Raw genomic sequence first — 57,211 nt, forward strand, 5'->3', positions numbered from 1 at the left:
CATGAGGGTGTCAGCTCGGCCAGGCGATTTGTAATTAACTGGTGCGCTGCCAGGTCGGCCTGAGTCAGGGGGCTACTGTCAGACTTGGCAGTCACGTCTATCGAGCCCTGGTAGATGCTCATGATGGTGTCACAGGCATCCCGGGCAATGGCCTTCACGGACTCGAGCAGCTCTGTCATCGATTCATCCCTCTCCCGCATGATCTGATCACTATACAGTGCTTACCGATAACGGCCGAGTCCGCTCGACTGTCCGCATCAGCCGAATAAAGCGAATTTTGAATGCCTGATCGAACCATCAGAGTGTCAAAAACAAACAACCCCGGCACGGCGCATGGTCCGTCCGGGGTGGTCACATGTTGCAGGCAGGCCTGTTGCCTCAGGCCGCCGGCTTTTTCCTCAGCACGCCCTGATAGACCGCAGCAAGCAGCTTTTCGGGCATCAGGCGCAGAGGCGCTCTTTTAAGTATGTTCATGCACATGGTGCCGGGCCCGATGAAGCCCATGTCGAGAAATTTTTTCTGAAGCTTCACATCCTGCTTGAAATACCGCCAGCCCCGGCGCCTTGCCAGCATGCCATTACCAACGCGTGCATTGACCAGAATATCACTGACGTTGTCGATATGGCTGCCCTGACACAGCAGGCGTGCCCATAGGTAATAGTCTTCGATGCCCAGAAAATGCTGATAGCCGCCGGCCTTCAAGATAGCTGAGCGACGGAACATGACCGTCATGTGATTGACAGGGCAGCGTGAGCGCGCAAAACGTGCCACCTGCTCCTTGCCGGTGGGCAGCTCGCGGATGGCGTGAGGATTCGACGGGTCCTCATTGAACTCGGCTATGGCACCGCCCAGCATGTCCACTTCGGGATGGGCGTCCATGTAGTTGACCTGCAGCTCAAAGCGCCCCGGACAGCAATGGTCATCGGTATCCATTCTGGCAACAAGATCGTTGCGGCATTGCTCGAGCCCCGTGTTGAGCGCCTCTCCCAGTCCCTTGTTTTCCGGCAATCTGACGGAAACGATATTTAGTGTGGGACGATACTCATCAAGCGCCGCGTGCAGTTGGTCATTGACTGGCCCATCTTCAACGATAACCACTTCATCAGGCTGTACACTCTGCACCCTGATGCTTTCGAGGCATTCGCGCAAAAAGCGTGGTGACTCCTTGTCATATACGGACATCAGCACTGAAAATTTCATTGCAGCCTTTTCCTTGAATATTTCATAAAAACGGGACTTCAGCTTTTCCGGTAAACAACTATCAGATGCCTCTCGGTCTTTTAATAGCTGTTCAGACATCAGATATCCATAACTCGGCATGCCTTCGAATCACACCAATTACCGGCAATCTTAACGCTGGACATCGACATCGGCTGTGCAAAAAGAATTCGAAAAAACGCTCACATGTACAGCAGGAGTCTCACCGGAGTTTATAATTTATCATCCAAACAGGTAAGGCACTGTCATGTCAGCCTATGCAATACAAACTGCACCAACCTTCACCTTTCCCCCTGTCTTATTCTAGAACGCCCGGGTATAACGTATAGGAACCTTTTCATTAAACGTCATATGTATTATCAGGAGGATCAAAAAACCAACGCCTGCTGTCGATAAAACAATAATCATCAACATCAGGCAAAATTGGCCAATTCTATTGTAATCCTGTTGAACCCCGAATCAGAAAGCGCCTGATCGATCAATGCTTGCAATACATTAGCGACAGTTTAAAAATACCCGAAAACGATCAGAAAACTGATGGCTTGTTATCAGTACAGCGGGCCTTATAATCCGACTTCCTTGCCCTGCTTTTCCATTACTTCCCTGTACAGGGCCTGATAGTTCTGGCTCATGGCTTCACCTGTAAACTGGGCCAGATAACGGTTACGGGCACGCTCGGATAGCTGCTGGCGATGATCAATGGCACTGGAGATGGCGCTCTTGAGCGACGCCTGATCACCAACGGTAAAGAAAGCGGCTTCATTGTCACGCAGAATTTCGCGGAAGACACCGATATCGCTACAAACACAGGGCAGTCCGGCTGCCATCGCCTCGAGCAGCGCCAACCCAAAACCCTCACTGATGCTGGGCATCATGTAAACATCATAATACGGCAGAAAAGCAGAAACGTTGTCCCTGTACCCCACAAACCAGCACCGGTCTTCTACCCCCGCTTTTTCAGCCTGTGAAACAAGTTCCTGCTTGTAAGGGCCATCCCCTACAACCACAAGTGCACACTCAGGCATTCGTGAAAGTACACTGACAACCTGATCAACTCCCTTCCTCTTAATCAGATGAGCGTTGGTCCCCAGAACGTGATAGCGCCGGGATAGCTCCTCCATCCTTGACCTGTCTTCAGAAGAAAGGTCATGAACGCAGGCCAGCTCTCGAATACCGTTATGTACAACGCGTAATTTTTCGACTGGCAGACTGGGGCGATAATAATCGTAGGCATCCTGAGTCAGCACAGCTAGACCATCCATTCGACGCCAGGCTGTCATCCACAAAGGAGTAACAAAAGTAGCTGCCTTTTGACCATAAATGTTTAACAGCTCGTCCCTGACGTAGTTGTGCAGGGTCGAAACAAACACGCTTCTCCTGTTAAACAAGGAGGCATAGACCCCCAAAAAATCCGGCCTGATGCCATGTGAATGTACAACATCAAAGGGTTTAAGAAGACGAGAGTTACGGAAATCTATTTGCCTTGTCTCACAATTGACCTCCAGCGTAGGGGGGCCCCGGAAATAAAAAATCGTCGATTCAACCTCTGCAGGCAAATTGTCCACGATATTCTTGACAACGTTAGCCGGCCCGCTCGGTTTAAGTTCAGTAATAATTTGAGCAATCTTCAATGTTGACTCCAAAACTAACCGGGTAGGCGTGCTGCTGTTACAAGAAAGTTATACGCTGAGCTAAACAGGAAGGTCGGTGCGATACCCGCCATGACAAACAGCATGCGCATCAGAATCTTTTCATTCTGTGATCTAAAGCTTCGATCAAGATTTGTCGCAAAGATGGGCATGGTCACGATCAGAAGCATCATGCCGATACGCTCAGCCTGAGCCCCTCCCAAGGCGGGAATAAAAGCAATAAACGTAAATATCGAATAGGCCAGCGTGACATTGTGCTGTACAAATTTCTTTAGATTGAAATTATCAAGTACAAGACCAACGAAAGACATTGCCAGAAAAACCGCGAGATACGCATAAGTCAACGACAACCCTGTAGAGGAAGACGATTTCGCAAGCTCTGAGTCCCCAAACGACGAATAATAAACACCCGCCAACATCACCAGATAAAGGAGACTAAATATACCTTTATGGAAAAGGCTGATCCTTGGAGTCGCCATGCCGCTGGTAACAGCAAAAATATAAAGCAGTGGCATATAAACGATCGCAGCATTGTGTGTAAACAATGCTAACAGACCAAAGAACCCTGCCACCACAAGGTTTCTGACGCCGAAAAAGGCGAACAATACGAACGCACACGCAATCAATTGGCGATAAACGTTTTGATACCCCATCAACAGTGGAAAAAACACTATTAAAAAGGGTATGACATACATGGGGACTCTGTTACTCAAATGTCGATTACCCATTGCATAAAACAACAGAGTAAGCCAGATCATGTCAATGACCCACAGTGTTACAATGTCATCCTGAATCAGGCTATACAGGTAGCTTGAGCCAAACCAGTATACGAATTCTCTTGTGTAATATGTTGTCGCTGTCGCAAAATCGAAATTATAGGTAAGATATTGAGCATACCCTACCATGTCGTAGTCGAACCCCGAAGTTCTGACGACCCACAGATAGTAAGCGGCAATTGCATAAGTAAGTATAATTAGCGGCGTTCTCTTATTGAGAAAACAATAAAAGAACGCAAGACCACACAACACAAGGTACCATGTAAGCTCAGCAGTCATATGTTAACCCGTCAGGATTTTTTTAATCTGGCAATGGCTTTATAAGTGCCAAGCAAATGAGGCAACAAAAAGAAGAGACCAATCCTATCAAGCATATCACCTGCCAACTTGATCGTTTTGAACTTCGGCTTCAAAAGCTTTGGCATGATGCGATCGGAAAAGAAGCGATAGGCATCATGATCCTTCAAAAGGGCTGCCAGCACAAAGTGACGCTTGGCAAAGCCACTGATATGCTTCGGATCTACAAGGTATTTTTCCATGAACACCTTGCTGGCTGCCATATTCATTGACCCACTCATTCGTCCACCACGTTCGCAGTTCAAGCGTACCCCGGGCACGGGATCATACCCCCAGGACCTGCTGTGCTCGGCGGTATCGATCAAAAACCCCCAGTCCTGGTGCTTGTTCAAGCTTTCATTGAAGCGAAAGACTTGCTTTCGATCAGCCAGAAAGCTGATGGTCGATGTCCTTATGTCCTTGTCTTCAATGAAGAGATAATGCCTAGGGTCATGAATATCAGGTCGTTCAATGAAATCCTTTTCCCCATCGATTGAAACATTGGTATAAGCACCAAAGCAGAAATCATGCTCTCCCTGACACATGAATTCCAGACGCTCGGTTATATATCCCGGCTTGAAATGATCATCAGAATCCAGTAAAAAAATATAAGTTCCTGAAGCATGATCAATACCGATATTTCTCGACACAGCCGCGTTGGATTTTTCTTCCTTCCTGACCAGAACAGTATGCGGCGACTCATTGACGATGGAAGACAATTTCTCGATATCGTTAGAGCAATCGTCTACCAGAATCACTTCATAGTCGTGGTCGTGTGCAGATCGATGAACACTATCAAGTGTTTCCTTGATAAAGCTACTACTCTGATACGTCGGGATGACTACTGATATTTTCATTTTCCGGATCCGGTTACCCTGCAATCAACTTCATTTTTCTTAACGGTTTTTGCAACACTTTTGCGAAAAAGGTCGCAGACTCATTTTTAAAAACAAGCCCGATCGCCAACCCTAAAAACAGTTGAACAAAACCAAAGAGCGCCAAGCTCAAAAAGCTGCTCAGGGTTTTATTTTCTATAAACTCAAACGGCGACGGCATTATCCAGGTCATCAGAAGCATGACAGCCAGCAAGACAACAGCAAGTAAAGTCGTGGAAGGCAGCCCCTTTAAAACGAGGCCTATTCTAAAATTTTCGTTTTTAACATGCAGCAACCAGAAGCACTGTATAAAATTGAGAACACTGGCCATCGACAGCAGAAAGGCCACCAAATATAGATTATTTAAATAGACCCCGGTAGCGATGGCCAACACGCTGGTAATGGATGAAAAAACGCCACAATAGAACAGGGATTTTGTCTGTCCCAGCGTTTGCCATATTCCGCCCGTTGTAGCCAGTACGATCTGGAACACTAAAAAGGGCGTCAGGCACTGCAGTATAACGGCCGATCTTTCCCAGCCGGGGCCGTAAAGAACATATATGATCTTGTCGGCGAACAGGAAAATGTAAATGGCAACAAAAAACCCCAGCAACAGAATTTTATTGACGAGGCCATTATAGCTTTCCGCAATTTCCTTTTGGCCAAAGGTACTATATACCGGTTGGAGGGCCGCTGTTGCGATACCTGCTATGTTCTGAATAGGAAGCATCATCAAGCGATAGGCCATGTCATAAAGGCCGACTGCTGCTTCGCCAATAAATTTAGAAATCAGGATCTTGTCAGAGTTCCTGGAAAAATAATTCAGAAAATTGAACATGAATTGATACGTGGAAAATCCGAGCACTGTCTTGAAACCGCTCAAGGCAATACGACCGATTAAATTACGCCAGCCCGCATAGATACAGACCAGAGCAAACCTCATACCCGTATGAACAATGGATTTCCAAACGAGTGCATAAACACCATACCCCTTATACGCCATCAGACAGGCAATAGCACCGGACACCAGCGCACTGATCAGGGTGATGATGGCAACAGCACTGAATCTCTTTGCTCGCCTTAACAGAGTTTCAGGAACGATAGAAACAACGGAAAATAAAATCATGATGCCAATTAACGGCATCACCCCATAATAAATGTCATTTCCAAAAAAATCGACCGCAACAAATGATCCCGCTGAAAATATAAAATACAGCACCAGCCCCAATATAAAACAAAATATAAAGAGACCGCGTATTTCTTCCGTTGTCAGTTCCTTATGGTAAATGATGGCCGGACCGAGCCCCATCTCCCCCAACAGATTAAAGAAAAAAATAATGACCATAATGGTGGCCACAACACCAAACTCGCTTGGTGTCAAAAACCTGGCCAGCACCATGGTAACAGCAAACTGTACGATCAGGTTTGAGTACTTTTCGATGAAGCCAAAAAAGAAACCGGATTTCAGGTCGCGGTTCATCGCCTCCTTATCACTCATGTAACTTCCTCATGAACCGCGGTATAGCTCAAGTATTTTTTCACGATTAATATTGGTACTGAAATTCGACAACAAATCGTTGACCTGCTCCTCCTTGAGGGGCGGATGATCACTTTCGATAACATCTACTACCGCCTGATAAATGGCCTGACTACTCTTGGCGCTGATAATTTGCGTCATGGGCTGATAGGGAGCGCCACAGATCGTATCAGGGAGTCCACCGCTATCCGTCACGACGACAGGCAGCCCTACCGATATTGCTTCGAGGACAGCGATTCCAAAACTTTCTTCCTGGCCGGTTTCTTCATCCTGAATGGAAGACTGGATATAGATATCGCTGGAAGACAGCTCTTCAAAAATCTTTTCACGAGGAAGATCGATTCTGAATTCGACAGCGTCCTTTACTCCCAGCTCCACCGCCTGTTGACGCAAAGTGCTCTCCAGTGGGCCAAACCCGATCAACTTGAGCTTAACCCGTCCGTATCCATTTTTATGAAGCTTTGACAAGGCATCAATCAGATAGGCTTGCCCCTTGAACCCCACGAAGCGTCCGACATTAACGACAGATACTTCTTTATCGGCATCGATTTTTTTTTCTTCAAAATCTGCCATCGAAATATTAACGCAGTTGGGCACCACGGCAATTTTATTTTCTGCAATACCAAATATGTCCTGCAGCTTTTTTTTCAAATAGTGCGAGGGCGCTGTAAAACAGATGTTATCATGCTGTTGACACTTATAAACCTTCTCCACGTAACCCGGCTGACCGTATAGCTTATTATTTACTACATCGATGCCGTGAGTGGAGATAATAACCCGACCACGAAACCCTTCCTGGATAGCATCATGGATATTTTCAAAAAAATAATTGAAATGACTATGCAGCACGTCGGGGCGCACTTCTGCGATAACCTTTTGTAACTTTTTTTTCTCGAAGACATGATAGTCGTTAAATAGCTTTCTACGCCCTCGCTTCAAGATTTTTTCAAATATATTTCTGCGATCAATGTTAAAGCTGATAACTTTACTAAAGGGGCGCTCGACTCTGTTAATGTGTCGATTGGTTACAACATGGTTGTCCACGCCCATTTCTTCCATATCAACGATCAGATCATAAATGAACGTCTCGGAAGAATTGGAGAAGTCAGAAACGAGATGAAGCACTTTCATCAAGAGATGTCCTTGTTAATGGTTTCCCTGTATTTCTGAAGCTCTTCATCGTCGCCGTGCTGAAAATAGCCGTATTTATCGTTAAAATTGACGGGTTTGGTGCGACCAAAACCGAACGGAAACACATCATACCCTTTTGCGTATTTGAACAACCAGTACTGCAGCTTATTGAGCACCTTGTTTTTGAGCGTACTATGGTCGCGTTGATAAAATAATTTTTCCGGCAACCATTGCGCTATTTTTGTGGATGCCATGGCAAATTTCATTTCAGGCGTAATGACTTCGTCAGTCGCCTTTATTCGGGCGTAAGCATTTAAAAACCCGGGGATCGCGGACTTTCGAATGATCATCATGGACTGCTGAAGTGGCTGCGGCGTATTGCCCCTGTCGCCGAACATGAAGTCGGAAGTCATATTGTCGATGGCATGCTCGACGATGCCTTCGCCGAAAAGCAGCGCGTCCTGTTCAACATACACCCAGTAATCCGCTTCACTGGCGTAAGCATATGCCAACCCAACAAAAAAACATCTTGTGCAACCGGCATACTTCCCTGAATGGCTGGTGGAATGCCCGCCATTGATATCCATGCTGACAAATTCCATACGATCGTCGTCAGGCAGCTCAGGGATTGTGGGTGAAGCCGAATCAACCACGATGATTTTTACAGGCGACGTATGACGATTGATTGATTCATACCATTCGCGAAAAAAAGCGACGCCTCTTATCTCGCTTGAGCCATATTCAACTCTTTTTTCATTTTCAGGTGTCGTTTCACCGCACCACCAACCAGAGTTGAGTATATAACTATATTTAGACATGCTTATCCCACATAGTACGAATCCTTTTGCCATACAATATATTCATATCGCATGGCACGTCATGAAGCTCTGTTCAGTCTGACTAACCGTTTACCATAAAACAAAATTCTGAGTGTTGACCGCAAAGCCAACACTCAGAAAAAAAGAGCCCCAACAATCTTACCTGGCGCCGAACCCTGTTAGCATGGTCTTTATCGTACGAATAACGATCAGTACATCCAGCCAGAATGAAAAATTCTTGATGTAGTAGAAGTCATGCTCAAGTTTTTTCGTCATTCCTTCTACTTCAGCGGCGTAGCCAAGCTCGACCTGGGCCCACCCGGAAATTCCGGGGCGCACGACATGGCGGTAATTAAAGAAGGGAACATCACGTTCATACCATTCCGCCAGACTGCATGATTCAGGCCTCGGTCCAATCAGACTCATGTCACCCTTGAGTACGTTAAGGAGTTGAGGCAGCTCATCAATGCGGTATTTCCTGATGATGCGCCCAACGCGTGTAATACGCGGATCCTCCCCTTCAGAGGTAAACCCGAGCCCTTCATGGTTCATGTACATGCTACGAAACTTGAACAGCTTGAACGGACGGCAATGAAATCCCATACGCTGCTGGTTGAAAAAGGCCGGCCCCGGATCGTCCCTTTTGATGATAATGATGGTAGCAAGCATGATCGGCAATACGACCGGCAGCACCAGCAACACACCAAAAATATCGATCATTCGCTTGGCAAGCTCATAATTCTCGCTGGGCATCAGGCTGCCATACTTGTTTTCATACAAGTGATCGAGATGCACTCGCCCTGTCAACGATTCATGTACCTGTCGGGCGTTGAATACAGGGATACGATGAATCGTGCAATCGGCCAGAAATTTCTGCCAGTTATCGTCCAGATCGGCCCGAAGATCCGCGACAACACCATCGACACGCATCGTTTCAAGGTCGGGTTTTTCCAGCCAGCGCCAGTCAACGCTCTTGTCATGACAAAACTCGTGGACACGACCGAAAGGCACAACAGCGAGCTTTCGCGTCCTGTAACGAGTACTGAGCTGATACCCCACCGAGCAGTAAAGTACTGCAATCAGATAGGACAGAACGATCTGCGTTGTTGCGATGTCAATCTGTAGGCTCAGTAGAACGGCCATCATCACAATGTAGGACATTGTGATAAACGGGATAATATATAAAAAAGCTCTGGTCCTGGGAAAATGAACAAGGCGATGCACGGCAATAATGGCTACCAGATAAGCCAGAGCCGTACCCAGTAGTGTAATACAACGCTCAGCCTGCCATTCCGCCAGCAGACTCCAGTTCCACTGAAACATCGCCGGCAACAGCACGGCGATAATCAACCCCAGCGCCTGATTAAAGCGATAGCTTAGTAGAAGCTTTTCATACCACCGTGAATGGCGACGATTTTGTTCCATGAAATTCGTGAACGTATCCATGTTGCGTTTCTCATTTCCAAAATGACTGCTCTGCCTGAGGCAGAGCAGTCACGGGCGTTCTCGTGGTCTTACGACTTCTTGCCATAGCTATAGTGGTAATTTCCATAGTTACCACCATAACGATGAGATGCCGTCTGCTCCATACCGTTGAGAACGGTCCCCTTGATTTCCACACCACTGTGCTCGAATCGACGCCGGGCCTGTTCGATTTCAGCGGGAGGGTTCACGCCATAGCGGGCGAGCAACATGTTGGTCCCTGACTGCTTGCCGATAATGGCAGCGTCCGTTACGGCCAGAATGGGAGGAGTGTCGATGATGATCAGATCGTAATGCTGATCTGCCCACGCCAGCAGTTCACTAAACCCTGCACTCATCAGCAGTTCGGCCGGATTCGGCGGTGCAGCACCTCGAGAAATAAAGTCAAGTCCTTCAACGCCGCCGGAACGTACGACCTCGGAAGCTGTTGTCCTGCGCGCCAGGATATCGCTCAGACCGTTTTCCGAGCGCCCCTTGAAGACGTGATGCAGATGGCCCATACGCATATCGGCATCGATAACCAGTACGCGCTGACCTGCCTGAGCACAGACCACGCCCAGATTGGATACCACGAAACTCTTGCCGGCACCCGGACTGGCGCTGCTGATCATGAGGCGAGCATTGGGCGCTTCCATCATGGCAAAGTGCAGGCTGGTTCGCAGACTGCGTACGGCCTCAACCGCCTGGTCATCGGAATTGCGCAGTGCCAGAACACCGGTATCCACCGTGTTTCTGCTGCCCTGCTGACGCCCAAGACGCAAGCCACGATTGCCACGAACCCTTTTTACCAGACCGCCCTGATTGCCGCTGAGCGGTACAGAGGCATAAACGGGCATGCCAAGCTGTTCAAGCTGCTCGGGGCTTTCGATGCCACGATTCATGATACGACGGATCAGGACCACAATAATGGCCACAACCAGTCCCAGCACGAAGGCGATAACGGTAATGAACGTCTTGCGCGGTGCTACCGGGCTGTTTTGCAGTGTTGAATCATCAATGATACGGACGTTACCTACAGCGCCTGCCTTGGCGATGTTCATTTCCTGCATGCGATTGAGCATCTGAACGTACATTTCCTGATTGACGTTCACATCGCGCTGGAGTCTCAGAACCTCCTGCTGAGTTTCGGGAAGGCTATCAACACGCTCCTGTAAGCGATCCTTTTCGGCATTGAGCTCTTCACGCTTTTGCAGCAGCGCTTGATACTGAGGATGGCTCTTGTTGAAACGGCGTGATAGATCCGCTTCGTCAAATCTGAGCTGATTGAGCTGATTGTCGATGTTGACGATCTGGTTCAGTACCGAGGACGTTTCCTGATCCAGGTCCACCGAGTCCTGATTAACACGGTAATTGTTCAGCTTGTTTTCGGCTTCAACGAGGCTCTCTCTGACGCGCGGTGCCTGCTGATTAAGGAAGTCGAGACTTTTTTGAGCTTCAGCAGACTGCCTTTCAATATTCTGCGTGATGTAGATATCGGTGATGGCCTTGAGGCTTTCACGGATCTCGTTACGATCAGTGCCGTTGAGCGTCAGCCGCAGGATCCCCGTGCCGGAGCGACCCACTTCCTCAACCTCAAAACGGCTGCGTAAACCATTGATGGTTGATAGACGTGAGCGTTTGACGACGTTGAACTCAGCGCCCTGACCGGCGGTCATGTCCATGACTCGCATTTCAACGTTGCCATCACGCGACTGCGCCAGCTCACCTACCCGGCCTTCCAGAATCAGGTTGCCGTCGTCACGCAGCTCATAGCGATCGTTACCCTGTGACCGGATGGTAAGTGATTTGTTGATCCAGCTGTCCGGCACAACAAACCGGGTCACATTGATACTCTCGCCTGCCCAGACGGAAGACCAGCCCTCGGCAAAGGAAGGACGATCAATGCCTCGACGTGCCAGCGTATCTCCAAGCACGGGAAGTCCTTCCGGGGTAATGCTCAACTGAAGGTTGAGACGATCAACCGCCTGCCCCAGTACCATTCGCGAAGCAAGAATCTGCATTTCGGAAGTTGAGCGAGGCGTATCTCCAAAGACACCCAGGTTCTGAATCGGGTTACTGGCCGGGTTGGCACGTCCTTCTATCTCAAGAAGCGCATCACTTTGGTAGACGGGCGTTTTAAACGTGACATAGAGAATGCCGAAAAACGTAAAGACGCATACGATCAGGGCGATTAGCCACTTGTTATCGATCATCAGACCGAAAAGGCGGCCTAGATCAAGCTCATCGCCGGAATCGGCTGACTGATATCGTTCAGTATTCGAGGCCATATTGATTTATCACTGATTCCATTTACGAAATGGTACATGAGCATATCTGTCAGTTTTATGCAGCGCTCATTTCCGATACTGCCGCTTCAAGAGTTGCGCTATCCGTGCACCGGATAGCGCACAACCCTTAAAGGTCGTTGTAATCATCAACCGAGCCGATCGACTGACGCGTCAGGTTGGTCGAGGGCAGTAGCTGACTGATAACACGGTTCCAGCGAGTGATTGGTGCAGTTGTGACATACACAATATCCTGCGGCTCGAGCTGGAATTCCGTGCCAATAACGAACGAAGCTGCGTTGCTGGCATCGAGCTGGTAGACCGTAGCCATCTTGTCACCCGGCCCACCCTGCCTGATAACGAAGATACCCGAAGCTCTTGCTTCCACTTCATCGATGCCACCGGACTGGCTCAGCGCATCAACCAGACTGAACCGATGGCCTCCCATCGGCAAATCCTGAGGTCTAAGTACTTCACCCAGAACATAAACCTTCTGTGAGCCGACATCAGGAATATGCAGCACATCACCATCTTCCAGCAGGCGGTTCTGGCTCATCTGTCCGTTTTGAAGCATGTCATAGACGTTAATGATCTCTTCCTGACCATTATTGTGCGTCAATACGACATGATGCCAGTCGGCGTTCTCGTTAAGGCCACCTGCGCTGGTAATGGCATCAAGTACCGTGAGCGGTGTATTGGTAATCGGCTGCTGGCCGGGATTGGACACCTGTCCGCTTACATAGGCCTTCTGGGACTGGAAACTGGCGATATTGACTTCGACTTGAGGCTCGGCGATGTAGTCCGCCAGTGCTGACGATATCTGTCTGCGTACCTCCGACACGTTTTTGCCAGCGACCTGTAAACGCCCCACATAGGGATAGAAGATGGTGCCATCACTGTGCACCACATTCCCTGTTTCTACCGGGCTGCGCTCGCCACCTGCAGGGATCGTCAGTTCGGGATGGTCGTAAACAACGATATTGAGAATATCGCCCTTGCCAATTCGATAATCATAATCCCTGGCATCGAACTTCAGCTCTTCAGATGCCTCTTTCAGGCTTCGCTGGGAGCTGACCTCCTTGCGCGCAGCATTTTGCGCCTGCACAAGACCAAAGGTGATGGGCTGGACATCTACCAGATCATCGATGGGTGGCCCCGACTGTTCATAGGGCATATCACTGCCGGGAGAAAAGGCACAACCTCCCAGCACAAGGGAACTCCCCAACAAGGCACAACTCAGCAGCCGCTTCATTAACCGCTTACTCCTGTCAAAATTATTCCGGCGCCTGGACACGCTACCGCCACGGAATGTTCATACTGGCGTGTTTCCGAGGCCATAAGATACCGCCGATGTCGCTTTTCTACCCGACGCCTGTCGGGCGGTATCGCATGATGCAGCAGTCCATGACTGCAAGTCGAATCGACGCCTCAATAACATGACCTGACCTGATTAAAGAAATCGGCAAAAGAGCCTGCAGCCTTTAATTAAAGGTCAGATAAAATTATTCAGACTTCTGGATTGCTGTCGATGCTATCAGACCCCCATGGGCGGGGGTATGCTGCTTTGCGCATCATTATTTCGGAATTCTACAGCACCAGCATCCTGCCGGCCATTAATCGCACTCCGTTTTGTGAATCATCATGTCACGCCATGTTACATGAAATTCTGGGAGCACTCGCTTCATCGACGCTTCGACGGCAGACTGAATATTTTAAACACAGGATATGACAGGATTTGTGCAGGACACATCATGCCCTCAAGAAAACGTCGCCTAGAGTCACAATAGCACGACAGACCTGCAGTGGGATAACCGTATATCCACTTATCGAATCGATGTAAAGCGGCAGGTATAAAAAAGGCCGCTTATAAAGCGGCCTTTTGACAATGCTTCTACTCGGTACGTTCAAGCCATTGCTCGACCGTGTCGTTACCGTATTCTTCTTTCCATGCCTTGAGTGTTTTCTGATTACCGCCGCGGGTTTCCACGACTTCGCCGGTATGTGGATTACGATACACTTTCAGCTTGCGCTTGCGCCGGCCCGCCCCCTGACTTTCGGACGCGGATGGCTGCCCTGCAGCGGGCTGTTCGCTGCCGGGATCAAGAATCCCGATGACATCAGCGGCTGTCTTGTTGTGGGTCTGCATGAGTTGCTCAAGCTGTTCCTTGAACTCAAGCTCACCCTTGAGCCTCTGATCCTGCTCGAGCTGCTGCAACTCATCACGCAGTTGCTTCAGCAGTTGTTCCTTTTTCATGTATTCATTTAACAGCGACATTACCGACCTCTTCAGCTAATACACATCTCTTGATGAGATGTCGACCCTGCGGCCCATTAAAATAGTTTTAACCTCTGATTTTTGGATAATACGTCAAAACAAAAGCACTTTAAAGTAAAATCTGGCGTTAAAGCTCCCTGAATGACTATCAACGTTATATAACTGTGCCATATCTACCATTATTAATATTAGGCAAATATGCCGAAATGACTCGGTAATGAGAAAGGCGCACTGCATCTACGCTGAGTTGCTTAGTGGTATATTATTACTCATTGCATTGAGGCAGGCGAGATATTATAGCGCCAAGGGGGCGGCAACCATCCAGGGTAATGCTCTTTTCATGGTTCAGGCATCCCTGTTTACAGTCCGGCAGGTCTATAGTATGTATATTCATACAGACATTTTCGGGATTCGTGATGCGCAAGATACTTCACGCTGACTGCGACTGTTTCTATGCAGCTGTCGAAATGCGTGATAACCCCTCCCTGATAGACATTCCCTTGGTGATCGGCGGGCGATCAGAGCACCGGGGGGTCGTAGCGACGTGCAATTATCCGGCTCGTGAATACGGTATACGCTCCGCCATGTCCATGGCACAGGCGAAAAGGCTCTGCCCACACCTGCAACGCCTGAGCCCCGATTTCGACAAATACCGTCGGGTTTCGCATCAGGTACAGGAGATATTTCGCGAGCTGACGCCCGTTATCGAGCCACTATCACTCGATGAAGCCTTTCTGGATGTCTCACACGTCAAACGCATGCAGGGTAGCGCTACCTGGATGGCAAAATGGCTCAAACAGGAAGTGCAACGACGCGTGGGCATCACCATTTCCGTAGGGGGCGCCCCCAACAAGTTTCTTGCCAAGATTGCCAGTGACTGGGAAAAGCCCGACGGTCTTTACGTCATCCCCCCTGATCGAATACCGGCATTTCTGGATCATCTCTCCATTACCAGACTTCATGGTGTGGGGCCGGCGACGGCGAAAAGGCTCGAAGCACAGGGGATTCATACCTGCCGGGACCTGAAGGCCGTCGAACTTGCGACACTTCTGGAGGAATTCGGCAAGTTTGGCGGACGCCTTCATGAACTGGCTCGAGGCATCGACGAACGTCCGGTCAAGGTCGAAAGAGAGAGAAAGTCCATCAGCGTGGAAACCACGTTCGATCGTGACCTCCCCGGCATGACGGCATGCCGTGAAAAAATCGCCGACCTCGTCACACGTCTGGAAGAGCGCATCGCACGTTATCAGCATCCGGCGATCAACAAGCTTTTTGTCAAGATACGCTTTGATGACTTTTCGATCACCACCATGGAGAGCGCGGGCCAGGTCCCCGAACTGGAACGTTTCCTGCCACTGTTTGATACGGCCTGGCAACGAGCGGAACGTCCGGTAAGGCTACTGGGCGTTGGCGTCAGACTGATATCAGAAGATGCTCAGCGGCAGCTGGGCCTTTTTTGAATCACCGGCCAGCTGCCGTCGATACCGGCATTCAGGAGAAAACGACTGTCTTGTTGCCGTCGATCAGCACCCTGTCCTGTAGATGCCAGCGCACCCCCCGCGCCAGCACGGATTTTTCTATATCCCGTCCCAGCCGGACCAGATCACTGGTGGTATGACAATGCGTCACGCGCTGGATGTCCTGCTCGATGATGGGGCCGGCGTCCAGCTCCTGAGTCACATAGTGACAGGTAGCACCGATCAGTTTTACGCCACGCGCATGCGCCTGATGATAGGGTTTTGCTCCGGCAAAGGAAGGCAGAAAGCTGTGATGAATATTGATGATCTGCCCGCTGTAACGCTCGCACAGCGAAGGCGGAATAATCTGCATGTAACGTGCCAGCACGATCGTATCGGCCCGACTGTCTTCAATCACACGCTCGATATCTGAAAAGGCAGACGCCTTGTCATCAGCGAATACCGGAATATGGTGATACTCGATGCCGTGCCATTCGACCACGCTGCGCATATCGTCATGATTGGAAATCACGCCGACGATATCGCAGTCAAGCTCGCCGGCCGTCCAGCGATACAGAAGATCCACCAGGCAGTGCGACTCACGTGACACCATGATCATCAGGCGTCGACGCCTTTGCTCGCCGTCGCGCCATTGCCACTGCATGTCGAACTCTTCGGCAATTTGTGCAAAGTCGCGACGAAAGGCATCACTGCCAGCATCCATGTGCCGGGTCTCGACTTCATAGCGCATGAAAAAGCGCCCGGTTTCCAGATCGGAGTGCTGATTGGCTTCGGTAATAGAGCCACCCTTCTCGGCGATAAACGACGAAACACGCGCCACAATACCAACACGATCAGGGCAGGTTACCACTAGACGACAAAGGGACATCAGGCTCACGCTACTTGTTCAAAGGCAGGAATTGTAGCGAATTCAGAGGCTTTTGAGCAGTGTTCGTTGTGACCATCTGACGCGTTGCGTATAGTTGATGACAAACCATTGCCGGACCCGCCATGGATCAGACTCGCGTACAAGTTCGTCCCCGTCGCCGTTCCGAGATTGAACTATTACCGCTTGGCGGCTGCGGTGAAATCGGCATGAATCTGATGCTTTACGGTTTTCAGTCTCGATGGCTGATCGTCGATTGCGGCATGGCCCTGCGTCAGGACCTCCCTGATACGCCCCTGCAGATCCCCGATCTCTCTTCGCTGTCAACGCTTGGCATCCGGCCTGAAGCCATTGTCATCACGCACGGGCATGAGGATCATCTTGGCGCGCTGGGCTGGTTATGGCCCCGCCTTGGCTGCCCGATATATGCAACGCCTCTGGCAGCAGGCATCGCGCGGCAAAAGCTTGTGGAACAGGGTCTGGCAACGGATGCCATCAGGGTTTTCAAACCCGGCGCAAGCTTTGATGCGGGCCCCTTTTCCGTACAAAGCATCAACGTTGCCCACTCCATACCCGAAAGCGTTTCACTGCTGCTGGAAGTTGATCGACACCGCATCCTGCATACCGGTGACTGGAAAATCGATCCTCAGCCGGTACTGGGAGCCCGGACGCTCGAGCAGGACTTCACCAGCATTGCGCCCGTTGACCTCGTGGTGGGTGACTCTACCAACGCCACGGTAGAGACGCATTCGCGCAGCGAAGGCGACGTGGCAGCCACGCTCGAACAGCTCATGGCAGGGTGTGAAGGACGTATCGTGGTCAGCTGTTTTGCCAGCAACCTGGCCCGCATTCTCGCAACAGGACGTGCGGCACGCCGCCATCATCGACGCATCGCCCTGCTGGGCCGGGCAATGGAAAAGATGGTACGGCTGGGACGCGAGCTTGGCTATCTGGATGATTTTCCTGAGACGGTCCCACTGTCCGATATTGGCTACCTTCCTTCAGAAGAAATCCTGATTCTGGCAACCGGAAGCCAGGGCGAGCCTCGTGCGGCCCTCTCGCGCCTGGCCGCCAACCAGCACTTCGCCCTCGAGATCGATCCCGGCGACTGCATCATTTTCTCGTCGCGCGCCATTCCCGGCAATGAAAGGGCGGTCACGCGACTCCAGCAGGCCTTCACGCAAAGGGGCGCGCAGGTATTCAATGATGAGACACACCCGGGCCTGCACGCCTCCGGTCACCCCGGGCGTGATGAACTGATTAGCCTCTACCAGTGGGTTCGCCCTGCTCATCTGCTGCCCGTACATGGCGAAACTGTCCATCAAAAGGCGCACTGCGACATTGCCGAAACGCTGGGTATTGAGAGCGTCATGCAGCCCGTCAACGGTCAGTGGCTGCGCTGGAACGGCAAGCGCATGACCACGCAGGATACGCTGACCCTGTCACCGGTGATCATCTCTCAGCGCAAGCGAGCCAGAAAGCCCTCAAAACGCCAGAACGATACGGTCATTGTACTGCCGGTCAGTTATCAGGCTGATACACAGCAGTGGCAACGGATAGGCAGGATGCTGATCGATAGTCAGATCGACGCCTTCGTGGATGAGGAAACGCTGGGAGACTGGATGGATATCACTCTGGAGGGAATGACGGCACAAACGCCCCGGGAGCTATCGCATCGGCTCGAAGAACTGGCCGCTCAGTGGCTCAGGGAACAGCTACGACAATCATCCAGCGTCACGATCGATGTCGTCGATACCACCCTGCAGCAATAATGCCGGCCCCTTATTGATAAAAGCCGTGCAGCCATCACGGCTTTTCATGAAAAACGGGTAATCCACGCAGGGAATATGATGCCGGATAACCGGGGCTGCTCAGGCATTGGCATCCTTGGGGGGCCGGCCTCGACGCTTTTTGGGCTGCTCGTTGCCGACAAGATCGTTAACGGACAGACCGGCATCCGTCATGGCCGCGCGAATTTCGGCAAGCTTCTGCTCCTTGCTGGCCTCTTCTTCGCGGCGCTTTTGCTCTTCTTCCTGCTTTTGTGTCATCACCTCATCAATGATTTCCGACAGCTTGCTCAACTGTTCCATGCTCAATTGGCGCGCCGCGGCTCTTGCAACATTCTTGTTGCGGGCGATCTTTTCCAGTGTCTCTGTCGACATATCCATCACTCCAAATAAAAGACATGGTTTTCCAGTAGTATATACCCTGAAAAAGGGTTATCAATTATTCAGCGTAAAGAAAAGGGCCAACATGTGTTGGCCCTTTTTCCATAAAAGCGCAGTGCCCTAGCCGCCTGTCATATTCATGAATCTAACGATCTGCACATCACCATCGGTCGTGAAATGATGGCGATGAGGCTTGAGTGACATCGACTCGCGAATGCGCTGTTTCAAGGGTTCTATTTCACCCGGATTCGCCCGAATGACTTCACGTAAATCCGTGGAGTGCTCATTGCCAAGACAAAGCAGCAGCCTGCCCTCACAGGTCACGCGCACCCGGTTACAGCTGTCGCAGAAATTGTGGCTGTGGGGCGAAATAAACCCGATGCGCGAATCGCTGTCGGCCATTCGGCAGTAGCGCGACGGCCCGCCCGAGCTTTCCGGAGAATCCAGCAGCGGATAGCGGCTTTCAATGATGTCGCGCACTTCATCGCTGGAGCAAAAGGTTTCCTGACGCGAATGTTCCGAGACCTCCCCCAGCGGCATCTCCTCGATAAAGCTGATGTCGATCCCTTCATCGCGAGCGAACTCTACCAGATCCAGTATTTCGTCATCGTTGCGCCCCTTCAGGATAACGGTATTAAGTTTGATACGCTCAAAGCCTGCCTCCTTTGCAGCGCGAATACCGTCGATGACCTTATCAAGATTACCGGTACGGGTGAGCTCCTTGAAACGCTCGGGTTTCAGGGAGTCCAGGCTGATATTGAGTCGCTGCATGCCTGACTGGCGCAGTGACGGTGCATAGCGTCTCAACTGGGCACCGTTGGTCGTCATGGTAAAGTCACGAAGCCCCTCCAGCGCCCCGATATTACCGACCAGCTCATCAATGTTACGACGAACCAGTGGCTCCCCACCGGTCAGACGAATCTTTTCCACACCCAGCTCGGTAAAGGCCTGCGCAACGAGCGAGATTTCCTCGATGGAAAGTACCTGATCACGAGGGAGAAAGGTCATCTCCTCACTCATGCAGTAGACGCAGCGAAAATCGCAGCGATCCGTTACGGAAATGCGGACATATTTGATACGACGATCAAAATCATCAATCAGTTCACTCATTGCTGCTCCCAGCGCTTCAACGACGCCAGATCGCTTTCACGCTCGCTGACCCAGTAAGCGCCATTATGGGTATGTTCCTTTTTCCAGAAGGGCGCACTGGTCTTTAAAAAATCCATGATAAAGGCGCAGGCCTCGAAGGCGGCATGACGATGCGCCGTGCTGACAAGTACCGCCACGATATCGTCTCCGGGCGTCATGTAACCGATACGGTGAACCACGATGACATCATTGATCTGCCAGCGCGCGTGCGCCTGCTCAACGACCTCTTCCAGCGCCTTTTCGGTCATGCCCGGATAGTGCTCGAGCGTCAGTGCCGTCACATCCGGCGATTCATTGAAATCCCTGACCCGACCCACGAAGCTGACCACGGCGCCGGTACCGTGACTGCCTTCCGAAAGGCTTTTGTAGAGTGCACCGATGTCGAAAGGCTCATGCTGAATCGTAATCATGTCGTGCTGCTGATGGTCATGATCAGCCTCCGGTAACGGGCGGGAAAAAGGCGACCTCATCGCCGGGGTTTAGCGATACATCCCCCTGCACCATCTCGTGATTGACGGCACAAAGCAGGCGCGGCTGGTCCAGCGCCTGTGGTGCATCAACCTGCGTTTTTACCCACTCCTTGAGTGCCATCAGTGTAGGAGACGATAGATGCCCTGGTAAAACACTCAATTTTTCGATACCCAGACGCTCCCGGAGCTCGGCAAAAAAGCGTATCCGGATGGCTGCTTCACTAGATTTTTCCGGATATTCAGCGGCATCAGCATCAGGCGTTACGGCGTCACCGGAGGCCGTGTCCGACGACGCCTTTCTCTCCCAGACGCCCGAACGCCCGCCGCTTTTATGCTCAAGGCGTACATCCATGATCTCCATGCCACGATCCACGGCCTTGCACATGTCATAAAGCGTCAGACAGGCCACGGACACGGCCGTTAACGCCTCCATTTCGACACCGGTGCGCCCTTCAAGACGACAAAAGGCGCTGACACGAACGCAATGGGCATCGGTATCAAGCTCAAAATCCACGGTCACTTTCGAGAGCATCAGCGCATGACACAGCGGGATCAGCTCATGGGTGCGCTTGGCAGCCTGAATGCCGGCAATCCGCGCTGTGGCCAGCACATCGCCCTTGGGCATGTCGCCATCGGCAAGAAGCCTTAATGTCTCGGGCTGCATGACAATACGACCGGTGGCCACGGCTTCACGGTGACTGTCCTGCTTGTCCGAGACATCGACCATGCTGGCCTCACCCCGTTCATTAAGGTGGGTCAAAGTCATATCAATTCTCCAAGCGGTTGTATGGTCACGGGGGCGCCGGCGTCGCAGGCGGCCCTGTCAGCGGGCAGCTCTATCAGGCAGTTGGCGTCATAGAGTGAACTCAAACGATGCGAGCCCTGCTCTTTCAGGACAGTCACGCTGATAATCCCCTGAGCATCGACATGATAGCGACCCCGCAATAGATCAAGACGACCATACCGACCTTTCAGGGGCTGTTCGCTGATGGCATGCCATTTGACCGCCTCCCAGTGCGCCCATCCGCTAAGCTGTCGAAACAAGGGCTGCACAAACTGCATGAGCGTCACCAGGGCCGCGACGGGATTGCCGGGCAGGCCAAAAAACGGCACCTCTCCGATATGGCCAAAAGCCATCGGCTTGCCGGGGCGCATGGCGACCCGCCAGGACGTCACCCGGCCCAGCTGCTCGATCGCAGCACGCACCAGATCCGCCTGACCTGCCGATACCCCCCCGGAGGTAATGATCAGATCGGCCTGACTACTGGCGCTGGAAAGATAAGTCACGCTGTCGTCGAGACGGTCAGGCAGTATATCGGTCATGACGATATCTGCCCCCCAGCGCTTCAGACAGGCGGCAAGACTGAAGGCATTGGCATCGAAAAGAGAGGCAGCAGCGTCATCATCGCCTCCGGCACGCCGGAGCTCATCGCCACTGGAAAAAATAGCCACTCTGGGGCGACGATGCACTTCGAGATGCGCATGACCCAGTGAGGCGGCCATACCGAGCTGAGCTGGCCCCAGAGGGGTACCCGGCACAAGCACACGATCCCCCACGGCGATCTCCTCACCGGCATGACGAACGTTCTGCCCTGCTCGAACGGACTCGGGCCGGGACAGCTCGACCTCGTCGCCACGGGTGACGATTTCTTCCGCCATGACCACCGTGTCACATCCGACCGGCAGGGACGCGCCCGTGGTGATGGACACCGCCTCGCCCGATGCGATCGCTGATTCAAAGGGGTGGCCGGCCAGCGCCTCCCCGACCAGCCTGAACGTTTTACGGTCCTGGTAGGCGAAGGCGATACCGTCCATGGCAGACGCGGTATAGCGCGGTAGCGGCAGCGTGGCCACGATCGGCTCGGCAAGAATGCGATCCACGGCCTGCGTCAGCGACACACGCTCCGTCGCCACCGGCATCGGCGCTGCAGCCCTGATATGGGCCAGCACCTCGCCGACATCAAGCAGTGTCTGCTGGCTGCCAAAACAATCACTCATGACGCGGCCCCCGGGCCATGTCCTGCCACCGGGACGGCCAGGCAACCAGCCAGTCCAGCAGGGCGACATGATCATCAAGATTCAGACGCTCCACGCCCTGCGGCAACGTCACTTCATCGGTGGTGGCCACTGCCCGTATCCAGGGGTCTTCAAAGGCGCGCAGCGACTTGCCCACGGCGTTACGATAAAGCTCAAGCTTGGGCAGGGGCCACTGCTTGAACCCCTCGATCAGCACCAGATCCGGCGACAGCGCCAGCACCTGATTCAGCAGGGTCGGCAGGCAGGGCTCCTCCTGCCCGGGGGTTTCCATCATCAGGGCAAAACGCTTGCCGGAAGCCACCAGCATGGGCGCCGCCCCCGCCGTTCGAAGACGGTGACTGTCCTTGCCCGGGACATCGACATCAAACTCATGATGGGCATGCTTGATCACGGCCACATTGAGACCGCGCGCGCGCAGAGCAGGCAGCAGGGCTTCCAGCAGCGTTGTCTTGCCCGTACCACTCCAGGCCGCAATGCCCAGCAGTGGTGTGTGAATCTCGGAAAGGGTCAGCTGCGTCATGGTACCTGACAGAACAAGGCAACACGGTTACCTGCCGACGGTCAGACCCGGCCCCGCATGGCCCGTGACATGATCATCGACCAAAGGCGTCCCTGTCGCTGGGTGTGTTGATATTGACAAAGGCCCGGGCATTATCGAAATGACAGGCCGCATGCGGATGACGCGCATACCACTGATCGATCTTGCGCCCCCCGCCATTCAACCACTGCTCCAGATCATCAACCAGCGACCGCTTCACAAGGGCGATGGTGGGATGCGCCCGCACCTGATCGCTGGCGTAAACGATATCCACATCGTGGTTGGCAAGCGTCGTCCAGAGCGCCTCGACCAGGTCGTCGGGCAGCGCCGGCGTATCACAGGGCACCATCAGCACCAACGGCGTGGCTGCCGCTCTGAGTGCGGCATGAAACCCGGCCAGTGGCCCGGCACTGTCCGGTATGAGATCGGCAATCACCGGATAGCCCAGCGCGGCATACGCCTGATGATGGCGATTGGCATTGATCATGACCCGGGATACCCGGGGCGCCACCGCTGCCAGCACATGGCTGACCAGCGGCCGGCCGGCAAGTTCGACCAGCCCCTTGTCAACGCCGCCCATGCGCCGCCCCAGACCGCCGGCAAGCACCACACCGGTAATGCAGGCTCGGTTATCCATGAGTGCTGTCAGCGTGTGCCGAAGAGCTTGTCACCGGCATCGCCGAGCCCGGGGATAATATAGCCATGGCTGTCGAGGCCCTCATCGACCGCCGCCGTATACAGCTCGATCTCCGGGTGCGACCGGGACACGCGGGCGATGCCCTCGGGCGTTGCCACCAGTACAATGACCTTGATCTGACGGCAGCCCTTGGCCTTGAGCATGTCCAGCGTAGCGGCCATCGAGCCCCCCGTGGCCAGCATCGGATCCACAACGATGGCCAGACGCTCATCCAGATCCTGCACGAACTTTTCGAAATAGGGGACCGGCTCCAGCGTCTCCTCGTTGCGATAAAGCCCCACAACGCTGATGCGAGCACTCGGCAGCAGGGTCGTCACGCCATCAAGCATGCCAAGGCCCGCACGCAAAATCGGTACGACCGTGACCTTCTTGCCCCGAATCTGATCCACCTTCAGCGGCTTGCCGCTCCAGCCCTCGATGGTTTCCTCACCCAGCTCGAGCCCCTTGGTGGCCTCATAGGTCAAAAGGGTGGCGAGCTCGTTGGCCAGCTCGCGAAAGTGCTTGGTACTGATCCCCGCCCCTCGCAGCAGCCCAAGCTTGTGTTTGACGAGAGGGTGATCAATGGTATGAACATTCATGGTGATTGTACGACCTGATGGAAGAATATCACTGTCCCCTTTCTTCGATGGACAGCGCAAGTGTCCTCTATTCTACGCCGGCGCACGAAGGTGGTTAAGTCGCCATCCACCGACAATAGAGGACATATTGACACATTGACATGACGCTGATTAAGCGCTGGACAGCTGCTCGAGCGAGGGCAGACGCCAGTCGATGGGCGCCTCGCCCTTCTGCGTCAGAAAGGCGTTGGTTTTCGAAAAGTGCTGACACCCGAAAAAACCGCGATGCGCCGCCAACGGTGAGGGATGCGGCGCATGCAGTACCAGATGCTTCGACCGGTCCACGAAGGCCGCCTTTTTCTGGGCATAGCTGCCCCAGAGCAGAAAGACCACGTTGGTGCAGTGCTCGTTGATGACCTCGATGGCACGGTCGGTAAACGTTTCCCACCCCTGACCGCGATGGGCAGCGGCCTGCCCACGCTCGACGGTCAACACGCTGTTGAGCAGCAGCACGCCCTGACGCGCCCAGCTTTCCAGAAAGCCGTGATTGACCGGCTCAAAGGCCACCTCGTCGCTCTGCAGCTCCTTGTAGATATTGACAAGCGACGGCGGAATCGCCACTTCCGGACGCACCGAAAAGCACAGACCGTGCGCCTGGCCCGGCCCGTGATAGGGGTCCTGCCCCAGGATGACGACCCTGACACTCTCGAGCGGCGTCAGCTCAAAGGCGCGGAACCAGTTGTCGGAGGATGGATAGATGACCTTGCGCTGGTCCTTCTCATGACGCAGGAAGGCTCTCAGGGCCTGCATGTACGGCGCATCCACTTCGTCGCCGAGATAGCGGCGCCAGCTCTCGGGCAGCGGCAGGGCCATGGTTACTCCTTGCGGGTACGAAACTGATCCACCAGCGGCTCGACAAAGGAGACGCCCATGTCCCAGGGGAACTGGATCCAGGTATCCTGAGCCACTTCGGTGAGATACTGATCCACCATCGGGCGCCCTTCCGGCTTGGCATAGATGGTCACGAAATGCGCACGCGGCATCATCTCCCGCACCGCCCCGGCCGTCTTGCCGGTATCGACCAGATCATCCACCAGCAGCCACCCGTCACCGTCATGATCGATGCCCTTGAGCACGTTGAGACTGCTTTGCTCCATGTGCTCATAGCTTTTGATGCAGACCGTATCGATCAGGCGGATATCAAGCTCTCTTGCAATCAGGGCGGCCGGAATCAGACCGCCGCGGGTGATGGCCACGATGCCCTTGTAATCGCGCTCCATGAGCTGATGACACAGCATGCGGACGTCGCGGTGAAGGCGATCCCAGGAGATGGTGAACTGGTTGTGATAGCGCTCGGTACTCATTGAAATATCCTGTGTGTCGAGGGAGACACGTCTGCCCTGCTTATTCGTCTTCGGTAAAGGTGCAGGCTGCAAAGACGCTGTAGCCTTCGGCACGAATCATGTCACCGCCGCCAATCTCGGGCAGATCGATGATGGCGGCCGTTTCAACGATGATGCCGCCGCTGCGCTCGATCAGCCGAGCCGCCGCCAGCATGGTGCCGCCCGTGGCGATCAGATCATCCACCAGCAGGATCCTGTCGCCCTTTTGAAACGCATCCGAATGCAGCTCCACGGTGGACTCACCATACTCGAGACTGTAGGTCTCGCTGATGGTTCTGAAGGGAAGCTTGCCCTTTTTGCGCACCGGCACGAAGCTGCAGCCCAGCTCATAGGCCAGCGGCGCACCGATGATAAAGCCGCGCGCATCGATTGCCGCAATGGCATCGATATCAAGTTCCTGATAGCGATGGACAAAGCTGTCGATCAGCTTGCGAAAGGCAGCGCTGTTCTGCAGTACCGGTGTGATGTCGCGAAAGTTGACGCCGGGTTCCGGCCAATCCTTCACGGTACGAATCACCGACTTGATATAGTCGCCGTAAATACTTGTCGCCACGTTCAATCTCTCGTCGACCCATATGCAAAACGACCGGACAGTGCCGGTCGCTTTATATAAACAGTGTCATTTTACCCAATGGCACCCGCGCAAGCGACCCGCGCCGGCCACATCGGCACGTATTTTCACCCTCTTGCCGCCAGCACCCGCTCGACCGTCTCGACAATCATCTGCGTCTGGGGATCGATTTCGATATTGACGCCATCGCCGATCGCCCGGGCGCCGATCGTGGTGCGTGCCAGCGTATCGGGAATCAGATTGACACAGAACCGGTTGTCCCTCACCTCCCCAATGGTCAGGCTGATGCCATCGATACCGATATAGCCCTTGTCGAACAGAAATCTCGTCCATTGCGGAGGCAGCTCGAACCAGAGTCGGCAGTTGTTGGGCGCATCCTCGCGCGAGACAAGTGTGGCCATGCACATGACGTGCCCCGACATGGCGTGCCCGCCGATCTCGTCCCCCAGACGGGCCGCCCGCTCCACGTTGACATAATTCCCGACCTCGAGCGCGCCCAGATTGGTCAGGGCCAGGGTTTCGCGCATGAGATCAAACCCGATGTGCGCCCCGTCGATGGTCGTGACACTCAGACAGCAGCCGTTGTGCGCGACCGATGCGCCGTGAGCCAGCCCCTCGAGAAGCGGTTCGGGCATCTCGATAATATGGCGATTGAGTCCTTCCAGGCGCTCGATGGCGACCACCCGGGCCATGCCCTGTACGATACCGGTAAACATGATGGCCTCTTCGATAGATGAAACGTCCATGTTCGCCTGGTACAGCCACACTGTCACCCGGTGCTGAAGCCACCCTGTCACCGGTCGATACTGACGTCACGCACTCGGCGCTTTTTCATATCGCCTCGCCATGACGCGTGACGACGATGAATCAAGTATACTGTCGCGCCTTGTGCCCAGCACACGTTTCACGACGATCATATTCACCACGTCAGGTACGCGCCCGGTGGTGCAAGATCCAACTGCCTTTAAGACATTCCCATCCGATGATTCGACTTGAAAATGTGACCCGAGTATACGGTCAGGGCGCCAGGGCCGTGACGGCTCTCAAGGACGTTAACCTGGAAGTGGCCCCCGGCAGTATCACCGGCGTCATTGGTGTATCCGGTGCCGGCAAGAGCACGCTGATTCGGTGCGTCAATCTGCTCGAGCGCCCGACCCGGGGCCGGGTATTCGTGGCCGGCCAGGAGCTGACGGCCCTGAACAAGGACGCGCTGCGAAAGGCACGCCACGGCATCGGCATGATCTTTCAACACTTCAATCTGCTGGAGTCACGCACTGTCCGCGGCAATATCGGCCTGCCACTCGAGCTGATCGGTACGCCGCGCCGTGACATCGATCAGCGTATCGATGAGCTGCTGGCGCTGACCGGGCTTGATGAGCGCGCCAGTGCCTATCCGGCCGCCCTTTCCGGCGGCCAGAAACAGCGGGTGGCGATCGCCCGGGCACTGGCCAGCAATCCGAAGGCGCTGCTGTGCGATGAAGCCACCTCGGCACTCGACCCGCAGACCACCAGCTCTATCCTGGCGCTGTTGAGAGACATCAATCAGCGCCTGGGGCTGACCATTTTGCTGATCACGCACGAGATGGAAGTGGTCAGGACCATCTGCGATCAGGTCGCCCTGATCAGCGGCGGCGCGCTGGTGGAAACCTCGCCGGTGGGGGATTTCTTCACCCGCCCGGCGACCGAGGAAGGCCGCGTCTTTCTCAACGATTTCCTGCAGCTGGCCCCCTCCAATGCCCTGCTCCAGCGCCTGACGGACAGCGCCGGCCAAGACAGCCTGCCCGTGGTCCGGCTCACCTTTCGTGGTCAGTCACTGTCCAGCGAGCTGATGACACGGCTTGAGCAGCGCTTCGGCATCCGACTGCGCATCCTGCAGGCGCGCGTTGAAAACATTCAGGGCCGCACGCTGGGTCTGATGATCGTGGAGCTCGACGGCGCCGGGACCACCATCAACGCCGCCATGGATCACCTGCACACACTGGACGTTCAAACGGAGGTACTCGGCCATGTCCAGCGCCATGATTGATCGTATTCTCGACGCTGTTGTCGACACCTTCTATCTGGTCTTTTTCAGCGGGGTCATCGGCATCGCGCTGGGCATCGTGATGGGTGTGGCGCTCTATGTCACCCGGGAAAACCGCATCATGGCCCTGCCGGCACTCAACCGTGTGATCAGCCTGATCGTCAACGTCGGACGATCGGTGCCGTTTATCATCCTGATGCTGGCACTGGCGCCCTTTACTCGCTGGCTGGTGGGCTCCTATATCGGTACCACTGCTGCACTGGTACCGCTGAGCATTGCCGCCATTCCCTTTGTAGCGCGCCTGGTCGAGGGCGCCCTCAATGAGGTGCCCCACGGCCTGATCGAAGCCGCGGAATCGATGGGCGCGACCCCTTGGCAGATCATCACCCGTGTTCTGCTGCCGGAGGCGCGGGGCGGGCTGATCACGGCCGCCACCATCACCATCATCGCACTGATCGGCTATAGCGCCATGGCCGGCGCCATCGGTGCCGGTGGGCTGGGGGCCGTGGCCTACAACTACGGCTACTCCCGCTATAACCCGATGGTCATGCTGGTGACGGTACTGATCATGGTGGTCATGGTGCAGGGCGTTCAGATGCTGGGCGACTTCTTCGTCCATCGCAGTCGCCATCGCTAGCGCCAGATCATCCGCCGGCAACAACGCATTCCGAACAACAACGACGAGACCCACGGGCACTGATGATGGCCCGTTAAACCCTGTCGACAGCCCCGCCTGTCGACCCCAATGGAAGGATATTGCCCATGAAAATTTCACCGAAGGGGCTGGGCGCAGCCCTGGCAATCGGCGCCAGTGTCGCCCTCGCCGGCTGTGGCGGCCAGAGCGACGACGACAACACCATTCGTGTCGGCACCATGGCAGGCCCGGAAACGGCCCTGATGGAAACCGCCGCGGAAGTGGCTCAAAAGCAGTACGGACTCAACGTTGAAATCACCGAATTCAACGATTATGTCTCCCCCAACGCCGCGCTCGACGACGGCAGCATCGACGCCAACGCCTATCAGCACCAGCCCTATCTGGACACCATGATGGAAGACCGCGGCTTTGACTTCGTCGCCGCCGGCAAGACGTTCGTCTACCCGATCGGCGCCTATTCCGACAAGTATGACAGCATCGACGAGCTGCCCGAAGGCGCCACCATCGCCGTGCCCAACGACCCGTCCAACGAGGCCCGCGCCCTGCTGCTGCTGGCGCGTGAAGACCTGATCACACTGAATGATCCGCAGAGCCCGACCGCCACGCCGGATGACATCACCGACAATCCGCACAACTACCAGCTGCGCGAACTGGACGCTGCCCAGCTCACGCGTGCGCTGCCGGATGTCGACATGGCGTTTATCAACAGCACCTACTCGGTCGCCGCCGACATGACGCTGGATCAGGCGCTGATTGTCGAGGACGGTGATTCCCCCTACGTGAACCTGATCGTGGTGCGCCAGGGCGATCAGGACAGCGAGAAGGTGCAGCATCTCGTCGACGCCTTCCAGAGCCAGCAGGTCATTGACCGCGCCGAGGAGCTTTTCCAGGGCGGCGCCATCGCCGGCTGGGAAACCGACCAGTAAATCCCCATATGGCTGACCGGGGCCGGCCCATGCCGGCCCTTTTTGTTACCGCCACCGAGACGACGCATGAACGACACACGACCCACCACCGATTACGCCATGCTCGAGCGCCAGCTGAAGGCCCTGCTCGATACGCGGGACTGGATCACCAATACCTCGCAGATGACCGCCTTCATTTTTCAGCAGATTCCCGATCTGAACTGGGCCGGCTTTTATCTGCAGCGTGAAGAACGCGTCCTGCGACTCGGGCCGTTTCAGGGGCAGCCGGCGTGCAACCCCATCACCTTTGAAGAAGGCGTCTGTGGCGCCGCCGCGCGCACGCGCCAGACCCAGCGCGTGGAAGACGTACACGCTTTCCCGGGCCACATCGCCTGCGACGCGGCATCACGCTCGGAGCTGGTCATCCCGCTGATCAGCCATGATCGACTCTGGGGGGTGCTGGACCTGGACAGCCCTCTGCCCGGGCGTTTCGCCGTCGAGGATCAGGAAGGGATCGAAGCGCTGTGCCGGGTGCTGATGGAGCAGACTGATCTGCCCGATCTGAGCACCTGACGACAGGCCATAAAAAAACCCCGCCGAAGCGGGGTTTTTAATGTTCTGGTAGGACCGAGCGGATTTGAACCGCTGACCTCCACGATGTCAACGTGGCGCTCTAACCAACTGAGCTACGGTCCTTCAAATCGATATTCGCTGAAACCACCTGACTTTCCGTTTGAGGCAATGGTAGGACCGAGCGGATTTGAACCGCTGACCTCCACGATGTCAACGTGGCGCTCTAACCAACTGAGCTACGGTCCTGCTTCAAGGCGGTGCGAGTGCCGTTTCAACGCTGCGCTATTGTACTGATTTTCTTTGCGAGCGCAACCGTTTGACCACGGTATTGTTATAAAACATGCCCTTGCAGGAATCGACACCCTCTCCGGAGACCTCCGACAGGCGTCGATATCACGATCGACCCATCGTCGAAAACAGACCGGGCCTGCCGACAGGATCAGCAGGCCCGGGCATCAGCGCAGCGTGCTATTTGCTGTCACGAGTCGACGCGAAAGCCCATGGTGGCTTCGACCGCCTGCTTCCAGCCGTCGTAGAGCTCGTTGCGCTGCTTGTCGCTCATGTTGGGTTCGAACTTGCGCTCCAGCGCCCAGTACTCGGCGATCTCATCACGCGACTCCCAGAAGCCGACCGCCAGACCGGCCAGATAGGCCGCACCGAGTGCGGTGGTCTCATTGATCTCGCAGCGCAGCACATCCACGCCGAGGATATCGGCCTGGAACTGGGCGAGGAAATTGTTGGAGATGGCGCCGCCGTCGGTGCGCAGCTCGGCCAGCGCGATATCGGCATCGTTTTGCATGGCATACAGGACATCAGCACTCTGATACGCCAGCGACTCGACCGCGGCACGGATGAAGTGCTCCTTGGTCGTGCCGCGCGTCAGCCCAAACATGGCACCACGCACGTTGGAGTTCCAGTACGGCGCCCCCAGGCCGGTAAATGCCGGCACCATATAAACGCCATCGTTGCTGCCGGCACGCTCGGCGTAGGCTTCCGAGTCGGACGCCCTGCCCAGCATGCGCAGCCCGTCACGCAGCCACTGAATCACCGAGCCGGCCACAAACACGCTGCCCTCCAGCGCGTACTCCATCGTGCCCTCGACCTCCCAGGCCACGGTGGTCAAAAGCCCATTGTCGGAGGGCGTCGCTTCGGTACCGGTATTCATCAGCGTGAAGCAGCCGGTGCCGTAGGTGTTCTTGGCCATGCCGGGCTTGAAGCAGGCCTGGCCGAACAGTGCCGCGTTCTGATCGCCCGCCATGCCGGCAATCGGCACCTCGTGGCCGAACAGGTACTTCGGCAGTACGTGGCCGTAGACTTCGCTGTTGGACTTCACCTCGGGCAGCATGCTTTCCGGCACCTCGAACAGCTCCAGCAGCTCCTTGTCCCACTGGCGCTCGCGAATGTTGTAGAGCATCGTGCGCGAGGCGTTGCTCACGTCGGTGACATGCACCTTGCCGCCGGTCAGGTTCCACACCAGCCAGCTGTCGATGGTGCCGAACAGTAGATCGCCCTTCTCGGCCTTCTCCTTCACCCCCTCGACGTTGTCGAAGATCCACTTCAACTTGGTGGCCGAGAAATAGGCATCGATGACCAGCCCGGTCTTGTCGCGAATCATGTCGGCATGGCCGGCCTCTCGCAGCTCATCGCAGATCTCGGCGGAGTGGCGCGACTGCCAGACGATGGCGTTGTAGACCGCATGCCCCGTATTCCTGTCCCAGATCACCGTGGTTTCACGCTGATTGGTAATGCCGATCGAGGCAATGTCGCTGACATCGACTTCCGAGTTATTGATGACCTCGGCCAGTGTGGTCAGCACGCTGGTCATGATTTCACGCGGATTGTGTTCGACCCAGCCCGGACGCGGGAAGATCTGCTCGAATTCGCGCTGAGCGATGCCCGCCACACGGCCTTCATGGTCAAACAGCATCGAGCGCGAGCTGGTCGTTCCCTGATCGATGGCGAGAATGTACTTTTTCTGCTGGCTCATGGGTATCAACTCCTCGATTTAATACGAGCGGCGCTATGGCCTGCTAACGATTCAATAGATTTGCGCGGCCAGTGCGGCCAGGGTGCTGCCAATGATGGGACCGATGACGGGGACCAGCGCATAGCCCCAGTCGTTGCTGCCCTTGTTTTTAATGGGCAAGACGGCATGCGCGATACGCGGGCCGAGATCGCGTGCCGGGTTGATAGCGTAGCCCGTCGGCCCACCCAGCGACGCGCCGATCGACACCACCAGCAGCGCCACCGCGAGCGGCCCGAGACCGCTGGGGGTGTATCCGAACATGATGATCACAAAGATCAGCACGAATGTCCCGATGGCCTCGGTCACGATGTTCCACCCATAGGACCTGATGGCAGGCCCGGTCGAGAACGTGGCGAGGATGGCGCCGGCATCCTCGGTGTCATCGTAGTGCTTCTTGTAAGCGAGATAGCACACCACTGCCCCGAGGAAGCCACCGATGAATTCGGCCACCAGATAGGCCATCGTGGTGGCAAACGTGATCGGGATGCCCTCGGCATACTCCTGCGCCGGCCCGATGAGCAGGCCAAGCGTCACGGCCGGGTTGATATGGGCGCCGGTATCGTAGGCGACATAAACGGCTGCAAAGACCGCCAGCCCCCAGCCGAAAAAGATGACGATGCCGTCGCTGCCGTGACCGTTGGTCCTGTTCAACAGCACGTTGGCCACCACACCACACCCCAGCAGCGTCAGGATGGCCGTGCCGGCGATTTCATGAACCAGAATGGTTTCAATGATTCCCATGGTCTACCCCGGATAACGTTGATTTTTACACACTCAGGGCGTGCCCGTGTTGCTTTTCGCGCATCCTATAGAAACCATTGAAAAATACGATGTGCCGTTTGCGACTTTTTCCAGATACAAACTTAAAATGTTGATTTTAAAACACAAAACGAGCTTTAAACCTTAGTATTACACACCATTGCCAGCGTCTCCGGCTGATCGTTGAGCAACATGCGCTGTTGCCGGATGAACACGGATCCGGCTCGAACGAAAACGCCGGTGACGCGGCTATTGCCGGGACAATGGCAGCGGGATAACCTGGTCTCCGATCAGCCCCAAAGCCTACGGACAGGACGGTACAGGACATGACCCAACAGGAACGCCACAGCACCATTGTTGACATGGTCAAGCGTCAGGGGTACGCGACCATTGAACAGCTGGCACAGCATTTCAATGTCACACCACAGACCATCCGGCGCGATCTCAAGGTGCTGGCCGATGAACAGGTACTACGACGGGTACATGGCGGCGCCGGCCTGCTGGAATCCAGCACTGTCAATACGGCCTACAGCGCTCGCAAGCTGATCAACCACGAGGCCAAGGCCCGCATTGCACGGGCGCTGGCCGAGCAGATCCCCGATCAAAGTTCGCTTTTCATCAACATCGGCACCAGTACCGAACTGATCGCCGAGGCGCTGCTCAACCACCACGGGCTGGAAGTCATCACCAACAATCTCAACGTGGCCGCCACGCTCCAGCACCGCGAGGACTTCAATGTCATCGTGGCCGGCGGCAGCGTGCGCTCGCGTGATGGCGGCATCATTGGCGAGGCCACGGTGGATTTCATCAATCAGTTCAAGGTCGATTTCGGCATCATCGGTATCAGCAGCATCGACGAGGATGGCGCCCTGCTCGACTTCGACTATCAGGAGGTTCGAGTGGCGCAGGCGATCATCAGCAACTCGCGTCAGGTCTATCTGGCCGCCGACCACTCCAAGTTTGCGCGCAACGCCGTGGTCCGTTTGGGCCACCTGCGCCAGATCCACGGTCTCTTTACCGACCAGGAGCCGCCGGACGGCATCCGACGCCTGCTCAACGAGCACGGCATCACTCTCAACGTCTGCCCCTGACAGGGAAGGAACAGCGCCAAAAGGGAATCGATCACGGCGATGACATCAGACAATGACGGATGACTTGATGTTCTTTTGAACATGACTTATGTTCACATTCGAACATTGGTGATGGTATCGTTACCGCGTTTTCCAATTCCCTATCCGGCGCAGACGCGCAAGGCAGGCGCATGACTTCCGACAAGACTTCCGCAATGGACACCCCGGTTCTGGACCTTTTCATCATCGGCGGCGGCATCAACGGCACCGGTATTGCCAACGATGCCGCCGGTCGCGGTCTCAGCGTCGGACTCTGTGAACAGGCTGACCTTGCCAGTGCGACCTCCTCGGCTTCCAGCAAGCTGATCCATGGCGGTCTGCGCTATCTGGAGCACAAGGAATTTCGCCTGGTACGCGAGGCGCTCCACGAGCGCGAGGTACTGCTCAACAAGGCACCTCATATCATCTGGCCGCTGCGTTTTATCCTGCCGCATCGCCAGCACCTGCGCCCGGCCTGGATGCTGCGCGCCGGTCTGTTTCTGTACGACCATCTGAGCCCGCGCGACACCCTGCTTGGCTCGAAATCGCTGAAATTCGACAACAACAGCGCGCTCAAGCCCGACATCAAGCGCGGCTTCGAATACTCCGACTGCTGGGTCGACGATGCCCGCCTGGTCGTGCTCAACGCCCTGCAGGCGCAGGAACAGGGCGGCGAAATTCTGGTGCGCACCCGCTGCGTCAACGCCGTTGAAAAAAACGGTGTCTGGGAGATCACGCTGGAAAATACCCGTACCGGCGAACAGATACTGCGCCGTGCGAAGGCGCTGATCAACGCGGCCGGCCCGTGGGTCGAGGCCTTCATCCGGGGCAATACCCAGCGCCAGTCGCGCTATGGCATCAACATGATCAAGGGCAGCCATATCGTCACGCGCCGCATCAACGGCGACGATCGCGCCTATATCCTGCAAAACGAGGACAAGCGCATCGTCTTTGTCCTGCCCTGGCAAAACGACTACAGCCTGATCGGCACGACCGACCAGAGCTATGACGGCGACCCGACCCATATCACCATCAGCGACGAAGAGACCGATTATCTGCTGCGCGTGGTCAACGACCACTTCAGAGAGCAGATGACCCGTGATGACGTGGTGACCAGCTACTCCGGCGTACGGCCGCTGTGTGACGACGAATCCGATGATCCGTCGGCCATGACGCGCGACTACACGCTGTCGCTGGACGACTCCGGGGCCCCGATGCTGTCGGTCTTTGGCGGCAAGATCACCACCTTCCGCCGGCTCTCGGAAGCCGCCATGGAGAAGATCGAGCCCTGGTTCCCCAGCATGGGCAAGCCCTGGACCGACAAGCGGGCGCTACCGGGCGGCGACATCGGCTCCCGCGAGGCCTACACCCGCAAGCTGACCGACCGGTATCCGTTTCTGGGTGACGAGCGCGCCCGCCGGTTTGCCTCCAGCTACGGCACGCTGTGCGAGACGTTCCTCGATGGCGTGGTCGATAACAACGGGCTGGGCGAGGACTTCGGTGCCGGCCTCACCCGTGCCGAGGTGGATTACCTGATCGACCATGAATGGGCCACCCAGGCCGATGACATCCTCTGGCGTCGTACCAAGATGGACATGCGCCTCAATGACGCTCAGCGCCAGCGCCTGCAGGCGTACGTGACCGGTCGCATGGACACCGCCCGCCCTGACGACATGAACGAGCCGGTCGGCACGCCGTCGCCGGATCACGCCCTGGCGCACTGATCCCGCACCGCAGCCGGTCGAGGATGCCGCACACGAAAAAGGGCCCCGAACGGGGCCCTTTTTGATACCGGACAGCAGGTACGCTTATTCCTGAATGCCGCCATGCGTCAGCTGCGCCGGATCGAGATAGCGCTCGAGCTCCTCGCGGGAAAGCCCGGTTTCTTCCTGCGCCACCTCAATGATCGGCCGGCCTTCCTGATAGGCCTTTTTGGCCACACGCGCCGCTTCGTTGTAGCCAAGCACCGGGTTGAGAGCCGTGACCAGCACCGGATTGCGCGCCAGCGGCGCCTCGATATTGTCGCGGCGAACGGTAAAGCTCTTGATGGCCTTGTCCGCCATCAGCTGCGACACGTTGTTCAAAAGCGATATCGAGCTCAGCACATTGTGCGCCATCAGCGGCAGCATGACGTTGAGCTGAAAGTTGCCCGATTGGCCGCCAACGGCCACCGCGGCATCGTTGCCGATGACCTGGGCGGCCACCTGCGCCGCCGACTCGGGAATCACCGGGTTGACCTTGCCCGGCATGATCGAGCTGCCCGGCTGCAGCGCCTCCAGCTCGATCTCGCCAAGCCCTGCCAGCGGCCCGGAGTTCATCCAGCGCAGGTCGTTGCTGATCTTCATCAGCGCACAGGCGTAAGCCTTGAGATGGCCGGACATTTCCACGGTGGCATCCTGCGAGCCCAGCGCCGCAAAGAAGCTGTCCGCGGGCGTAAACGACAGTCCCGTCTGCTCGGAAAGACGTTTGGCAAAACGCTCGGCAAACTCCGGATGGGCATTGATGCCGCTCCCCACGGCCGTGCCGCCCTGCGCCAGGCGCAGCAGCCGCGTCATGCCGCTTTCAAGGCGCTCGATGGACTGCGCCACCTGACTGGACCAGCCGCCCAGCTCCTGACTCATGCGCACCGGCATGGCATCCATCAGGTGCGTACGACCGGTCTTGACCACGTCATCCAGCGCCGCGGCCTTCTCGTCGATGGTCGCCTGCAGATGCCTGAGCGTCGGCAGCAGGCGCTCGTGAAGCTCCATGGCGATCGAGACATGCAGCGCCGTCGGAATCGTATCGTTGCTGCTCTGGCCCATGTTGACGTGATCGTTGGGCCCGATCTCGAGATCGGCCCGCGAGGCCAGATGCGAGATCACCTCGTTGACGTTCATGTTGGTCGAGGTGCCCGACCCGGTCTGATAGATATCAATCGGAAACTGATCGTCATGCTCGCCGCGAATGATCGCATCGGCGGCCTTGACGATTGCCAGCGCCCGTCCCTCATCCAGCAGGCCAAGGTCCAGGTTGACCTCGGCCGCGGCACGCTTGACCCGTGCCACTGCCGCGATGAACGACGCCGGCATGGGCTGACCGCTGACCGGAAAGTTGTTGATCGCCCGCTGGGTCTGGGCGCCATACAGTGCCGCCATCGGCACTTCCAGCTCGCCCATGCTGTCCTTCTCGGTACGGCTCTGATCCATGATCTTCTCCTGATAACCCACGATGAAGCGCCCAAAGATGCCCCTCAGGTTAGCAGGCCTGCCGGCATTGCACCCGGCTCGTGTCTCCCCTTGATAGCGCCCATTCCCCGACAATCAGAGATCGATGACCTGACGAATGGCCCGGCCCTGCGCCAGACGCTCGAAGCCCTCGTTGATCTCATCAAGGCGCAATCGATGGGTCAAAAGCCGGTCCACCGGCAACCGTCCGGCCTGATAGAGCGCGATATACTCCGGCACATCCAGCGTCGGCACATGGCCGCCCAGATAGGAGCCCTTGAGCGTGCGCTGCTCGGCCACCATGCGCGTCGGGCTGATCGACAGTCGCACGTCCGGATGCGGCAACCCCGACGTTACCGTGGTGCCGCCGCGCCGGGTACACTCAAAGGCAAACTCCAGCGCCGGCGCCACGCCGGCAAATTCGGTGGCCAGATTGACCCCGCCGCCGCTGATATCGCGCACCTGCTCGATGGCATTATCATCGCCGCTGTTGACCACATGGGTCGCCCCCATGGCCCTGGCCATTTCCAGCTTGTCGGCATCGATGTCGGCGGCAATCACCTGACGGGCGCCCCCGCCTAGCGCCCCCAGCACCGCGGCCAGGCCCACGCCGCCCAGCCCGACCACCAGCACCGACTGCCCCAGCCTCAGCTCACCGGTATGCACCACCGCGCCGACCCCGGTCAGCACCGCGCAGCCAAACAGCGCCGCAATATGAAACGGCAGCTCGGGATCGATGCGCGTCAGTGAACGGCGCGAGGCCACGGCGTACTCGGCAAATCCGGAGACCCCGATATGGTGATGGATCGTCTCATCCCCCCGATGCAGCCGCATGCCACCGCCCAGAAGGTGCCCGGCGGTGTTGGCCGATGCCCCCGGTTGACACAGCGCCGCCTCACCGGACAGGCAAAAGGCGCAGGTACCGCAGTTGGGGGCAAAGGAGAACACCACATGATCGCCGGCCTTCAAATCATCGACACCCTCGCCCACCTCAACCACCTCACCGGCCGCCTCATGGCCCAGCGCCATCGGCAGCGGCCGCGGACGATCGCCGTTGATGGTGGACAAATCCGAGTGACACAACCCCGCGGCGCGGATGCGCACCAGCACCTCGCCGCGGCCGGGCGGGTCCAGCGTCACCTCCTCGATCGACAAGGGCTGTGACGTCCCGTAGGGGCGGGGCTTTTGCATCTCTCGCAGAATGGCGGCACGGGTTTTCATGGCACTCTCCCTGATCATGACATGGGCACAACAGCGGCGACGATCGCGTTGAACTCAGCTGTAGTATTCGGGGGCATGGCGAAACGTCGGCCAGGCCTCGGGGTCATGCCCGGTGACCACCATGGCCTGCGTTTTGCGCGCCAGCGCATGCAGCTTTTGCACCGAGCGCACGGCATCGACCGTCGAGGCCAGAAAGCCCGGCAATGCCTTTTCGTTCCAGTGGTCCATGGTGTAGGCCGCATCCACTGCCAGCAGTACCGGCCCGGTCTCCTCGAGATGAATCAGAAAACTGGCGTGGCCGGGAGCGTGACCGGGCGTGAAGATAAAGCGGATCGCGCCGTCACCAAACAGATCATGGCCATCCTCGCTGTCGTCGAGAAATTGCCACTCGATCCCGGGACGGTCGAAGTCCCGGCGGATATAGCCGCCGGCGGCAAACCAGTCCGGGGCCATGGCGTATTCATACTCGCGCCGACGAACGACATGAACGGCATTGGGGAAGCGCCCGGTGGCGCCGGTGTGGTCAAGATGGAGATGGCTGTGCAGCACATACGCGATCTCTTCCGGCGCGATCCCCATGGCCTGGAGCGCCTGAACGCACCCCTCCTCCTCGCGCATGACCGGCTGATAGACCGACGTGATATCGCCCCAGTGTCCCTGCGCATCATGGGCACACTCCACGGCGCAGCCGCCATCAATGACCACATGGCCCCGCGGATGGGTAATCAGATACCAGGGCACCGGTATCTCGTAGTCATCGAGTCCGGCATTCATGCTGATATTGCAGCGGCGACACTGGAGCGTGCCGGTCTGGAACATGTAAAGGCGCATCTGGTTCATGGCGATTCTCCCGGCCGAGGCCTGACAGGTATTGATCATGACGCATGAACAGCAGCTGACACGGTATGTCGACTTGCATCATCCCGACATATCTTCTCCTGAGCGTATATTCGACCCTGGTCCTGGCAGCGTCGATACCACCGAAGCAATGGCCCCCGGAAGACGCCATCGACGTGCTCATCTACCCTTGAGACATCGGATTCAACAGCAAGGAGCCATTCCCCATGTGGTACCGCCAGCAGATTACCCTCAAGCCCTACAAGCGCGGCTTTCACCTCATCACCGATGACATCCTGAGCCAGTTAAGCCGGATGCAGGAGATCTCTACCGGACTGTTACACCTGCAGATGCTGCACACCTCGGCATCGCTGACGCTCAATGAAAACGCCGATCCCGACGTACGCCACGATATGGAAGCCTTTTTCCGTGACCGCATTCCGGGCGATCTACCCTACTTCCGCCACACCATGGAAGGCCCGGACGACATGCCCGCCCACATCAAGGCCAGCCTCATGGGCACCGAACTGACCCTGGCCGTTGACAACGGCCGGCTGGCCACCGGCACCTGGCAGGGCATCTGGCTCGGCGAGCACCGGGAAAACGGCGGCGGTCGCCGCATTCTGGCCACGCTGTTCGGCGAATGACGAGCCGCATGCCGGCGCGCTGACGCCGGCATGTATTGACGGATGTCGGCTGTCGCTCCCTCGCCGTCAGCCCTGCCCACCACTGTCTGGCTGTTGGTCCAGCTCGGCGATATAGCGCTGTGTCACGGTCAGATCCAGTTCGCCCAACCCGCGAGCGTCCAGAGCCTCGTAAAGCGTCAGCAGCGTGGACAGCTGCGGCGTCACGACCTGCTGCTGCGCGGCCTCGTCACGCGCAAACCCGAGATCCTTGGTCATGTAGCGGGCCATACCGGAGGGGGTGTAGTCCTTGTCGATCAGGCGCTGCTTGCGGGATTCCAGAAAGCGCCCACCGGCATAGCCGCCGCCCAGGCAGGTGAGCAGTTTCTCGACATCCAGCCCCGCACGCTCGGCGATGGTGGTCGCTTCCGACAGCGCCACCATGGTGGCGGCCACCACCATCTGGTTGCAGGCCTTGGCCACCTCACCCGCGCCCAGCGGCCCCAGCAGTACCGGCGTGCCCATCGTCTCCAGCACCGGGCGCGCCCATTCAAGATCCGCGTCAGCGCCGCCCACCATGATGGACAGCCGGCCCGCTTCGGCGCCGTCCGTGCCGCCGGACAGTGGCGCATCCAGCACGTGAATCCGCCCCTGGCTTTTCTCATCCAGTGTGTGGGCCAGGGCGCGCACCCCTTCAGGCGACGAGGTCGAGCAGACCACCAGCAGCAGCGGCCCCGACAGCCCGGCCAGCAGGCCCTCTTCGCCCTCGAGCAGCGCCTCGAGCTGAGGCAGGTCCGGCAGCACCGTGATGACAACATCGCTTTGCGACGCCAGCGCCTTCGGCGTGTCACAGCGCTCGGCGCCCGCTTCCAGCGCCGGCGTCAACCTGTCCGGCGAGCGGCCGTACACGCTGACCCGGCTCGCCACGCGAGCGGCCAGCAGATTGCGCGCCATCGGCATGCCCATGCTGCCAAGCCCCATCATGCCGACCCGTACCGGCGACTCCTGAACGTTTTGCATGTCCTGTCTCCCTGTCAAAGTGGCGGTGGTGATAGATAGGCATCATCGGTGCGCCCCATCAGCCGGACAATGCGTCCCCCTGCTCCAGGGCGCGGACCAGTACGAGCAGGGTATGGTTGATGGGGGTGGCCATGCCGTGGGCCTGCCCCTGGCGCACGATAAAGCCGTTGAGATGTTCGATTTCGCTGGGGCGAGCGCGGGCCAGATCCTGTGCCGTCGAGGAGCGCTGCTCCGCCATGTGCTCGGCGATCATGAGGGTCGAATGCTCGATATCCTCCGGCAGGGGCACCCCACAGGCCTGTGCCACGGCCCGGCACTCGGCAACGGTTGACGCCACCAGTTCGCGGGTGCCCTCGATCGCCATTAGCGCGCCATAAGGCTTTTGCGTCACGGCCGACACCGCATTCCAGGCGCAGTTGACCACAAGCTTCGCCCACAGCATGGCGGTGACGTTATCGGCCACCTGTGTCGGGATATCGGCACGCTCAAACAGCCCTGCCAGAGCCTCACTCATGGGGGAGACGCCCAGCGCCAGCTCGCCGCGGCCGTGATGGCGCACGTGCCCCGGTCCCGCCATGGCCACGGCGGCATACACCACCACCGGAATCACCTTACGACCCAGTATCGCGGCGAGCCGCTCGGCGTTGTCCACGCCGTTTTGCAGACTCAGGATGACGGCGCTGTCCGCAATGACCGGCGCCATCGCCGTGCCGGCTTCTTCGGTATCGGTGGATTTAACGCAAAAGAGCACCAGCTCGGCTTCCCTGAGCGCCTCGACTGCCGTACTGGCCGTGACGTCGAGCGTTTCATGCCCGGAAGCCGTCTCCAGTATCAATCCCGATCGATTGACCGCCTCGACGTGGGCGGTGCGGCCGATCAGCGTGACTTCATGGCCGGCCCGCGCCAGCAGCGCGCCGTAGTAACTGCCGACCGCGCCGGCGCCCATGATCGCAATCTGCATGGTGTCTCCTGTCGATATCACGCGTTGTGAGACATCCTGCCCCACTGTGACACCCGATCGCGAGCGCTATTGTGTAGGATGGGTACACCTCGCGGCGTCGCCGGACGCGACCCGGGGGCACCTGAACAGCAGACTTTCCAGAAAGAGACATGGCATGCCGTCACTTACCCAACGTCAACAGCTCTTCGGCCTGGCCGGCTGGCTGGTGCTGGCCTATATCGCGGCCACCATCGGCGCCGTCGCCTCCGTCAATGCTGCCGATTTCTACCAGCAGCTGCAGCAGCCCTCCTGGGCGCCGCCGGCCGGTGCCTTTGGGCCGGTCTGGACCACGCTCTACGCCCTGATGGGCATCGCCGCCTGGCTCGTGTGGCGGGAAAAACCGGTGCAGAACGTGCGCTCGGCACTCACGCTGTTTGTGGTGCAGCTGGCACTCAACGCCCTGTGGAGCTGGCTCTACTTTGTCTGGCACCTGGGCGCGGTCTCCTTTGCCGGCACGGTCGTGCTCTGGTGTCTGATCCTGGCCACCCTGATCGCCTTCTGGCGCATCAAACCGCTGGCCGGCGCCCTGCTGGTGCCCTATCTGGCCTGGGTGACGCTGGCCACCGCACTGACCTGGAGTACCTGGCATCTCAACCCGCAGGTGCTGGGATAGACACCCGGCCCGCACGTTCGCCCTGACGGCCTGCACCCGGCAGTAACGGCCACGCTCGTCGGGCGATCGTCACACGACTTTATGGCAAGAGACCCGGATGGCAGAGACCACAGCAGCCCCGCCCCGGTTCAGCGCGCCGGCCGGGGAGATCATCGGCTGGCGTGACGGCGACGTGCTCCGCGCCACCGGCATCCCCTACGCCCGCACCCGGCGCTTTCAACCGCCCGAGCGGCTGACACGGTTTGGGGCGCCGCTCAACGCCACGCAGTGGGCGCCGGCCAGCCCGCAGCGCCCCATGCAGGCCTTTGCCCGGCTGCTGGGCGCCTCGCCCGGCGCCATGGCGCAACAAGAAGACTGCACCCGGCTGTCCATCTGCCTGCCGGCACAGCCGGCCACGACGCCGCGCCCGGTCATGGTGTGGATACACGGCGGCTCCTACGTTCTCGGCGCGGGCGATCTGCCCATCCACGACCCCGGGCCGCTGGTATCCGAGCAGGACGTGATCGTCGTTAGCATTACCTATCGCCTGGGCCTTTTCGGCTTCGTGGGTGGCACGTTCCCGGGAGAAACAAAAGCTCAGGGAGAGACAGGGACCCGACCTGCCAATCTCGGGCTATTGGACATGATCGCCGCGCTGCAATGGATCAGGGACAACATCGCGGCCTTTGGCGGCGACCCGGACAACGTCACCCTGTTCGGCGAATCGGCCGGGGGCGATGCCATCGCCCATCTAATGACCGCCGATGAGACCCGTGGTCTTTTCCAGCGCGCCATCCTTCAGAGCGCCCCGCTGGGCATTACCCCCGGCCGCCGTGCCATGCATGCCGCCATGGCCAGGGCCGCTTTGAGCGTCGACGAGCACAGTTCGCTGAAAGCCTGTCTGGACGCCCAGCGCGAGGTCGAAAAAATCGGCCAGCGCTATCTGCCCGGTGGCCTGATGCCCTTCGGCGTGCAGTTCGGCCGGGCGCCGTTGCCGCCGCTCGATCAACGTCATACAGCGCTCGAGCGGCGCGCGCCCCACTGCGACCTGCTGATTGGCCACAACGTGGATGAAGCGGAACTGTTCATGCCCGAAGCCGAGCCGCTACAGGGGCTGTTCCGCCTGCCGGTCATCGGCGCCTGGCTGCGGCAAACGCTGAGCCGAACCATTACCCGCCGTCTCTACTCCCGCCCCGCCGAACGCTTTGCCCAGCGCCATGCCAACGCCGGCGGACGCTCCTGGCGCTATCGGCTGGACTGGGGCAGCACTCGCGCCGCCCGAGGCGCCTGCCACAGCATCGATCTCGCCCTGCTGTTTGCCGGCTGGGCCGAATGGCAGCACGCCGGCATTGTCGAGGGCATGACCGAGCAGGATCTTGAAAACAGCGGCCGCCGACTGCGTGCGCTGTGGGCGCAGTTTGCCCGGGAAGGGATGCTGGACGATGAGGGCGCCATTGAAGGCGTGCTGGCGTGGGAAAGAGTCACGACGCCAGGACCATGAGCAGCAGCTAGTGGCCGAGCGTGTTATCGATAAGTCATCTTGCATATTCCGCTCTGACTGTGCTTCCAATAGCCACAGTGCCAACAGGAAAAGGGGCCGTGCATGGACGCGTTGATATCACTGCTGCCGCCGCTCGCTGCCGTGGCGCTGGCCCTGGCGACCCGCCGGGTCAACGTCTCGCTGTTTGTCAGCATCTGGCTGGGCGGCTGGCTGGTAGCGGGTGATCCCATCGCGGCGGTGGGCCAGACCTTCGACTGGTTCGCCGAGGTCATGACCGATGAGTGGAACGCCCGCTTTCTGGTGCTGGTGGCACTGCTCGGCGCGGGCGCGGCCTTCATGCACCGTACCGGCGGCTCTCAGGCGCTGGCGCGCGCGCTGGCCAGACGCATTCACTCCGGGCGGGCATCGCTGCTGCTGACCTGGGCGCTGGGCGTGGTGATCTTTTTCAACGACTACGTCAACTCGGTCATCGTGGGTAACGCCACGCGCGACCTGACCGCCCGTCAGCGCCAGTCGCGCGAGAAGCTGGCCTGGGTGATGGACGCCACCTCCGCCCCCATGGCGACGCTGGGCCCGGTATCGGACTGGATCGGCTATCAGGTCTCGCTGATTGCCGGCGCACTGGTGGGGCTGAGCATCGCCTCGGCGGAGCCCTATCACCTCTTTTTGCAGTCGATTCCCTGGAACTTCTATGCCCTGCTCTGTCTGGCCTCCGTACCGATGATTCTGCTGACCGGCGACTTCGGCCCCATGGCACAGGCCCAGCGCCGCGCCACGGAAACCGGGGAGCTGGTCGCCCCCGGCGATACCCCGCTTTCCAACGTGGATGCCGACCTGGGCGAGGTGCCCGAAGGGCGCGGCCAACTCCGGCACTTTGTGCTGCCCCTGGTGGTGCTGATCGGTGTGGCCTGCTGGGGGCTCTGGTATACCGGCGGCGGCGCCGAGGGTGCGACGATCATGGACGCGCTGGCGGACACCGACGTGAGTGTGGCGCTCTCCTGGGCCGCCTTTGCCATGGTGGTCACCGGCATGGTCATGGCGCTTTTACAGCGTCAGACCCTCAAGGATTGCGAAGAGACGCTGCTGACAGGATTTCGCACCATGCTGCCGGCGCTGGTGATCATGGTTCTGGCCTGGAGCATCGGCACGGTCACCGGCGCGCTGGATACCGGCGAGCATGTCATCAGCGCCACCCGCGACTGGCTCTCGCCGGGGCTTCTGCCGCTTTTGATCTTTCTGATCGCCATGGTGATTTCGTTTGCTACCGGCAGCTCCTGGGGTGCCATGGCCATTCTCACGCCCATTGGCGTACCGCTGGGCTTCGAGCTTTCCGGCGGCGACATGACGCTGGTCAGCATGGCGATCGGCGCCATCTTCTCCGGCTCGATCTTCGGCGATCACTGCTCGCCCATTTCCGATACCACGGTGATGGCCTCGATCTTTGCCGGCTCGGATCACATCGCCCACGTGCGCACCCAGATTCCCTACGCCCTGGTCCCCGCCAGCATCAGCGGCCTGCTGTATGTCGCCTCGATGATCATCGATTCGGCATGGCTGCTGCTGGCAGTGGGACTGATGATCCAGTTCGGGGTGCTCATGGCACTGGGGCGATCAGGGAAAAAGCAGGGCAGCAGGTAGAGGGTAGTTCCACATCAGATAATCAAGGCAGCAACACACTCCCGGGCAGCAAGCTCCCAATGTTTAAAGTTTAGCTTTTATCTGTTTTACAAATGCTTCCACTCTTGAAGTGGAAGCATTTTCACTTTTATAAAAAGAAAGCATCCTGAACTGGCAACCTTTTGCACATGTCCCCAATAGGGCTACTTTCAGCACCCGCTTTACCGGCTGTCGCAGAATCAGCTTATCCACCCACCATGGCGACCCCAGGGTTGTGATCACTTTCATTTCCTTTAGATTATCCAGGCATGGTTTGATAGCCCCCAGGTCTGACGCATGGTTATATGCATGCCCTGGCGCCCATACCCTATCGAACCATCCTTTCAAAATCGCAGGAAAGCCAAACCACCAGGTTGGGAACACCAACACAAGTGATTCCGCTTCCTTCAGTTGAAGAATCTCTGTCTCAAGCAGGGAATCATCAAAAACAGGCTGGTAGTAGCTGCTCCTTTCCCGAGTCGTTAATGAAGGAGAAAATCGGCTTTCATAAAGATCAAGCAAGGTAATCTGATAGCCTTTGGACTTTAGATGCTCAATTGTTTGGGCCGCCAGGTGGTGACAAAGACTCTCTTTCAAAGGGTGTGCCACGACTACTAAACATTTCACATCATCCTCCTTGAGTCCTCACATCACTTTTCCATCGCCGCTGTACAACCAGACTGGCAGCGGTTGACCGCAGCATCTATCAGGATGCTCCCTGGTTAAGCCAAAGCTTCAACCTTTCATGTGACGATTTAAAGCCCGCCACTTGTGACCAAGGGCGGGCTTTCTGCTTTTTGATAGCGCCAGCTAACGCAGGCCTTACCCCGCGGTCGATGCCGGCTCCTCCGACTGCGAATGCCGCCAGCGCATCGGCGCCGTGAGGCAGATCAGACACGCGATGACCAGCACGATGCCGGCCCAGCCCAGCGGCGGCAGGCGTTCGCCGACGATGACCACCGCCAGCAGCGCGGCCACGACCGGTTCGAACAGCGTGATGGTGGTGGCCGTGCTGGCCGGGACCCGCGCCAGCCCGTAACCAAAGCCCAGATAGCCCACAAACATCGGTACCAGCGCCATGTAGAGCCCGACCGCCGCGTTGTTGATCGAGGCCACCAGCGGCGCACCGGTCACCAGCAGCACCGGCATCAGCAACAGCCCGCCCAGGCCAAAGGTCGCGCCCATGGCCGCGCGGGCGGGAATACCGCCCTGCATCAGATGCCGCGCCGACCAGGAGTAGAACGCATAGGTCAGCCCGGCCACCAGCCCCATCGCCACGCCCTGAAGCACCTGCGTCGTACTGCCCACGCCGGCATGCTCGCCGGTCTCGGCCAGACACAGCAGCGCCATGCCGACCAGCCCCAGCGCCGCGCCGATCTTCCAGCGCGCCCCCAGGGTCAGCCCTTCAAAACGCGATTCGATCAGCGCCGACAGCAGCGGTGCCGAGCCGATCGATACCACCGTGCCGATGGTGACCCCCGCCAGGCGCATCGAGCCGTAAAACGCCAGCGGATAGATCGCCACGGCCACCGCGCCGGAGAGCAGCCAGGGCCAGCGCGCGCGCAACGGCGACCCGGCCCGTCGAATGCGCGGCGCTGCTACCAGCGCCTGCAGCAGTCCGCCCAGCCCCATCGCCACGGCACCGATTGCCACGGCGCTGACCCCGGGTGCGAAGGTGGCGGCCGTGCCGGTGGTGCCCCACAGCACGGCAGCGAGAAGCACGCCGGCCACGCCGAGCAGATGTTCGCGGGCACTCCCTTTCATGTGGCCTCCAACAGCGTGGCGGCCATGTCATGCGCTTCACGAACACAGCGGCTGTCGCCCTCGAGCCCGGCACGCACCATGGCCCCCTCCAGCAAAAAGGCCAGCTGTCGCGCCCGGCGCTGCGCCGCCTCCTCATCCCCGGTCAGCTCGACCAGCGGCGCGGCCAGCAGCGACTCCACCTGCTGCTTGTGACGACGCACCATCTCGCGTCCGTCATGGCCGACCGGCAGCTCGCCGGCGACATTCAGGAGCCCGCAGCCGCGAAAGCCGCGCTCGTAGGCCCATTCGGCGTGATCCTGATAGGCCAGAAAGACAGCCAGCACGCGTGCCGTGGGCGTATGAGACTGTGCCCGGCGCGCCTCGAACAGGGAGAGCCACTCGGCATGGCGCCGATCCAGATAGACCGCCACCAGCACCGCCTTGGAATCGAAGTGGTTATACAGGCTCTTTCTGGCCACGCCGGCGCGTTTGATGATGGCATCGATGCCGGTGGCGGCGATGCCGTCGCGATAGAACAGCGCACTGGCCGCCTCCAGCAGGCGCTCGCGGGCGCCAAGGGCGGTCAACGTCTCGGGAGGGGGCATGGGCGTTATCCGGACACGGGAGTAGATAGACCAGTCTACCTATTCGTTTTGTTTCATCAAGGCGAGCGTCTTGTCCAGGCAGCGCAGCGGGCCTCCGGCATGACCGGTTTGCTGCGGCCGGCACCGCACGACGACCGAAACCCGTGTATTAGTATTTTTTTATTGTTACAAGCAGGGCATTATACGCTCGGCCCCGTACACGGGCCTTCCACAACCTGGAGGAAACACTGTCATGAGTTCCCGGCTTGTCTTTATTGTGCTGTCCTGTCTGGGGTTTGCGATCTGGATGATGCTTGACCGCTGATTGTCACCTCCGGTCTCGCAGCGGCGATCAGGACACAAAAAAGCCCCGGCGCCGAAGCACCGGGGCCTGCATGACGGGCCGATGGCTCAGCGCTTGAGCGCCGCCAGCAGCTTCTCGGCCACCGCTTCCGAGCTTGCCGGGTTCTGGCCGGTAATCACCAGACCATCTTCCAGAGCGAACGGCGTAAAGGCATCGACCTTCTGATAGTCGGCCCCGCGGCGCTTGAGCTCGTCTTCCAGCAGGTGCGGTACCACCTCGGTCAGGCCGACGGCAGCCTCTTCCTCGTTGGTAAAGCCGGCCACCCTTTTGCCCTTGATGACGAACTCGCCCTGCTCGTCCCTGAGGTTCAAAAAGGCCGTGGGCGCGTGACAGACCGAGGCGATCGGCTTTTGCTGGCGCAGGAAGTCTTCCAGCAGCGCGATGGAGTCGGCGTTGTCGGTCAGATCCCACAGCGGGCCATGGCCGCCGGGATAGAAGACGGTGTCGAACTCTTCGGCGCGCATGTCGGCCAGCCGCGCGGTATCGGCGATGCGCGCCTTCGCCTCGTCATCGGCGTAGAAGCGGCGTGTGGCCTCGGTCTGGGCGTCCTCGCCCTCGCTATTGGGGTCGATCGGCGCGGCCCCTCCCGCGGGCGTGGCGAGCACAATCTCACAGCCGGCATCCAGGAAGGTGTAATAGGGCGCGGCGAACTCCTCGACCCAGAAACCGGTCTTATGGCCGGTATCGCCCATCTCGTCGTGAGAGGTCAGAACCATCAGAATACGCGGTGCACTCATGGAACACTCCTGAACAGGTGAATTACCCCTGAAATGGTTGCACCGGCGCACGATATCAAGCCGTGCGATGGTGGGCAGTTTGTCGCAGGCCGCTGCAGCCCCGCATCAGGCGGCGGCGTGGTAGCGACCCATAAAAAAATGACCCCCGGTGCATTTCCGGGAGTCATTCAAAAGACGTTGGCAGGCCCCCGCCGGGGCCTGCCATGACGTCAGGATGACGCGCCGCAGCTGCAGTTGTGGCCGCAGCCCTCGGAGCCATCGGCATGGCCGGTGGCGCAGGCCTGGCAGCAGTACAGCTCGCCATTGTGCTCAACGGCGTTGTCTTGAACGTCGCAGGTGCATTTCGGGCAGGCGCAACGGGTCTGATCGGACATGGTCTTGCTCCTTGTAAGGTGAACACCCCCTTTGTAAACCTTCTACCTTCTATAAGGTCAATGTTTTTCCGACAACCGGCATCATGGCCTGCGGGATCGACCGGACAACGCCGATGCCAGAGGGTCCAACGGGACTGCATCCGCGACGCCACGGCCACAAAAAAGGCCCACCGGCGGATCACCGATGGGCCCGATATGTTCAACGAAACAGGGCTCAGCCGTCTTCTTCGTTCATGCGCTGGCAGTCTTCCTCGGCTTCATCGCGCACTTCATATTCGGTGCTGACATAGCGCTCTTCCTGGATATCCCAGATGCGAAAGCACTCCAGCGGCATCTCGTCCATTTCCTTTTGCTGCTCACGATTGGGGGCACCCTGCACGTGCGCAGTGGCGTGTTCATGCACTTCATAGCGGATCGCCATGCCTTCTCTCCCTCATTGATAGGTCCCGGGAAAAGTGTGGTCAGGAAAAACGCGAAATGCCACTGGAACGAGGGTCGAAAATGGCCCGGGTAACACGACCGTCTGACCTGCCGCTGTTGCCCGGGCATCGTCTCACCTCCGAGTGTCAACGCTCGATCGCGGACTATCGAGCCGGAACTGCCCGACCACCGCAACCAGCTCCTGCGCCTGGTGTTTCAGGCTGGCCGCCGCTGCCGCGGACTCCTCAACCAGCGCCGCGTTCTGCTGTGTCGTTTCATCCAGCTGACTGACGGCCTGACTGACCTGACCGACCGACAGATTCTGTTCGCTGCTGGCACCGCTGATCTCGCCGACGATATCGCTGACATGCTTGATGGACGAGACAATATCCGCCATGGTCCGGCCCGCCCGGTCGACCAGTTCCGTGCCCTTTTCTACACGCTTGACGCTCTCATCGATCAGCGTGCGAATATCCTTCGCCGCCTCGGCACTGCGCTGGGCCAGTGTGCGTACTTCACTGGCGACCACAGCGAAGCCGCGCCCCTGCTCCCCGGCACGCGCCGCCTCTACCGAGGCGTTGAGCGCCAGCAGATTGGTCTGGAAGGCGATGCTGTCGATCACTTCGACAATGCTGCTGATCCGCCCGCTGCTGTCATTGATGTCACGCATGGTCTGCACGACCTCCCCGACCACATCGCCCCCCTGGGACGCCACAGTACTGGCGCTGGAGGTCAGCTGATTGGCCTTGCGGGCGTTCTCGGCGTTCTGGTTCGCGCTCGACCCCATCTCCTCCATGGATGCCGACGTCTGTTCGAGTGCAGAAGACTGCATCATGGTGCGCTGACTCAGATCATCATTGCCCTGCGAAATCTGCGCACTGGCCGAGGCCACGCTTTCTGCATTGCGGCGCACGCTGGCCACCACCTCGGCCAGCCCGGTCACCATCTCCTTTTGCGCCATCAACAGCTGGCCGATTTCATTGCGGGAGCGCGCCTCGACGCTGACCGACAGATCGCCTGCCGCCACCGCCTTCGCCTGCTGGACCGCCTGACCCAGCGGGCGGGTAATGCCGCGGGTAATCACGATGGCCGACACGACCGAGACCAGTACGGCAATCAACGCCAGTGCCAGCGTACCCAGCATCGCCTGATGATACCGGGATGTCCCTTGCTCCATGCCGGCCTGCGCGGCCGTCAGCTGGATATTGATCAGATCGCCGATGGCATCACTGATCGGATCGATGGCGGCATACAGCGGCCCATCGATACTATCCAGCTGCCCTTCCACCTGCCCACGCATGCCCTGCAGCGTCTGCTCGACCCGATTCAGCGCATTATCGGCCGTTACGAAAAGCGACTGTGCCCGGTCGGCAGCAGCGGTCTCCGCCGGCGTCAGCCTCGTATCCATGTAGGCCGACCAGCGACTTCTGATGACATCATGAGCACTACGCACTGCTTGCAGCGCCTCCTCGGCCGTCATCAGGCCGGCATTGGCCTTGTTGACCGCATCGATGACATCCACGGCGTACGCGTCCGAAATCACCTTGAGCTCTTTCAGGGGAACCACCCGGTCGTCATACAGCGACTGCATGGTGTTGTTGAGACTGCGAAGGCTCAGCGAATTCAACACACCGCTGAGAACAAGAAAAAGGACGGCAACGAGAAAGCCCAGCCCGATCTGCTTGCTAATGGAAAGATCTCTTATGCTCATTGCACCGATTCCAGAGAAAGATTTTGGATAGCCATAAACTATGGACAGGACTTATCCAATATCGACCTGGCTAAAGGGTACTTTATGATTCATGCACTATTTATTCGTACACTACTTAAAAATCAATACAGGATTGGCTGAAAAGAGAGTCACTTTGGCCTTGAGAGTTCATGCGAAATACAAGGAGACAGGTTTAATCTTTTGCGACGGAACAGAAGATTTATCCTTCTATAGAGCATCCAGCGTAGCCTTGACTCGATCCAGTACCACACTGGTTCTAAACCACTTAACGTTTCGATTTTCATGAAATAACCGATCGCATATTGCCTCAAAGGCTTTCATGTCCGGCACCAGCATGACCAGCATAAAATCTGCCTCACCGGTCACGTAATAACACTGCTGAATTTCAGGGCCTGAAAAACTCGCTTTAAGCGCCTCGAGATCGTCGCTGTATATCCTGTCAGCCTGAACTTCTACCAGAACCGTCAGCGTTTTGTTGACCTTATCGGGATCGATAACCGCCACATTGGCGCGGATATAGCCGTTGTCCTTAAGCTTCTGGATACGCCGCTGCACGGTGGCAGGCGAGAGATTCACGGCCTCTGAAAGCTCCCGCAATGGGGTCAGGCAGTCCTTTTGCAAACGCTCGATAAGTGCCACGTCAAACCTGTCCAGCCCCGTAGAAAAGTGCATGCGGGAAAATCTCTCATGAATCACAAAAATTTCGAGAACCTTTATCGGGATCGATGCCATAACATGCTGCGCACCACCCACTCATGTTCGGACATCATGCAGACCGGTCAGAATACAACACTCGGCGTCACGCTCAACGTTATCGCATCGATATTTTTCGCCTTGATGTTTGCGTATACATCGCAACTTGCCGCCCTGGAAGGCGAGGAGATCTTCGGCTGGCGCATGTTGCTAACCTTCCCCTGCCTGACGATCTTTATTGTTTCGAGAGGCTACTGGCCTCAGGTGATCGCTATTTATCAAAGGCTTTATCGTGAACGTTATTTTTTTCTCACCCGCCTGCTCTCCGCCCTGCTTCTGAGTGTTCAACTCTGGCTGTTCGTCTGGGCGCCGGGCAACGATTATGGCCTGGCCGTCTCGCTGGGCTATTTCATGTTGCCCATCACGATGGTGATCATCGGCCGTCTGGCCTTCAGGGATCGAATGTCACGCTTTCAACAGCTGGCGTGCGCGTTCGCCGTCCTTGGCATTGCCAATCAAATGGTGCTGTCTCAAAGCATGGCGTGGCCGACACTGGCCGTATGCCTGGGCTATCCCGGCTATTTCTGGCTGCGTCGCAGAACCGATACCAACAACATCGGAGGCCTCTGGTGGGATATGGCCCTTGCCCTGCCCATCAGCCTCTTTTTCATCATGCAGGGCGGCGAGGTGATCTCCGGGCTGGACGTGAACACTCAGCGGTTGTGGCTGGTATTCGGGCTGGGGCTGATCAGCGCGCTGGCACTGACGTTTCAGGCACTGTCAGCCCCTTACCTGAACCTCAGCCTGTTCGGCCTGCTGATCTATGTCGAGCCCGTGCTGTTGATGCTGGTCGCGCTCGCGCTGGGAGAGACGATCGACGTCACCGAATGGCCGACCTATATCGCCATCTGGGGATCGGTCATCGTCTTGATGATGGAAGGCGTGCGGGGGCTGAAACGACGCAGGGCCGCTCGAGTCGCCACCGCTTCTGATCAGAGCACAATGCGGGCAGGAGCCCCGGCAGATCAGTCGGAGGGTGGCGGATAACTCACTGATTGGTTCATCGAAGGTCCCGTCCATACGGGGCTTTAGCATACTGAAACCTGGCTACACTGAATGGCCAAAGCGCCCTTGAGCGCCATCCAGCGCGCTGATACCCCGCCTTGCCTCGACACTCCTGCCACAGGATCATTATGGCCGCCTCCCTGCCTGTTCTCTTCGCCCGCCTGCTCCTGAGCATGCATGTTCTGCTGATACTGCTGCTGGGCGCATGCATCGGCGCACCGGTTCAGGCCGCGGAGGAGCTTTCAGGTGTCGCCCGGGCGCTGACGGGCAGTGGCCCTCAGGCGGAAAGCCCTGAAGAGGCCCGGATTGAAACCACGCCGAGCCCGGGCCGAGACAGTGATATTCAGGCCCGTATCGCCGGGATCCTTTCCGAGATCGATGGCCTCGATGCCGTCGGGATCAGCGTGACACAGGGTGTGGTCACGCTGTCGGGGGACACGGCCAACGAGAAAAAGGCCCAGCAGGCCCTGAGCCTTGCCGGCCGCCTCACCGACGTGGTCACCGTCAATGACGACATCAACCGCACGCTGGATGTGCAGGACAACGTCTCCACCGTCTTTCAGGAGCTGATGGCGCAGGCAAGAGGCCTGATCAAGGCGCTACCGCTGCTGCTGGTCGGCCTCGTGTTGTTTGCCCTTGTCACCGCGTTCGGGGTCTGGCTGTCCAGACGTCAGCGCCTGTGGCAGCGCCTCGCGCCCAACCCCTTTGTGGCGGCGCTGCTGTCGCAGACCATCCGCGTCATTTTCGTGGTATTCGGGCTGATTCTCGCGCTCAGTCTGATGGGCGCCGAGACCATTCTGGGGACGCTGCTGGGCGGGGCCGGCGTCATTGGTCTTGCCGTGGGTTTCGCGGTCAAGGACACCATCGAAAACTACATTGCCTCCCTGATGCTAAGCGTTCGCCAGCCCTTTCGCGCGCGCGATCAGGTGGTCATCAACGGGCAGGAAGGTATTGTCGTGCGGCTGACCTCCCGCGCCACGATTCTGATGACGCTGGATGGCAATCAGCTGCGTATTCCCAACGCCGACGTGTTCAAGGGCACCATCCTCAACTACACCAGCAACCCCGAGCGGCGCTTCACGTTTGAACTGGGGGTGGACGCCGATGACGACCCGCTCGCCGCCATCAAGGTCGGGCTGGATGCCGTGCATCAACTGGGGTTCGTGCTCAGCGAGCCCAGGGCCATGGGCCTCATCACCCAAGTGGGCGATTCCAACATCGTGCTCGAATTTCAGGTTTGGGTGGATCAATCCAGCACCGACTTCGGCAAGGCCCGCAGTATCGCCATTCGCGAGACCAAGCACGCGCTGGAAGAAGCCGGCTTCAGCCTGCCCGAACCCATCTACCGCCTGCGCTTCAACAACTCACTCGAACAGGCACTGGAACGCTTTCAGGGCAGCAGTTCCGACTCTGCTCGCGATGATGACACGCCCGCCCCGGCCTCCTCCAGATCATCAACAGCGCCCCCAACCAACGACGGCAGCGACAGGCACCCCGCCCGGTCGCGCGCGCAGCAGATACTGCGCGACCCGAGCGCGGAGGCCCTGTTCGATGCCCGCCCGGATGAAAAACTGATGAAAAAGGTCGAGCAGGAAATTGCCAGAACGGCTGACCAGACCGATCTGCTGAATCAGCGCGCGCCGCAGGAGTAAGGCGGCATCGAAATACCGTCATGGCGCAGGTTCAGGATGAACCTGTATATGCGTCAAAAGCCCGGGTAGATGTAGACCATGTTCAAAACACTGGACAATGCCAGCACAGGACACTGCCATAAAAAGAACCAGAAACATGGTCTGTCCATACAAGACCAGAATCACGATAAAACCATATGCCATTGGACCTTTGATGATCTGCCATCAGATGGAATGCTTCTTGGGATCACCATTAACGCAGATCGTTTTCAGACCCGTTTACAAGCTCAAACGTCAGTTTTTATTTCCCAACATTAAATAACCGTTTTGCAGGCTGTTTTAGCGGCGAGATGGCGGATAACCGGCCACTTCGCCTCTATCATGAAATGAGAAAAGCGATCATACCGCCGAGGGTTGCCTGGAGACGCCTGGCGTCCCTTGCCGTATGTATTAGTATTAAACAATGTAGAAAAACATCATATAAATTCACCTGCCAGTGAACACGGCCTTTAAAGGCCAGCCTGTTACAAAAACCCAAGGAGCCCCTCATGGCCAGGACACCCGAAGGTAACGACAGCAATCAACCCACGGCGGGACAAGCGGCTGACAAGTCCGTAGCCTGCGGAGCCGAGCGACTCCTGATGGCGGCGCTCGAGCGCGGCGGCAGCTGTCTGGAAACAGGTCGCTACCTTGTAAGCTATCACGATGGCATGCTCGATGAGGGCGTCAAGGCACTCAAGAAGGAAAATTTCCGAGTGGCCGACGCGCGGGATTTCAGCGGCCAGGCCGCCAACCTTGAAGCGGCGGGCGATGCCGAGGTCATGGTGTTTCCCGAGATTGGGGTAGCCCTGCTGGGGGGCGATGCGCTGGAGCAGCGCGGGCTGCGCGCCGACGATGCTCTCTTCGCCCGGCAGGGGGTCGCGGCGATCGAGCCTGAATACTTCGCCTTCTCGGAGAGCGCCGAGTATCTGCGCGGTTTTCTCAGCGCCGCCAATGCCATTGCCAGGGACCTGGGCCAGGAGGAAGAGACCCGCCAGCCGCGCCCTGACACCCAGGCCGACGACGTGACCTGGGGGCTTTCGCGCTGCCGGGTACCGCAAAGTGCCTACACCGGGGCCGGCATCAAGGTCGCGGTGCTGGATACGGGGCTGGATCTTGGCCACCCGGATTTTGCCAACCGCGCCATCGAGCAGCGCTCGTTTGTCGGCCAGCCGGTTCAGGATCTGCAGGGCCATGGCACTCACTGTATTGGAACGGCGTGCGGCCCGAGTTCCCTGACAGGGGATATACCGCGCTACGGCATTGCGTCTTCAGCAAGCATCTACGCGGGCAAGGTGTTGACCAACGCCGGTAGCAGTAACGGGGGGAGCGTGCTTTCCGGCATGAACTGGGCCATTGCCAATCGCTGCGAAGTGATTTCCATGTCGCTTGGCGGGCAGAGCCCGGTTCAGACCGCTTACACCCGTGCCGGTGAGGCAGCGCTGAACAATGGCTGTCTGGCCATTGCCGCGACAGGCAACGATGCGACACGGACAGGCTCGCCGGCCAACTCCCCCACCATCATGGCCGTGGCGTCGCTGGATCCCGATCTTCAGCGGTCCAATTTTTCCAACTATGGCAAGGTCGACATTTCCGGCCCCGGCCGCGATGTGTTTTCTTCCTGGCCGCGGCCGACTACCTACAGAACCATCAGCGGAACCAGCATGGCGACGCCTCACGTGGCGGGTTGCGCCGCGCTCTGGGCGCAGTCGGATGCCAGTCTTCGCGGCGCCCGCCTGTGGCAACAACTACTGGCCTCGGTGCAGCGCTTGGGAGCCGCGGAAAATCGCGTCGGTGCCGGGCTGGTACAGGCCCCCTGATGCAGGGAT

55 protein-coding genes and 2 tRNA genes (1 of these 57 running past the window's edge) are annotated in these 57,211 nt (G+C 57.7%); 15 read left to right on the forward strand and 42 right to left on the reverse strand.

Going from position 1 to position 57,211, the window contains the following annotated elements; translation table 11 throughout:
- From cysQ to M1D97_RS09130, 12 genes are all read right to left on the reverse strand, one after another.
- Positions 1–179, reverse strand: the start of a protein-coding gene (gene cysQ / locus M1D97_RS09075) for a 3'(2'),5'-bisphosphate nucleotidase CysQ (RefSeq protein ID WP_456267422.1). 661 nt of this gene lie to the left of the window's left edge; the window shows 179 of its 840 coding nt (coding positions 1–179); its start codon is at positions 177–179; its stop codon lies beyond the left edge, outside the window.
- A 199-nt stretch (positions 180–378) separates the two neighbouring features.
- On the reverse strand, positions 379–1,299 hold the full coding sequence (locus M1D97_RS09080; protein ID WP_456267423.1) for a glycosyltransferase: 921 nt from the start codon (positions 1,297–1,299) through the stop codon (positions 379–381).
- Positions 1,300–1,781: 482 nt separating this feature from the next.
- Complete coding sequence (locus tag M1D97_RS09085; protein WP_456267424.1) at positions 1,782–2,849, reverse strand: glycosyltransferase family 4 protein; 1,068 nt, start codon at positions 2,847–2,849, stop codon at positions 1,782–1,784.
- A gap of 14 nt (positions 2,850–2,863) precedes the next feature.
- Positions 2,864–3,922 carry a hypothetical protein gene (locus M1D97_RS09090; protein ID WP_456267425.1) on the reverse strand — a complete coding sequence of 353 codons (1,059 nt, stop codon included), beginning with the start codon at positions 3,920–3,922 and terminating at the stop codon, positions 2,864–2,866.
- 11 nt (positions 3,923–3,933) lie between these two features.
- On the reverse strand, positions 3,934–4,836 hold the full coding sequence (locus M1D97_RS09095) for a glycosyltransferase family 2 protein (protein ID WP_456267426.1): 903 nt from the start codon (positions 4,834–4,836) through the stop codon (positions 3,934–3,936).
- A gap of 13 nt (positions 4,837–4,849) precedes the next feature.
- Entirely contained in the window at positions 4,850–6,352 is a 1,503-nt protein-coding gene (locus tag M1D97_RS09100) for a lipopolysaccharide biosynthesis protein (protein ID WP_456267427.1), read from the reverse strand.
- A gap of 9 nt (positions 6,353–6,361) precedes the next feature.
- Positions 6,362–7,522, reverse strand: a complete 1,161-nt coding sequence (locus M1D97_RS09105) for a glycosyltransferase family 4 protein (protein WP_456267428.1) — start codon at positions 7,520–7,522, stop codon at positions 6,362–6,364.
- On the reverse strand, positions 7,522–8,340 hold the full coding sequence (locus M1D97_RS09110; RefSeq protein WP_456267429.1) for a hypothetical protein: 819 nt from the start codon (positions 8,338–8,340) through the stop codon (positions 7,522–7,524). Before M1D97_RS09110 ends, M1D97_RS09105 begins: the two co-directional genes overlap by 1 nt.
- 159 nt (positions 8,341–8,499) lie before the next feature.
- Positions 8,500–9,786 (reverse strand): sugar transferase, encoded by a 1,287-nt coding sequence (locus M1D97_RS09115; protein WP_456267430.1) that lies wholly within the window; start codon positions 9,784–9,786, stop codon positions 8,500–8,502.
- A gap of 68 nt (positions 9,787–9,854) precedes the next feature.
- On the reverse strand, positions 9,855–12,089 hold the full coding sequence (locus tag M1D97_RS09120; protein WP_456267431.1) for a polysaccharide biosynthesis tyrosine autokinase: 2,235 nt from the start codon (positions 12,087–12,089) through the stop codon (positions 9,855–9,857).
- A 127-nt stretch (positions 12,090–12,216) separates the two neighbouring features.
- Complete coding sequence (locus tag M1D97_RS09125) at positions 12,217–13,338, reverse strand: polysaccharide export protein (protein ID WP_456267432.1); 1,122 nt, start codon at positions 13,336–13,338, stop codon at positions 12,217–12,219.
- Positions 13,339–13,977: 639 nt separating this feature from the next.
- Positions 13,978–14,361 carry a histone-like nucleoid-structuring protein, MvaT/MvaU family gene (locus tag M1D97_RS09130; RefSeq protein ID WP_456267433.1) on the reverse strand — a complete coding sequence of 128 codons (384 nt, stop codon included), beginning with the start codon at positions 14,359–14,361 and terminating at the stop codon, positions 13,978–13,980.
- A gap of 416 nt (positions 14,362–14,777) precedes the next feature.
- Between M1D97_RS09130 and dinB the strand changes: the two genes are divergently transcribed.
- Positions 14,778–15,821, forward strand: a complete 1,044-nt coding sequence (gene dinB, locus M1D97_RS09135; RefSeq protein ID WP_456267434.1) for a DNA polymerase IV — start codon at positions 14,778–14,780, stop codon at positions 15,819–15,821.
- A gap of 31 nt (positions 15,822–15,852) precedes the next feature.
- Here dinB and purU read toward each other — a convergent pair whose 3' ends face one another.
- Positions 15,853–16,707, reverse strand: coding sequence for a formyltetrahydrofolate deformylase (purU, locus tag M1D97_RS09140; protein ID WP_456267435.1), 855 nt, complete (start codon positions 16,705–16,707; stop codon positions 15,853–15,855).
- 206 nt (positions 16,708–16,913) lie between these two features.
- Here purU and M1D97_RS09145 point away from each other — a divergent pair, with 206 nt between their 5' ends.
- The gene (locus tag M1D97_RS09145; RefSeq protein WP_456267436.1) at positions 16,914–18,476 is read left to right on the forward strand and encodes a ribonuclease J; all 1,563 of its coding nucleotides are present in this window, start codon (positions 16,914–16,916) and stop codon (positions 18,474–18,476) included.
- A 99-nt stretch (positions 18,477–18,575) separates the two neighbouring features.
- Here the strand turns inward: M1D97_RS09145 and M1D97_RS09150 are convergent, their stop codons facing one another.
- The 12 genes from M1D97_RS09150 to M1D97_RS09205 form a co-directional block, all read right to left on the reverse strand.
- A complete protein-coding gene (locus tag M1D97_RS09150; RefSeq protein WP_456267437.1) occupies positions 18,576–18,866 on the reverse strand; it encodes an H-NS family histone-like protein in 291 nt (96 codons plus the stop codon).
- Between the two features lie 126 nt (positions 18,867–18,992).
- Positions 18,993–19,982, reverse strand: a complete 990-nt coding sequence (moaA, locus tag M1D97_RS09155) for a GTP 3',8-cyclase MoaA (RefSeq protein WP_456267438.1) — start codon at positions 19,980–19,982, stop codon at positions 18,993–18,995.
- Positions 19,979–20,431 (reverse strand): molybdopterin synthase catalytic subunit MoaE, encoded by a 453-nt coding sequence (gene moaE, locus M1D97_RS09160; RefSeq protein WP_456267439.1) that lies wholly within the window; start codon positions 20,429–20,431, stop codon positions 19,979–19,981. Before moaE ends, moaA begins: the two co-directional genes overlap by 4 nt.
- Before the next feature lie 22 nt (positions 20,432–20,453).
- Entirely contained in the window at positions 20,454–21,257 is an 804-nt protein-coding gene (moaC, locus tag M1D97_RS09165; RefSeq protein WP_456267440.1) for a cyclic pyranopterin monophosphate synthase MoaC, read from the reverse strand.
- Positions 21,254–22,489: a molybdopterin molybdotransferase MoeA gene (locus tag M1D97_RS09170; protein ID WP_456267441.1), complete on the reverse strand. Its 1,236-nt coding sequence runs from the start codon at positions 22,487–22,489 to the stop codon at positions 21,254–21,256. The genes moaC and M1D97_RS09170 overlap by 4 nt, the downstream gene beginning before the upstream one ends.
- Positions 22,482–23,048, reverse strand: a complete 567-nt coding sequence (gene mobB / locus M1D97_RS09175; RefSeq protein WP_456267442.1) for a molybdopterin-guanine dinucleotide biosynthesis protein B — start codon at positions 23,046–23,048, stop codon at positions 22,482–22,484. Before mobB ends, M1D97_RS09170 begins: the two co-directional genes overlap by 8 nt.
- Positions 23,049–23,121: 73 nt before the next feature.
- Entirely contained in the window at positions 23,122–23,703 is a 582-nt protein-coding gene (mobA, locus tag M1D97_RS09180) for a molybdenum cofactor guanylyltransferase MobA (protein ID WP_456267443.1), read from the reverse strand.
- 8 nt (positions 23,704–23,711) lie between these two features.
- A complete protein-coding gene (upp, locus tag M1D97_RS09185) occupies positions 23,712–24,341 on the reverse strand; it encodes a uracil phosphoribosyltransferase (protein WP_456267444.1) in 630 nt (209 codons plus the stop codon).
- A 150-nt stretch (positions 24,342–24,491) separates the two neighbouring features.
- Positions 24,492–25,193 (reverse strand): uracil-DNA glycosylase, encoded by a 702-nt coding sequence (gene ung / locus M1D97_RS09190; protein WP_456267445.1) that lies wholly within the window; start codon positions 25,191–25,193, stop codon positions 24,492–24,494.
- 2 nt (positions 25,194–25,195) lie between these two features.
- On the reverse strand, positions 25,196–25,684 hold the full coding sequence (gene gpt / locus M1D97_RS09195) for a xanthine phosphoribosyltransferase (protein ID WP_456267446.1): 489 nt from the start codon (positions 25,682–25,684) through the stop codon (positions 25,196–25,198).
- A gap of 40 nt (positions 25,685–25,724) precedes the next feature.
- The gene (locus M1D97_RS09200) at positions 25,725–26,276 is read right to left on the reverse strand and encodes an adenine phosphoribosyltransferase (RefSeq protein WP_456267447.1); all 552 of its coding nucleotides are present in this window, start codon (positions 26,274–26,276) and stop codon (positions 25,725–25,727) included.
- Between the two features lie 125 nt (positions 26,277–26,401).
- Positions 26,402–27,010 (reverse strand): riboflavin synthase subunit alpha, encoded by a 609-nt coding sequence (locus tag M1D97_RS09205; protein ID WP_456270202.1) that lies wholly within the window; start codon positions 27,008–27,010, stop codon positions 26,402–26,404.
- Positions 27,011–27,276: 266 nt separating this feature from the next.
- On the opposite strand from M1D97_RS09205, the gene M1D97_RS09210 reads away from it, so the two are divergent.
- From M1D97_RS09210 to M1D97_RS09225, 4 genes are all read left to right on the forward strand, one after another.
- A complete protein-coding gene (locus tag M1D97_RS09210) occupies positions 27,277–28,320 on the forward strand; it encodes a methionine ABC transporter ATP-binding protein (RefSeq protein ID WP_456267448.1) in 1,044 nt (347 codons plus the stop codon).
- Positions 28,301–28,954, forward strand: coding sequence for a methionine ABC transporter permease (locus M1D97_RS09215; RefSeq protein WP_456267449.1), 654 nt, complete (start codon positions 28,301–28,303; stop codon positions 28,952–28,954). Before M1D97_RS09210 ends, M1D97_RS09215 begins: the two co-directional genes overlap by 20 nt.
- 125 nt (positions 28,955–29,079) lie before the next feature.
- Positions 29,080–29,898, forward strand: coding sequence for a MetQ/NlpA family ABC transporter substrate-binding protein (locus M1D97_RS09220; RefSeq protein ID WP_456267450.1), 819 nt, complete (start codon positions 29,080–29,082; stop codon positions 29,896–29,898).
- A 66-nt stretch (positions 29,899–29,964) separates the two neighbouring features.
- On the forward strand, positions 29,965–30,450 hold the full coding sequence (locus M1D97_RS09225; RefSeq protein WP_456267451.1) for a GAF domain-containing protein: 486 nt from the start codon (positions 29,965–29,967) through the stop codon (positions 30,448–30,450).
- A gap of 46 nt (positions 30,451–30,496) precedes the next feature.
- Here M1D97_RS09225 and M1D97_RS09230 read toward each other — a convergent pair.
- The 4 genes from M1D97_RS09230 to M1D97_RS09245 form a co-directional block, all read right to left on the reverse strand.
- A tRNA-Val gene (locus M1D97_RS09230) sits at positions 30,497–30,573 on the reverse strand.
- Positions 30,574–30,619: 46 nt separating this feature from the next.
- Positions 30,620–30,696: transfer RNA gene (locus M1D97_RS09235), tRNA-Val, on the reverse strand.
- A gap of 232 nt (positions 30,697–30,928) precedes the next feature.
- Positions 30,929–32,437, reverse strand: coding sequence for a glycerol kinase GlpK (gene glpK / locus M1D97_RS09240; RefSeq protein WP_456267452.1), 1,509 nt, complete (start codon positions 32,435–32,437; stop codon positions 30,929–30,931).
- Between the two features lie 51 nt (positions 32,438–32,488).
- Positions 32,489–33,217 (reverse strand): MIP/aquaporin family protein, encoded by a 729-nt coding sequence (locus M1D97_RS09245; RefSeq protein WP_456267453.1) that lies wholly within the window; start codon positions 33,215–33,217, stop codon positions 32,489–32,491.
- 344 nt (positions 33,218–33,561) lie between these two features.
- Between M1D97_RS09245 and M1D97_RS09250 the strand changes: the two genes are divergently transcribed.
- Positions 33,562–34,326 carry a DeoR/GlpR family transcriptional regulator gene (locus M1D97_RS09250; RefSeq protein WP_456267454.1) on the forward strand — a complete coding sequence of 255 codons (765 nt, stop codon included), beginning with the start codon at positions 33,562–33,564 and terminating at the stop codon, positions 34,324–34,326.
- Positions 34,327–34,496: 170 nt separating this feature from the next.
- Positions 34,497–36,068: a glycerol-3-phosphate dehydrogenase gene (gene glpD, locus M1D97_RS09255; protein WP_456267455.1), complete on the forward strand. Its 1,572-nt coding sequence runs from the start codon at positions 34,497–34,499 to the stop codon at positions 36,066–36,068.
- A gap of 84 nt (positions 36,069–36,152) precedes the next feature.
- Here glpD and M1D97_RS09260 read toward each other — a convergent pair whose 3' ends face one another.
- The 3 genes from M1D97_RS09260 to attM all read right to left on the reverse strand — a co-directional run bounded on the left by M1D97_RS09260 (position 36,153) and on the right by attM (position 39,611).
- Positions 36,153–37,532 (reverse strand): class II fumarate hydratase, encoded by a 1,380-nt coding sequence (locus M1D97_RS09260; RefSeq protein WP_456267456.1) that lies wholly within the window; start codon positions 37,530–37,532, stop codon positions 36,153–36,155.
- A 114-nt stretch (positions 37,533–37,646) separates the two neighbouring features.
- Positions 37,647–38,771, reverse strand: a complete 1,125-nt coding sequence (locus M1D97_RS09265; RefSeq protein WP_456267457.1) for a zinc-dependent alcohol dehydrogenase family protein — start codon at positions 38,769–38,771, stop codon at positions 37,647–37,649.
- 54 nt (positions 38,772–38,825) lie between these two features.
- Positions 38,826–39,611: an AttM family quorum-quenching N-acyl homoserine lactonase gene (gene attM / locus M1D97_RS09270; protein ID WP_456267458.1), complete on the reverse strand. Its 786-nt coding sequence runs from the start codon at positions 39,609–39,611 to the stop codon at positions 38,826–38,828.
- 224 nt (positions 39,612–39,835) lie between these two features.
- Here attM and M1D97_RS09275 point away from each other — a divergent pair, with 224 nt between their 5' ends.
- The gene (locus M1D97_RS09275) at positions 39,836–40,255 is read left to right on the forward strand and encodes a secondary thiamine-phosphate synthase enzyme YjbQ (RefSeq protein ID WP_456267459.1); all 420 of its coding nucleotides are present in this window, start codon (positions 39,836–39,838) and stop codon (positions 40,253–40,255) included.
- 66 nt (positions 40,256–40,321) lie between these two features.
- Here the strand turns inward: M1D97_RS09275 and M1D97_RS09280 are convergent, their stop codons facing one another.
- Both M1D97_RS09280 and M1D97_RS09285 read right to left on the reverse strand, forming a co-directional pair.
- Positions 40,322–41,251 carry an NAD(P)-dependent oxidoreductase gene (locus tag M1D97_RS09280; RefSeq protein WP_456267460.1) on the reverse strand — a complete coding sequence of 310 codons (930 nt, stop codon included), beginning with the start codon at positions 41,249–41,251 and terminating at the stop codon, positions 40,322–40,324.
- Positions 41,252–41,309: 58 nt separating this feature from the next.
- Positions 41,310–42,212, reverse strand: coding sequence for a ketopantoate reductase family protein (locus M1D97_RS09285; protein ID WP_456267461.1), 903 nt, complete (start codon positions 42,210–42,212; stop codon positions 41,310–41,312).
- Positions 42,213–42,366: 154 nt separating this feature from the next.
- On the opposite strand from M1D97_RS09285, the gene M1D97_RS09290 reads away from it, so the two are divergent.
- The 3 genes from M1D97_RS09290 to M1D97_RS09300 all read left to right on the forward strand — a co-directional run bounded on the left by M1D97_RS09290 (position 42,367) and on the right by M1D97_RS09300 (position 45,982).
- On the forward strand, positions 42,367–42,864 hold the full coding sequence (locus M1D97_RS09290; RefSeq protein ID WP_456267462.1) for a TspO/MBR family protein: 498 nt from the start codon (positions 42,367–42,369) through the stop codon (positions 42,862–42,864).
- A gap of 97 nt (positions 42,865–42,961) precedes the next feature.
- Complete coding sequence (locus tag M1D97_RS09295; protein WP_456267463.1) at positions 42,962–44,344, forward strand: carboxylesterase family protein; 1,383 nt, start codon at positions 42,962–42,964, stop codon at positions 44,342–44,344.
- A 102-nt stretch (positions 44,345–44,446) separates the two neighbouring features.
- On the forward strand, positions 44,447–45,982 hold the full coding sequence (locus M1D97_RS09300; protein ID WP_456267464.1) for a Na+/H+ antiporter NhaC family protein: 1,536 nt from the start codon (positions 44,447–44,449) through the stop codon (positions 45,980–45,982).
- A gap of 63 nt (positions 45,983–46,045) precedes the next feature.
- Here M1D97_RS09300 and M1D97_RS09305 read toward each other — a convergent pair whose 3' ends face one another.
- From M1D97_RS09305 to M1D97_RS09340, 8 genes are all read right to left on the reverse strand, one after another.
- On the reverse strand, positions 46,046–46,627 hold the full coding sequence (locus M1D97_RS09305) for an NAD(P)H-dependent oxidoreductase (RefSeq protein ID WP_456267465.1): 582 nt from the start codon (positions 46,625–46,627) through the stop codon (positions 46,046–46,048).
- 195 nt (positions 46,628–46,822) lie between these two features.
- The gene (locus M1D97_RS09310) at positions 46,823–47,764 is read right to left on the reverse strand and encodes a DMT family transporter (protein ID WP_456267466.1); all 942 of its coding nucleotides are present in this window, start codon (positions 47,762–47,764) and stop codon (positions 46,823–46,825) included.
- Positions 47,761–48,348, reverse strand: a complete 588-nt coding sequence (locus tag M1D97_RS09315) for a TetR/AcrR family transcriptional regulator (RefSeq protein WP_456267467.1) — start codon at positions 48,346–48,348, stop codon at positions 47,761–47,763. The genes M1D97_RS09310 and M1D97_RS09315 overlap by 4 nt, the downstream gene beginning before the upstream one ends.
- A gap of 390 nt (positions 48,349–48,738) precedes the next feature.
- Complete coding sequence (locus M1D97_RS09320; protein WP_456267468.1) at positions 48,739–49,428, reverse strand: type 1 glutamine amidotransferase domain-containing protein; 690 nt, start codon at positions 49,426–49,428, stop codon at positions 48,739–48,741.
- Positions 49,429–49,637: 209 nt separating this feature from the next.
- The gene (locus tag M1D97_RS09325) at positions 49,638–49,802 is read right to left on the reverse strand and encodes a metallothionein (protein WP_456267469.1); all 165 of its coding nucleotides are present in this window, start codon (positions 49,800–49,802) and stop codon (positions 49,638–49,640) included.
- A 214-nt stretch (positions 49,803–50,016) separates the two neighbouring features.
- Positions 50,017–50,223 carry a hypothetical protein gene (locus M1D97_RS09330; RefSeq protein ID WP_456267470.1) on the reverse strand — a complete coding sequence of 69 codons (207 nt, stop codon included), beginning with the start codon at positions 50,221–50,223 and terminating at the stop codon, positions 50,017–50,019.
- Between the two features lie 132 nt (positions 50,224–50,355).
- Positions 50,356–51,933, reverse strand: coding sequence for a methyl-accepting chemotaxis protein (locus tag M1D97_RS09335; RefSeq protein WP_456267471.1), 1,578 nt, complete (start codon positions 51,931–51,933; stop codon positions 50,356–50,358).
- Positions 51,934–52,161: 228 nt separating this feature from the next.
- The gene (locus M1D97_RS09340) at positions 52,162–52,686 is read right to left on the reverse strand and encodes an Lrp/AsnC family transcriptional regulator (protein WP_456267472.1); all 525 of its coding nucleotides are present in this window, start codon (positions 52,684–52,686) and stop codon (positions 52,162–52,164) included.
- A gap of 3 nt (positions 52,687–52,689) precedes the next feature.
- On the opposite strand from M1D97_RS09340, the gene rarD reads away from it, so the two are divergent.
- The 3 genes from rarD to M1D97_RS09355 all read left to right on the forward strand — a co-directional run bounded on the left by rarD (position 52,690) and on the right by M1D97_RS09355 (position 57,202).
- Positions 52,690–53,694 carry an EamA family transporter RarD gene (gene rarD, locus M1D97_RS09345; protein WP_456267473.1) on the forward strand — a complete coding sequence of 335 codons (1,005 nt, stop codon included), beginning with the start codon at positions 52,690–52,692 and terminating at the stop codon, positions 53,692–53,694.
- Positions 53,695–53,840: 146 nt separating this feature from the next.
- Entirely contained in the window at positions 53,841–55,364 is a 1,524-nt protein-coding gene (locus M1D97_RS09350; protein ID WP_456267474.1) for a mechanosensitive ion channel domain-containing protein, read from the forward strand.
- A gap of 527 nt (positions 55,365–55,891) precedes the next feature.
- Entirely contained in the window at positions 55,892–57,202 is a 1,311-nt protein-coding gene (locus M1D97_RS09355) for a S8 family serine peptidase (protein WP_456267475.1), read from the forward strand.
- Positions 57,203–57,211: the final 9 nt, after the last annotated feature.

The sequence above is a fragment of the Kushneria sp. AK178 genome (genome assembly GCF_053903105.1).

What these genes read in the sequence shown, in the direction of transcription:
- moaA (WP_456267438.1), bottom strand. Translation starts at nt 19,982, where the DNA reads ATGAGTGAACTGATTGATGATTTTGATCGTCGTATCAAATATGTCCGC.
- M1D97_RS09300 (WP_456267464.1), top strand. Translation starts at nt 44,447, where the DNA reads ATGGACGCGTTGATATCACTGCTGCCGCCGCTCGCTGCCGTGGCGCTG.
- M1D97_RS09310 (WP_456267466.1), bottom strand. Translation starts at nt 47,764, where the DNA reads ATGAAAGGGAGTGCCCGCGAACATCTGCTCGGCGTGGCCGGCGTGCTT.
- M1D97_RS09315 (WP_456267467.1), bottom strand. Translation starts at nt 48,348, where the DNA reads ATGCCCCCTCCCGAGACGTTGACCGCCCTTGGCGCCCGCGAGCGCCTG.
- dinB (WP_456267434.1), top strand. Translation starts at nt 14,778, where the DNA reads ATGCGCAAGATACTTCACGCTGACTGCGACTGTTTCTATGCAGCTGTC.
- M1D97_RS09205 (WP_456270202.1), bottom strand. Translation starts at nt 27,010, where the DNA reads ATGTTTACCGGTATCGTACAGGGCATGGCCCGGGTGGTCGCCATCGAG.
- M1D97_RS09265 (WP_456267457.1), bottom strand. Translation starts at nt 38,771, where the DNA reads ATGAAAACCCGTGCCGCCATTCTGCGAGAGATGCAAAAGCCCCGCCCC.
- rarD (WP_456267473.1), top strand. Translation starts at nt 52,690, where the DNA reads ATGCTGCGCACCACCCACTCATGTTCGGACATCATGCAGACCGGTCAG.
- M1D97_RS09340 (WP_456267472.1), bottom strand. Translation starts at nt 52,686, where the DNA reads ATGGCATCGATCCCGATAAAGGTTCTCGAAATTTTTGTGATTCATGAG.
- M1D97_RS09295 (WP_456267463.1), top strand. Translation starts at nt 42,962, where the DNA reads ATGGCAGAGACCACAGCAGCCCCGCCCCGGTTCAGCGCGCCGGCCGGG.
- M1D97_RS09290 (WP_456267462.1), top strand. Translation starts at nt 42,367, where the DNA reads ATGCCGTCACTTACCCAACGTCAACAGCTCTTCGGCCTGGCCGGCTGG.
- M1D97_RS09260 (WP_456267456.1), bottom strand. Translation starts at nt 37,532, where the DNA reads ATGGATCAGAGCCGTACCGAGAAGGACAGCATGGGCGAGCTGGAAGTG.
- M1D97_RS09090 (WP_456267425.1), bottom strand. Translation starts at nt 3,922, where the DNA reads ATGACTGCTGAGCTTACATGGTACCTTGTGTTGTGTGGTCTTGCGTTC.
- M1D97_RS09210 (WP_456267448.1), top strand. Translation starts at nt 27,277, where the DNA reads ATGATTCGACTTGAAAATGTGACCCGAGTATACGGTCAGGGCGCCAGG.
- M1D97_RS09280 (WP_456267460.1), bottom strand. Translation starts at nt 41,251, where the DNA reads ATGCAAAACGTTCAGGAGTCGCCGGTACGGGTCGGCATGATGGGGCTT.
- glpK (WP_456267452.1), bottom strand. Translation starts at nt 32,437, where the DNA reads ATGAGCCAGCAGAAAAAGTACATTCTCGCCATCGATCAGGGAACGACC.
- M1D97_RS09080 (WP_456267423.1), bottom strand. Translation starts at nt 1,299, where the DNA reads ATGTCTGAACAGCTATTAAAAGACCGAGAGGCATCTGATAGTTGTTTA.
- M1D97_RS09245 (WP_456267453.1), bottom strand. Translation starts at nt 33,217, where the DNA reads ATGGGAATCATTGAAACCATTCTGGTTCATGAAATCGCCGGCACGGCC.
- M1D97_RS09250 (WP_456267454.1), top strand. Translation starts at nt 33,562, where the DNA reads ATGACCCAACAGGAACGCCACAGCACCATTGTTGACATGGTCAAGCGT.
- M1D97_RS09130 (WP_456267433.1), bottom strand. Translation starts at nt 14,361, where the DNA reads ATGTCGCTGTTAAATGAATACATGAAAAAGGAACAACTGCTGAAGCAA.
- M1D97_RS09110 (WP_456267429.1), bottom strand. Translation starts at nt 8,340, where the DNA reads ATGTCTAAATATAGTTATATACTCAACTCTGGTTGGTGGTGCGGTGAA.
- ung (WP_456267445.1), bottom strand. Translation starts at nt 25,193, where the DNA reads ATGGCCCTGCCGCTGCCCGAGAGCTGGCGCCGCTATCTCGGCGACGAA.
- M1D97_RS09350 (WP_456267474.1), top strand. Translation starts at nt 53,841, where the DNA reads ATGGCCGCCTCCCTGCCTGTTCTCTTCGCCCGCCTGCTCCTGAGCATG.
- mobB (WP_456267442.1), bottom strand. Translation starts at nt 23,048, where the DNA reads ATGACGCAGCTGACCCTTTCCGAGATTCACACACCACTGCTGGGCATT.
- M1D97_RS09275 (WP_456267459.1), top strand. Translation starts at nt 39,836, where the DNA reads ATGTGGTACCGCCAGCAGATTACCCTCAAGCCCTACAAGCGCGGCTTT.
- M1D97_RS09220 (WP_456267450.1), top strand. Translation starts at nt 29,080, where the DNA reads ATGAAAATTTCACCGAAGGGGCTGGGCGCAGCCCTGGCAATCGGCGCC.
- M1D97_RS09150 (WP_456267437.1), bottom strand. Translation starts at nt 18,866, where the DNA reads ATGTCGACAGAGACACTGGAAAAGATCGCCCGCAACAAGAATGTTGCA.
- M1D97_RS09120 (WP_456267431.1), bottom strand. Translation starts at nt 12,089, where the DNA reads ATGGCCTCGAATACTGAACGATATCAGTCAGCCGATTCCGGCGATGAG.
- M1D97_RS09355 (WP_456267475.1), top strand. Translation starts at nt 55,892, where the DNA reads ATGGCCAGGACACCCGAAGGTAACGACAGCAATCAACCCACGGCGGGA.
- gpt (WP_456267446.1), bottom strand. Translation starts at nt 25,684, where the DNA reads ATGAGTACCGAGCGCTATCACAACCAGTTCACCATCTCCTGGGATCGC.
- M1D97_RS09125 (WP_456267432.1), bottom strand. Translation starts at nt 13,338, where the DNA reads ATGAAGCGGCTGCTGAGTTGTGCCTTGTTGGGGAGTTCCCTTGTGCTG.
- moaE (WP_456267439.1), bottom strand. Translation starts at nt 20,431, where the DNA reads ATGATTACGATTCAGCATGAGCCTTTCGACATCGGTGCACTCTACAAA.
- M1D97_RS09105 (WP_456267428.1), bottom strand. Translation starts at nt 7,522, where the DNA reads ATGAAAGTGCTTCATCTCGTTTCTGACTTCTCCAATTCTTCCGAGACG.
- moaC (WP_456267440.1), bottom strand. Translation starts at nt 21,257, where the DNA reads ATGACTTTGACCCACCTTAATGAACGGGGTGAGGCCAGCATGGTCGAT.
- M1D97_RS09335 (WP_456267471.1), bottom strand. Translation starts at nt 51,933, where the DNA reads ATGAGCATAAGAGATCTTTCCATTAGCAAGCAGATCGGGCTGGGCTTT.
- M1D97_RS09100 (WP_456267427.1), bottom strand. Translation starts at nt 6,352, where the DNA reads ATGAGTGATAAGGAGGCGATGAACCGCGACCTGAAATCCGGTTTCTTT.
- M1D97_RS09285 (WP_456267461.1), bottom strand. Translation starts at nt 42,212, where the DNA reads ATGCAGATTGCGATCATGGGCGCCGGCGCGGTCGGCAGTTACTACGGC.
- M1D97_RS09170 (WP_456267441.1), bottom strand. Translation starts at nt 22,489, where the DNA reads ATGAGTGATTGTTTTGGCAGCCAGCAGACACTGCTTGATGTCGGCGAG.
- M1D97_RS09145 (WP_456267436.1), top strand. Translation starts at nt 16,914, where the DNA reads ATGAATCTGATGCTTTACGGTTTTCAGTCTCGATGGCTGATCGTCGAT.
- M1D97_RS09320 (WP_456267468.1), bottom strand. Translation starts at nt 49,428, where the DNA reads ATGAGTGCACCGCGTATTCTGATGGTTCTGACCTCTCACGACGAGATG.
- glpD (WP_456267455.1), top strand. Translation starts at nt 34,497, where the DNA reads ATGACTTCCGACAAGACTTCCGCAATGGACACCCCGGTTCTGGACCTT.
- M1D97_RS09330 (WP_456267470.1), bottom strand. Translation starts at nt 50,223, where the DNA reads ATGGCGATCCGCTATGAAGTGCATGAACACGCCACTGCGCACGTGCAG.
- upp (WP_456267444.1), bottom strand. Translation starts at nt 24,341, where the DNA reads ATGAATGTTCATACCATTGATCACCCTCTCGTCAAACACAAGCTTGGG.
- M1D97_RS09225 (WP_456267451.1), top strand. Translation starts at nt 29,965, where the DNA reads ATGAACGACACACGACCCACCACCGATTACGCCATGCTCGAGCGCCAG.
- mobA (WP_456267443.1), bottom strand. Translation starts at nt 23,703, where the DNA reads ATGGATAACCGAGCCTGCATTACCGGTGTGGTGCTTGCCGGCGGTCTG.
- M1D97_RS09095 (WP_456267426.1), bottom strand. Translation starts at nt 4,836, where the DNA reads ATGAAAATATCAGTAGTCATCCCGACGTATCAGAGTAGTAGCTTTATC.
- purU (WP_456267435.1), bottom strand. Translation starts at nt 16,707, where the DNA reads ATGTCCCTTTGTCGTCTAGTGGTAACCTGCCCTGATCGTGTTGGTATT.
- M1D97_RS09215 (WP_456267449.1), top strand. Translation starts at nt 28,301, where the DNA reads ATGTCCAGCGCCATGATTGATCGTATTCTCGACGCTGTTGTCGACACC.
- attM (WP_456267458.1), bottom strand. Translation starts at nt 39,611, where the DNA reads ATGAACCAGATGCGCCTTTACATGTTCCAGACCGGCACGCTCCAGTGT.
- M1D97_RS09115 (WP_456267430.1), bottom strand. Translation starts at nt 9,786, where the DNA reads ATGGATACGTTCACGAATTTCATGGAACAAAATCGTCGCCATTCACGG.
- M1D97_RS09325 (WP_456267469.1), bottom strand. Translation starts at nt 49,802, where the DNA reads ATGTCCGATCAGACCCGTTGCGCCTGCCCGAAATGCACCTGCGACGTT.